Below are 56529 nucleotides of genomic sequence, written 5' to 3' on the forward strand. Positions count from 1 at the left end.
GATGGCGACCAGCGGCAGGCCGGTGATGCCATGCGCCTCCAGCACGCCGCGCGCCGCGTTGAGCTGGCCCAGCCCGCCGTCGATCAGGACGAGGTCCGGCCACTGGCCGCCGCTGCGCTCCGGATCCTCCTTGAGCGCTCGGACGAAGCGGCGGGTGAAGACCTCGCGCATCATGGCGAAATCGTCGCCGGCCGCCTGCGGGTCGCGGATGTGGAAGCGGCGGTAGGCGTTGCGCTGGAACCCCTCCGGCCCCGCCACCACCATGGCGCCGACCGGGAACGCCCCCTGGATGTGAGAGGTGTCGTAGACCTCGATCCGCGCGGGCGCCCTGGGCAGTCCGAACAGCCGCGCCAGCCCGTCGAGCAGGCCGGCCTGGGCGGAGCGTTCCGCCATGCGGCGGCCGTGGGCATCGCGCGCATTGTCCAGCGCATGGTCCACCGCGCGGCGCTTCGGGCCGCGGCGGGGACAATCGACCGTGACGCGCCGGCCGGCGCGCAGCGACAGCGCCTCGGCCAGCAGCTCCGGATCGGCGACCGGGTGGCTGAGCAGGACGAGGCCCGGCGGCGGATGATCCTCGTAGAGCTGGGCGGCGAAGGCGGCAAGGATGTCCGGCGCCTCCTCCTCCCGGTCGTGGCGGGGAAAGAAGGCGCGGGTGCCCTGGTTGCGCCCGCCGCGGAAGAAGAAGGCCTGGATGCAGGCGGTCCCGCCGTCGGCATGGATCGCCAGCACGTCGGCCTCGTCCACCACCCCTTCGAGGTTGATGGACTGGCGGCTCTGCAGCGCGGTCAGGGCGCGGATGCGGTCGCGCCAGCGGGCGGCCTCCTCATACTCCAGCCGGTCGGAGCAGTCGGCCATGCGGGCGGCGAAGCGGGCCTGCACCTCGGCGCTGCGGCCGGCCAGCACGTCGCGCACCCCCTGGACCTGGGCGGCGTAGTCCTCCTCCGTCGTACGGCCGACGCAGGGGGCGGAGCAGCGCTTGATCTGGTACTGCAGGCAGGGCCGCGTCCGGCTGGCGAACACCCCGTCGTCGCAGGTCCGCAGCAGGAAGGCGCGCTGCAGCGCCGCGATCGTCACCCCGACCAGATGGGGCGAGGCGTAGGGGCCGAACAGATCCTCCTGCCGGCGGCCGTGGCGCGCCGCCGTGCCGCGGTGATGGATCAGCCGGGGAAACCCGTGGCCGCGCCCGATGGCGATGTAGGAGAAGGAGCGGTCGTCCTTGACCAGCACGTTGAAGGGCGGCAGCAGCGTGCGGATCAGGTTCGCTTCGAGGAGGAGGGCTTCCGCCTCGGTGTGGGTGGTGACGAACTCCATGGCCCGGGTCAATGCCACCATGCGGCGGGTGCGGTTGGGCAGCCCCTCGGTGCGGGTGTAGCTGGCGACCCGGCGTTTCAGGTTCTTCGCCTTGCCGACATAGAGCACGCGGCCGTCGGCCCCCAGCATGCGGTAGACGCCGGGGGTGGACGGCAGCACCGCAAGCTGGGCGCGGATCACCTCTGCCCCATCCATGGGAGCCCCTCGCTGACTTTGAAACGGCGGAGGGGCGCTACCAGAGCGGAAGAACGGAACGGGACCAAGTGACAAGGTTGCGACCTGGGCAGGGCCTGCGCCGGCTGCCGGTATGCCGGCGTGCCGGGGGTGGGGAGGCCGGGATGGCCGCGGCGGGCACGGCCATCCGGGAGGGGCGGGCCGGCCTTACGACCCGAAGACGGTGTTGAGCTGCGCGCCGACCCGCACGAAGGTCGTGCGCTTCGGCACCTCCTTCAGCTTGGTGGCGCCGATGTAGGTCATCATGCTGCGCACGCCGCCGGCGATCTCCTGCATGGTGCCCTCGATCGGCCCGCGGTAGGGAACCTCGACCGTCTTGCCTTCCGATGCCCGGTAATGGGCGACGCCGCCGGCATATTTGCGCATCGCGGTGTCGGAGGACATGCCGTAGAAGGTCATGGCGACCGGCACGCTCTTGCCGTCGCGGTCCTCGTAGCGGATGTCGCCCTCGCACTCGTCATGGCCGGCCAGCATGCCGCCCAGCATGACGAAGTCCGCCCCGGCGCCGTAGGCCTTGGAGAGGTCGCCCGGCACGGTGCAGCCGCCGTCGCCGCAGACCTGGCCCTTCAGCCCGTGGGCGGCGTCGGCGCATTCGATGATGGCGGAGAGCTGGGGATAGCCCACCCCGGTCATCTTGCGGGTGGTGCAGACCGAGCCCGGGCCGATGCCGACCTTCACGATGTCGGCGCCGGCCAGCAGCAGGGCCTCGGTCATGTCGCCGGTGACGACGTTGCCGGCCATGATGACGATGTCCGGATTCTCCTCGCGGACGCGGGCGACGAAATCGACGAAGCGCTCGGTATAGCCGTTGGCCACGTCCAGGCAGACCTTGTCGACCGGCGCCTTGGCCTTCACGGCGGCGAACTTGTCATGGTCGGCCTCGGTCATGCCCAGCGAGTAGAAGACGTTGCCGACCTCCTCCTCCTGGAAGAAGGAGATCAGCGCGTCGGCCGGGTAATGCTTGTGCAGAGCCGTCATCGCGCCGAAGCGGGCCAGCGCGCGGGCGACCGGCATGGTGCCGACCACGTCCATGTTCGCGGCGATCAGGGGAAAGCCGGTCCATTCCCGCCCGCTGTGCAGGAACTTGAAGGTCCGGTTCAGGTCGACGTCGTTGCGGCTCTGCAGGGTGCTGCGCTTGGGACGGATCAGCACGTCCTTGAAGTCGAGCTTGAGATCGCTTTCGATGATCACCGGTCACATACCCCTGGAATTCGCGGCGGAGTGCCGCTTCATCGTCACATAGGGAAGGACCCGTCCCTTCGGCAAGCGGTGATTCGGCGAAAGCGATCCCGGCTCCCTCATGCCCGCCCGTCCCGTCAGCCGGCGGGCTGGGGGTGCAGCACCATGTCGCGGATCGCCGTCTTCAGCAGCTTGCCGGTCGCGGTGTGGGGCAGGGACTCGACGAAGCGGATGTCGTCGGGGATGCACCATTTGGCGACCTTGCCCTCGTAGAAGGCGGCGAGCTCCTGGGCGGTCAGCGGCTGGCCGGGCTTCAGCACCACCACCAGCACCGGCCGCTCGCCCCATTTCTCGTCCGGGCGGGCGACGGCGGCGGCCTCCTGCACGGCGGGATGGGCGACGGCGATGTTCTCCAGGTCGATGGAACTGATCCACTCGCCGCCGGACTTGATGACGTCCTTGGTGCGGTCGACGATCTGGACATAGCCGTCGGCGTCCATCGTCACCACGTCCCCCGTCTCGAACCAGCCGGGGAGCGAGGCGTGGGCGGCGCTGTCCGCGAGGCCGTAATAGCCGCCGCACACCCAGGGGCCGCGCACCATCATGCGGCCGAAGGCCTTGCCGTCGCGCGGCACGTCGTTGCCGGCACCGTCCACCACGCGGAACTGCACGCCGAAGATCGGCCGCCCCTGCTTGGAGGCGAGCGCCAGCGAGTCGTCGGCCGACTGGCCGTCATGCTTCTTCTTCGGCGTATTGGCGAGGCCGAGCGGGCTGGTCTCCGTCATGCCCCAGGCGTGGAGAACCTCCACCCCCAGCTCGCGGAAGCGCTGGATCATCACCGGCGGACAGGCGGAGCCGCCGATGGCGACCTTGCGCAGCGTCGTCGGCTTCTTCCTGTTCGCGTCGAGCCAGTTCAGCAGGGCGAGCCAGACGGTCGGCACGCCGGCCGTGTTGGTCACCCCCTCGCTCTCGAACAGCTCGTAGAGGCTGGCGCCGTCGAGCTTGGCGCCGGGGAAGACCAGCTTGCAGCCGTTGAGCGGTGCCGAATAGGGCACGCCCCAGGCGTTGACGTGGAACATCGGGACGACCGGCAGCACGCAGTCGCGGGACGACAGGTTGAAGACGTCCGGCAGGCTGGAGGCGAGGCCGTGCAGCACCGCCGAGCGGTGGCTGTACATCACCCCCTTGGGGTTGCCCGTGGTGCCCGAGGTGTAGCAGAGGCCGCAGGCGGTGTTCTCGTCCAGCTCCGGCCAGTCGAAGCTCTCCGGCTGGCCCTCCAGCAGCGTCTCGTAGCACAGCAGGTTCGGCAGGGACGAGGCCGGCATATGCTCGGCGTCGGTCATCACCACGATGGCCTTCACGCCGGCGATCTCGGGAGCGATGCCCTCCAGCAGCGGGACGAAGGTCAGGTCGGTGAACAGCACCGCGTCGTCGGCATGGTTGATGATGTAGGCGATCTGCTCCGGGAACAGGCGCGGGTTGATGGTGTGGCAGACCATGCCCGACCCGCCGACGCCGTAATAGAGCTCCAGGTGGCGGTAGCCGTTCCAGGCCAGCGTGCCCACCCGGTCGCCCGGCTTCAGCCCCAGCCCGGCCAGCGCATGGGCCAGCTTCTGCACGCGGACCCAGGCTTCGCCGTAGGTCGTGCGGTGGATCGGCCCTTCCACCGTGCGCGACACGATCTCGGTATCCGCATGATAGAGGGCGGCGTGCCGCAGGATCGAGGTGACCAGCAGCGGGGCATCCATCATCAGGCCGCGAAGCATGTGTTTCACTCCCAGTCGTATCGTTCGTTGTCGGTGCGGCGGGTTGGCCCGCCTTCGGTGCGGCGCTACTCGGCCGCGACGGCCTCCCGGCGGGAGGCGGTCCCGCAGTGGGGGGCGGCTTCGCCCTCGCAGGCGGCCAGACGCCGTTCGGCGTCGGTCTGCATCGCCTTCAGCTCGGCGATGACCTCGGCGATCTCGCTCCGCATGCGCTCCAGCATGGTCAGCCGCTCGCCGATCTTGGCGAGCCCGTCGCGATACTGCTGCGCGCTCGGCCGGCCGGGGCGGTAGAGCGAGAGATACTCGGCGATCTGTTCGAGGGAGAAGCCGACCCGGCGGAACTTCAGGATCAGCATCAGCCGGGCGCGGTCGCGGTAGGTGAAGACCCGGCGCCCGCCGGCCCGCTGGGGACAGAGCAGGCCCTTTTCCTCGTAGAAGCGCAGCGCCTGCGGAGTCAGGTCGAACTCCGCCGCCAGCTCCGTCACGCCATAGACCCGGTCCCTGGGATCGGCCATCAACCACCCGGTCGTGAATTGTCCGTCAGGGACGCAATTCAGGCATGCGATTACGTAAAAGTCAACTGGAGGCTCATAAAGTGAACTTTATGTCGCAGGGTGAGGGAGCCGGCGGGCCCAACCCCCGGAATGCAAATGGCCGGGACGAAGCCCGGCCATCCGAAACCCGCCTTGGATCCGACGGGCCGATACTCTGCGCGGATCAGTATTTGCGCAGCAGGCCGACGAGGCGGCCCTGCACCCGGACGCGGTCGGCGCCGAAGATGCGGGTCTCGTAGGCGGCGTTGGCCGGTTCCAGGGCCACGGTGTTGCCCTTGCGGCGCAGGCGCTTCAGCGTCACCTCGTTCTCGTCCACCAGGGCGACGACGATGGAGCCGTTGTCGGCCGTCTCGCAGCGCTGGATGATGACGGTGTCATGGTCGAGGATGCCGGCCTCCACCATCGAGTCACCGGCGACCTCCAGGGCGTAATGGTCGCCGGCCGACAGCATGGAGGCGGGGATCTCGACCATCGCCGAATTGTCGCGCAGCGCCTCGATCGGCGTGCCGGCGGCGATGCGGCCGTAGAGCGGGAGCTGCACCGTCTCGTTGGCGGGGGCCGGCGCCGCCGCCACCTCGCGGCCGGCGAAGGAGAACTCTCCCTTGATGACGTTCGGCTGGAACCGGGCGCGCGGCGGACGGGCGGCGCGCTGCTCCACCCCCTCCGGCAGGCGCAGCACCTCCAGCGCGCGGGCGCGGTGGGAAGGCGGCGGATGAAGCCGCGCTCCTCCAGCCCGGTGATCAGGCGGTGGATGCCGGACTTGGACTTCAGCCCCAGCGCATCCTTCATCTCGTCGAACGAGGGGGACACCCCGCCCTGGCCGAGCCGCTCGTGGATGAACAGCAGCAGTTCGTGCTGCTTGCGCGTGAGCATGGGGGTGCCTCCCGACCTGTGGCCCGTCGCGGCCGGCGGAACACCGCCTGAAATCCGCCTGTCCGGACCGGATGGAACAAAAGAAAAACGTTACCCCTTGTTCTAGTTTGGTTCTTCGGTTCCGTCAAGCCCTGCCGCCGTTTTTTTGCGGCCCTTCGTGTGCGTACTTCGCGCCGTCCTGACGAGCCGGAGCGCAGCGGGCTGCATTGGGCGCGTTGTGCGGACTCTCTTCGGCGCACAATTTGTCGATCCGGATATTCTCGTTCCGTATCAGCCACTTGCCATGAGCGTTCGTGCACGGCCGTTGTGCAGCCTCCGCACAAGGACGGCACCCGTTCAGGGATATGAGGGCGCACGGAGAGCCGGTGTCGCCGCCGAGACTACGGGGCGCGCTGGAACACGGCAAGAACAAGAGGAAAAGAGAGGGCGGGCGCCGGCCGGCGGACAGCGCCCTGCCTGACGAGCTTGTCCCGCGGTCACACCGACAGGCAGCCGCCGGACAGCGGGATGATCGTGACGCGCTCGCCCGCTTCGGCCGGCGGGGCGTGGGGCGGGCGGACGACGAGGCAGTCGGCCCTGGCGTAGAGCGAGGTGATGGCGCTGTCCTGGCGCGGGAAGGGAGTGGCGACCAGTTCCCCGTCCGCCGTGCGCGAGAGGGTGGCGCGCAGATAATCCTCGCGCCGGTCGTTGGCCCGCAGCGGGGCGCCGAGGCGGGCGTGATGCGGGCCGCCCGGCTCGTCCGGCGGCAGGCCCTGCAGCACGCGCAGGATCGGCCGCAGGAAGATCAGGCCGGTGACGCCGCTCGACACCGGGTTGCCCGGCAGGCCGAGCAGCGGCACGCCGTTCGCCCGGCCGAACATCAGCGCCTTGCCCGGCCGCATGGCGGTGCTCTGCACGGCCAGCGTCACGCCCTTGTCGGCCAGCACGTCGCGCACGAGGTCGTAGTCGCCCGCCGCCGCCCCGCCGGTGGTCACAAGCAGGTCGCAGCCGGCCGCCCCGGCAGCCAGCGCCGCGAGGCTTTCCGCCGTGTCGCGCGCGATGCCGAGGTTGAGGGCGATGGCTCCCTCCGCCACCGCAAGCGCGCAGAGGCCGAGCGCGTTGGTGCTGACGATCTGGCTCGGCCCCAGCGGCTCGCCGGGAAGCGCGATCTCGTCGCCGGTGGCGAGCACGGCGACACGCGGGCGGCGGTGGACGCTGAGCCAGGGGATGTTGGCGCCGGCGGCCAGCGCGACGTCGCGCGCGGTCAGGCGGCGTCCGCGCGGGATCAGTTCCTGCCTGGCGGTGAAGTCGAAGCCGGCGGAGCGGATGAAGCGGCCGGCGGCCACGGCCCGGCCGACCCGGACATGGCCGTCGTCGGCCTCGCAATCCTCCTGCATCACCACGGCGTCGGCGCCGGCCGGGACTGGCGCGCCGGTGAAGATGCGCACCGCCTCGCCCGGGCCGACCGTACCGGCGAAGGCGTGGCCGGCGGCGGACTCGCCGATGCGGCGCAGGGCGACGGGGGAGCCGGGCTGCGCCCGGGCGATGTCGTCGGCGCGCACCGCCCAGCCGTCCATGGCGGCGGCGTCGAAGGGCGGCTGGGTCAGGCGGGCGACCACCGGCTCCGCCAGGACGCGGCCGAGCGCGTCGGGCAGGGCGACGGTCTCCGCCGGCAGTGGACCGAAGGTGGCGAGGATGCGCGCACGGGCCTCCGCGACCGGGATCACGAGGCGGTTCCCCACTCGCCGCTCTTGCCGCCGGCCTTGTGGACGAGTTGCACGCCGGTGATGGTCATGCCGCGGTCCACCGCCTTGCACATGTCGTAGACGGTCAGGGCGGCGACGCTGACGGCGGTCAGCGCCTCCATCTCGACCCCGGTGCGGCCCTTCAGCTTGCAGGTCGCGGTGATGTCCACCGCATTGCGCCCGGGGTCGCAGGTCAGGTCGACCTTCACCGAGGTCAGCGCCAGCGGGTGGCACAGCGGGATCAGGTCGGGCGTGCGCTTGGCCCCCATGATGCCGGCCAGACGGGCGACCGACAGCACGTCGCCCTTCTTCACGCCGCCGTCGAGGATCAGCTTCAGCGTTTCCGGCTGCATGAGGACCGAGCCGCGGGCCGTGGCGGTGCGCTCCGTCTCCGTCTTGTCGGAGACGTCGACCATCACGGCGCGCCCTTCGGCGTCGAAATGGGTGAAGCCGCTCATGGGGTCACCAAAGCCTTTTCGAGGAAGATGGACAACGGGTCGTCCGGATAATCGGCGTAGGGGCCGCGGCCGGTGAAGCCGGCCTTGCGGTAGAGGGCGACCGCCTCCGGTTGCGCCACACCGGTCTCCAGCCGCAGGGCGGCGAGGGCGAGGCCGCGCGCCTCCTCCTCCAGCCGGTCGAGCAGGCGGCGGCCGAGGCCGGCGCCGCGGGCGCCGGGCCGCACATACATGCGCTTGACCTCGCCGTAGCCCTCCGGGTCGATGCGCAGGGCGCCGCAGCCGACCGCCCGGCCGTCGATCCGCGCCACGAAGAAGCGCACGTCGGGGCCGGCCAGCGACTCGATGTCGAGCAGGTGGCAGACCGTGACCGGGTAGATGGCGCGCAGATGCTCGTCCAGCTCGGCGACCAGGGCGCCGGCCTCGGGCTGCCGCGGATCCTCCCGCGCGATGGTCAGGGATGCCGGGGCCACGGTCATCGGGCGGCTCAGGCGAGAAGGGCGCGGGTGGCGGCGGTCACATCCTCCTGCCGCATCAGCGACTCGCCGACCAGGAAGCAGCGCGCCCCCACCGCCGCCATGCGCGACAGGTCGGCCGGGCCGTAGAGTCCGCTCTCCGCCACCAGCATGCGGTCGGCCGGGACGTGGGCGGCCAGCGCCTCGGTGGTCGCCAGATCGACGGCCAGCGTCTTGAGGTTGCGGTTGTTGACGCCGAGCAGGGGCGATTTCAGCGCCAGCGCGCGGTCCAGCTCCTCGCGGTTGTGGACCTCGACCAGCACGTCGAGCCGATGGGCGATGGCCGCCTCTTCGATCTCCTGCGCCTGGGCGTCGGACAGGGCGGCCATGATGATGAGGATGCAGTCGGCGCCGAGCGCGCGGGATTCGGCGATCTGGTAGGGGTCCACCATGAAGTCCTTGCGCAGGACCGGCAGGTCGACCGCGGCGCGGGCGGCCACCAGATAGGCGTCGCAGCCCTGGAAATAGGGCTCGTCCGTCAGCACCGACAGGCAGGTGGCGCCGCCCTCGCGATAGGCGCGGGCCAGCGCCGGCGGGTCGAAGTCGGGGCGGATCAGGCCCTTGGACGGGCTCGCCTTCTTGATCTCGGCGATCAGGCCGTAGCGGCCGGCGGCGACGGCCTCGCGCAGGGCGCGGACGAAGCCGCGCGGCGGGTCGGCGGCGCGGGCGGCGGCCTCAACCTCGCCCGGCGGCCGGGCGAACTTGCGGGACGCGACGAGGGCGCGCTTGTCGTCGCAGATGCGGGCGAGGACGTCGCTCATGCCGCGGCTCCCTGGTTGGTGATGGCGACGAGGCGCTGCAGCGTCATGCGGGCGCCGCCGCTGTCGATGGCCTGCGCCGCCTGGGCGACGCCGTCCTTCAGGGTCTGCACCCGGCCGGCGACCAGCAGCGCCGCGGCGGCGTTCAGCAGCACGATGTCGCGGTAGGGGCTGCGCACCCCGTCGAACAGGGCGTGGATCGCCTCGGCGTTGACCTGGGCGTCGCCGCCCTTCAGGTCCTCGATGCTGGCGCGGGGCAGCCCGGCCTCCTCCGGCGTCACCTCGAACACCGTCACCTCGCCGTCCCGGAGCTGGGCGACGGTGGTCGGGCCGGTGGTGGTGATCTCGTCGAGCCCGTCGGAACCGTGGACGATCCAGGCGGCTTCCGAGCCCAGCCGCTTCAGCACATGGGCGAGCGGCTCGACCCACTGGCGGGCGAAGACGCCGAGGAGCTGGCGCCGCGCGGTGGCCGGGTTGGACAGCGGGCCCATCAGGTTGAAGATGGTGCGGGTGCCGAGCTCGACGCGGGTCGGGCCGACGTTGCGCATGGCGAGATGGTGGCGCGGCGCCATCAGGAAGCCGATGTTGGCCTCCCACAGTGCCTTGCGGATCAGCGCCATGTCGCAGTCGAGATTGACGCCGAGCGCCCCCAGCACGTCGGCCGCGCCGGACTTGGAGGACATGGCGCGGTTGCCGTGCTTGGCGACCGGCAGGCCGCAGGCGGCGAGCACCAGCGCCGCGGCGGTCGAGATGTTGTAGGTGCCGACCCCGTCGCCGCCGGTGCCGCAGGTGTCGATGGTGCCGTCCGGCGCGTCGACCGGGATCGCCTTGGCCCGCATGACGCGGGCGGCGCCGGTGATCTCGTCCACCGTCTCGCCGCGCACCCGCAGCGCCATCAGGAAGCCGCCCATCTGCGACGGGGTGGCGTTGCCCGACATGATGATGTCGAAGGCGAGCCCGGCCTCCTCCTCCGACAGGGTGGCGCCGGTGGCGACCTTGGCGATCAGGGACTTCATATCGGTGATGTCGCCGGTGCCGCTCATGCCGCCGTCTCCAGCCGGTCGCCGCCCGGGGCGGTCAGGTCGAGGAAATTCCTGAGGATGCGGTGGCCGTGCTCGCTCTCGATGCTCTCGGGATGGAACTGCACGCCGTGGATCGGCAGCTTGCGGTGGGCCAGCGCCATGATGAGGCCGTCCGCCGTCTCGCCCACCGGGTCGAGGCAGTCGGGCAGGGTCGCGCGCTCGACGATCAGCGAGTGGTAGCGGGTGGCGCGGAAGGGCGAGGGCAGGCCGGCCAGCACGCCGCGCCCCTCGTGACGGATGTTGTCCACCTTGCCGTGCATCGGGACGGGGGCACGGACGACGCGCCCGCCGAAGGCCTGGCCGATCGCCTGGTGGCCGAGGCAGACCCCCATCAGGGGCAGCCGCGCCTCGGCGGCGGCGGCGATCAGGGGAAGGCAGATGCCGGCGCGGTCGGGGTCGCAGGGGCCGGGCGACAGCAGGATGCCGCCGGGGCGGAGCGCCATCGCCTCCGCCACCGTCATCTGGTCGTTGCGGACGACCCGCACCTCGGCGCCCAGCTCGCCCAGGTAATGGACGAGGTTGTAGGTAAAGCTGTCGTAATTGTCGATGAGCAGCAGCATCCAGGGGCGCCCCAAGCTTCGCCGTGCCGGCAGCACAGGTCCGGCATCCTTCGTGGGACGCTACCCTAGCCGCTGGCATGACGGATTTCCAGCCTTTGGGGCCGTTCCGGCGGCGCATCGGGGGGCTGCGGTCTCTTCCCCGGTCTCTTCCCCCGGTCTCTTCCCCCGGTCTCTCCCCCCGGTCTCTCCTTTGTCCAGTTGCGGCGCGGTGCAGCCGGTGACAGTGTGCGGCCGACCGTACGCCGTCCCATGGGTTCGAGACCTCCCGATGCCGAAGAAGTCGCCGCGCAAACCCCGCAAGGCCGCGGCCCGTTTCCCTGCCATCCGTTTCCCTGCCGTCCAGAACCCGTTCCTGCTGGCCGCCATCGCCGTCGCGCTGGTGTTCGCCCTGGGCTTCGGCCTCTCCCGCCTCGGCGGCTCCTCCGGCGGGGATGCGCCGCCGAAGCCGGTGGCGGGCGTCCCGGCGCCGCCCGCCGCCAAGCCGGCCCCCCCGCCCGCGGCGACCGCCGCGCTGCCCTCGCCCGACGAGGAGGAGGGGGCCTATCCGACAACCGAGCCGGAGCCGGGCAGCCCGGCGGAGGAGCCGGCCCATGCCCCCGCCGTCCCGCCGCCGCCGGTCAAGCCGGTGGTGGCGATGCTGCCGCCGCCGCTGCCGCCATCCCAGGCGCCGTCCGGCACGCCGGCCTGGCGGCGCAACGCCCTGCCCTCGAAGCCGGCGACGGACAAGCCGGCCATCGCCATCGTGATCGACGACATGGGGGTGGACCGCAAGCGTTCGACCCGGATGGCGTCGCTGGCGGGGCCGCTGACGCTGTCCTGGCTGCCCTATGCCCATGACCTGCAGGGCCAGGCCAAGGCCGCCCGCGCCAACGGGCACGAGCTGATGCTGCACCTGCCGATGGAGCCGAGCGTCAAGGCGGATCCGGGGCCGGGGGCGCTGCTCGTCTCGCTCGACCGCGGCGAGATCCAGCGGCGGGTGGCGGCGGCGCTCGGCAGCTTCGACGGCTATGTCGGGGTCAACAACCACATGGGCAGCCGCTTCACCGCCGACCGCAGCCTGATGGCGCCGGTGCTGGGGGAACTCCAGCGCCGCGGGCTGTTGTGGCTGGACAGCCGGACCACGCCCAACAGCGCCGGCATCGCGCTGGCGCGGGAGATGAGGATGCCCTACGCCGCCCGCGACATCTTCCTCGACAACGACATGACCGTGCCGGCCGTGCTCGCCCAGCTGCGGAAGACCGAGCAGGTGGCGCGCAGCCAGGGCTATGCCATCGCCATCGGCCATCCGCACGATGCGACAATCGAGGCCCTGGCGTCCTGGATGCCGGAGGTGCAAAAGCGTGGGTTCGTGCTGGTGCCGGTCAGCGCGGTGGTGAAGGCCCACCATGCCGGCGGCTGACCCGCGATGCGTGCTCCAGGAGGAACGAGAGATGGCCGATAGCTACAAGGTGGACGGCATGACCTGCGGCGGCTGCGCCCGGTCGGTGACCAACGCCATCACCAAGGCCGCCCCGTCGGCGGCGGTGACGGTCGACCTGGCCAACGGCACGGTGACGGTGGACGGCGGCGTGCCGGCCGACACGGTGAAGCGGGCGGTGGAGGCCGCCGGCTTCGACTTCCGCGGTGCGGCATAATCTTCGCAACCGCACAAAAACCCTTCAAGAGTTGCGGTTTTCAGCGGATACTCGACGGGATCCCGACACCGATCCCGTGCGAGGTCCCATGCCGCTGTACTCATACCGCTGCACCGCCTGCGACCACCCGTTCGAGACGCTGGTCCGCGGCGCCGAAACGCCCGCCTGCCCGTCCTGCGGCTCGACGGCGCGGGAGAAGCTCGTCTCCCGTCCCGCCACCCCCGGCAGCTCGGGCGAGATGCTGAAGACGGCGCGGCGTGCCGCGGCACGCGAGGGACACTTCAGCAACTACAGCAAGGCCGAGCGGTCGAAGATCTGACCGCCCGTCCGAAGGAGCGGTTCCAGAACTCCTGCAATTACCGATGGACCTGCGGCGGCCCGGTTCGATAGCGTGGTCGCGGGGGTGCCGTCCGGCATCCTGCGCGGTGTGGATATCGGAACGAGGCGGCAGCATGGAGTCCTTTCGTCGCGTCACCGAGGGCAGCGGCCTCGTGCTGCACGCTCCGGCCGCCCTCCGGCTCGACGCGGGAGCGCTGCAGGCGGAGTATGCCGCGCTGGACGCCGCGCTGCCGGAGGGGGAGCGGGGGCATTTCGGCGCGGGATCCGGCAGCGGCTGGACCTCCGTCCCGCTGTTCGACGGGCGCGACCCGTGCCCGGCGGCTGCCTTCATGCCGAGCGTCGGCGCCCTGCTGGCGGCGCGGACGGAGTGGCCGGTGCGGCGGGCGCATCTGCTGCGCCAGCCGCCGGGGGGCAGCCTCGCATGGCATTACGACAATCAGGCCCTGCACCGGGCCGAGACCCGCCTGCTGATCCCGATCCATCAGCCGCCGGGTGCGGTGACCCTGATCGGCCACGAGTCCGCCGCCTATCCCGAGGGGCAGTGCTGGACCGGCGACTTCTGCTTCCCCCATCAGGTGGAAAACCCCGCCGCCCGGGAGCGCATCGTGCTGGTCGTCGACGTGCTGAGCGTGCCGCCGGTCGCCGCGCTGTTCCCGCCGGTCCTGTCCGCCGAACTGGCCTTGCGGGAGCGTCTGGCCAGTGAAGCGGTCGGGCTGCTGCTGTCGTCGCGCGCCCGGTCCGCCGCCTAGCGGCCCCGACGCTCGCCCCCCGGACGCTCAGCCCCGCCGCCGCAGTGCCAGCACGCCGACGGCCCAGGCCAGCGAGACCGCCAGCGCCAGGGCGAGCGCCGCGGCGCGGCCGAGCGGCTCGGCGGTCAGGTGGGCGCAGAGGACGCACAGCGCGAAGCCGGGATTGGTGACCAGGGCGCTGCGCATCGCCGCCGCTACCGCCGTGCCGCCCAGGCGGCTGTGCAGGATCACGGCGAGGCTGGTCAGGGCGATGGGATAGATGGCGGCGATGCCGGTAGCGGTCGGCCCGATGACATGGCTGGCGGTCGTCACCGTGGCGACCAGCAGCCCGACCAGCGCGGCGCGGGCCGGGATGTCGTACCAGCGGGCCACCGGACGGCGCGGCGATGCGGCATGGTCCGGCGGCGTCCGCACCGCCAGGGCGGCCAGCCCATAGGCGGCGAGGTTGACCAGCAGGGCGCCCGTCAGGCTCCACGGCCCGGCGGCGCGCAGCAGTACGGCCAGGCCGATCCACAGGGCCGAGGCCAGCCCCACCGTGGCGGCCATGCCGAAACGCGGCGCCGCCCGCACCAGCGCCGCCAGGAACAGGATCATCGCCCCGTTGGTGACGAGGCTGGACAGCGCGCTGTCGGCGATGAAGCGGTCGTCATGCTCCAGGGCGAGCAGCACATAGGCCGGCCCGGTCGAGACGGGCAGGGTGGAGATGATGCCGCCGATCGCCGGTCCCGCCTTCTCCGAGACGATGGAGGCGACGACGACGACCAGTGCGGCCGCCGCGATCTTGATCAGCAGCGGCAGCAGCAGCACCGCGTCGAACGGCATGGGGCGGGAATCAGCGGTCCGCGGTGGCGCGGATCGTCTCCTCCGCCGCGCGGATCAGGGCCTTGGCCTTGTTGACCGTCTCCTGATACTCGGCCTCCGGGTCGCTGTCGGCGACCACGCCGCCGCCGGCCTGGACATACATCATGCCGTCCTTCAGCACGGCGGTGCGCAGCGCGATGCAGGTGTCCATGGCTCCCGAGGCGCCGAAATAGCCGACGCAGCCGGCATAGACGCCGCGGCGGGCCTTCTCCAGCTCGTCGATGATCTCCATGGCGCGGACCTTCGGCGCGCCGGACACCGTGCCGGCGGGGAAACCCGCCACCAGCGCGTCGAGCGCGTCATGCGCCGGATCCAGCTCGCCCTCCACGTTGGAGACGATGTGCATGACGTGGCTGTAGAGCTCGACGATCATCTTCTGCGTGACCTTGACCGTGCCGATCTTCGCCACGCGGCCGACGTCGTTGCGGCCGAGGTCGAGCAGCATCAGATGCTCGGCCAGCTCCTTCGGGTCGTTCAGCAGGTCGTCGGCCAGCGCCTGGTCCTCCTCCGGCGTGGCGCCGCGCTTGCGGGTGCCGGCGATGGGACGGATGGTCACCTTGCCGTCGCGCACGCGCACCAGGATCTCCGGGCTGGAGCCCACCAGCGTCAGCTCGCCGAAGTCGCAATGGAACAGGAAGGGCGACGGGTTCAGCCGGCGCAGCGTGCGGTACAGCGCCAGCGGCGACGGCTTGAAGGGGAAGCGGATGCGCTGGGACGGCACGACCTGGAAGATGTCGCCGGCGCGGATGTACTCCTTCGCCCGCTCGACGATCGCGTGATACTCCTCGCGCGTCGTGTTGGAGGTCCAGTCGAGCGGCAGCCCGGCCTCGCTGCGCGGCTCCCGCCGGTAGGGCAGCGGACGCTCCAGGTCGGCCAGCGCGTCGTCCAGCCGCTCCCGCGCGTCCGCCCAGGCGGCCCGCGCGTCGACCCCGGCCTTCGGCCAGACCGGGGTGACCAGCGTCACCGAGTCGGTGTGGCTGTCGAAGATGGCGACGATGCTGGGGCGGGTCAGGATGGCGTCGGGGATGTTCAGCTCGTCCGGGTTGTCGTCGGGCAGACGCTCCATCAGACGGACCATGTCGTAGGTCAGGTAGCCGAACAGGCCGGCCGCCATCGGCGGCAGCTCGGCCGGCAGCTCGATGCGGCTCTCGTTGATGAGGGCGCGCAGCGTGTCGAGCGGCTTGCCCGGCAGCGGCGCGTAGGCGTCGCGGTCGTGCAGGGCGTCGCGGTTGACCTCCGCCCCGGCCCGCCGGCAGCGCCAGACGAGGTCGGGCTTGAAGCCGATCACCGAATAGCGGTCGCGCCGCGAGCCCGCCCCGCGTTCCGCCGACTCCAGAAGGAAGCCGAAGGGACGGCCGTCCGCCAGCTTCATGTAGGCGGAGACCGGGGTCTCCAGGTCGCTGACCAGCGTGGTCCACACCACCTGCGGCTTGCCGGCCGCGTAGGCGGCGTCGAAGGCGGTGAATTCGGGCTGAACCTTCACGGCACTGGACCTTCTCTTGGCCTGCCTTCCGGGGCGGGGCGTCAGTTGCTGTTGGCGAAGAACTGCTCGATCCGGTCGCGGTGGATGACGACCGGGTAGCGGCTGCGCAGCGCGTTGCCGAACTGGGCCATCAGGTCGCTCTCCAGCCCCTGGGTCACCGTGCTCTCGACCTGGGCGAGGGTGGCGTCCGCGGCGGCCGGGTCGGCGGCGATGACCTCCTTCAGGCGGGCGACCACCTGGGAGTCGGCGGTGGCGCCTGTGACGACCTCGCCGGGCTTGGCCTCGAACAGCTTGCGGACCATGTCGCCGGGCAGTCCTTCGACCGAGCGGGCGTCGCGGGTGAAGGGGGCGGTCATGGCGAAGCTGGCGCCGGCCTGGGTGGCGACGTCCTGGGCCGCGGCCTCCGAGCCCTGCTTCAGCCGGGCGGCGATCTCCTCGGCCTTCTTGCCGGCGGCGGCGGCGCGCTTCTCCGCCTGCCATTCGGCGACCACCTGGTCGCGCACCTCGGCCAGCGGGCGGACGGCGGCCGGGGTGATGCTGTCGACGCGCACCGCGGTGAAGACGCCGCTGGGGCCTTCCGACAGGTTGGAGGCGGCGCCGGCCTTGAGCTGGAAGGCAGCCGGCAGCAGCGATTTCAGCGTCGTCAGGTCGGGGGCGGCGTCCTTGCCGTCCGGCGCCTTGCCGGTGCTGTCCACCGCGGCGATCTTGCGCAGGACGAGGCCCTGGGCCTGGGCGACCTCCTCCAGCGGCGCGCCGGAGGCGAGCTGGTCCTCCGCCCGGTTGGCGATGGAGAAGACCGAGTCGAGCGCCTGCTCCTTGCGCAGCTCGGCCAGGAGCTGCTCGCGCACCTCGTCGAAGCTGCGGGCGGTCGCCGGCTGGATGCCGGTCACCGACAGGACGTGCCAGCCGAGGCCGGACTTCACCGGCTCGCCGACCGTGCCCTGGGCGAGCGAGAAGGCAGCGTCGCCCAGCTCCGGCAACTCGTCGCGGGCGATGCCGTCGAGGGTCAGCGGCTCGACGCCCGCGTCCCTGGCGGCGGCGGCGAGGCCCTTGGACCTGGCCGCCTCGGCGATCTGCTTCGCCTTCGCCTCGTCGTCCACCACGACCATCTGGATGGAGCGCTTCTCCGGCGTGGTGAACTCGGCGGCGTGCTCGTCATAGGCGGCGCGCAGCCGGTCGTCGGGGATGGCGATGTCCCTGGCGATGGCGTCGGCCGACAGGGTGGCGACGGTCAGCGCGCGGTACTCCGGCGCGGTGTAGCGGACCTGATGGTCCTCGTAGGACCGGGTGACCTCGGCATCGTCGGGGGCGCCGACGTCGCCGATGCCGGCGTTCGGCAGGGTCACCACCTCGGCCACGCGCTTCTCGCCGCGGAAGCGGTAGAGCGCCTCGACCAGCGGCTTGGGCGCGGTGACGCTGGCGCCGACGGCGCCGGCCACCAGCTCCCGCGCGGTCTCGCGGCGGATCAGCGCCACGTAGCCGTCCTCGGTCAACTGGTTGTTGCGCAGCACCGTGCGGAACAGGTTGGAGTCGAACTGGCCCTGCTGGTTGCGGAAGGCCGGCTCGTCGGCGATGCGCAGCTTGACCACCTCCGACCCGACGCTGATGCCGGCGTCCTTGGCCGCGAGGTCGAGCAGCGTGCGCTGCACCAGCCCGTTCAGCGACTGGTCCAGCAGGCCGAACTGCCTGGCCTGCTCCACCGTCAGGTTGCCGCCCAGCATCGGGCGCAGCCGGTCGATCTGGCGGCGGAACTCCTGGTCGAGCGCGTCGCGCTTGATCTCGACCTTGCCGACCTCGGCCACCGTGTCGGAGATGCCCGACTGGCGGACGACGTCGCCGATGCCCCAGACGCCGAAGCTGAGGATGAGCAGCACGAACAGGATCTTGACGATCCACGAACCGGCGAAATTGCGGATGAACTGGAGCATGGGACCCGAAGTGAATGCACGTCGATCGGCCTCAGGGCCGGGGCGGCGCATCATAGGCAGCGGGAAATGGCCCGGCAACTCCCGTTTTCCCGCCGGGATTCCCGGCCGGGCGGGTGGAAATCCGCTGCCGCGCTTGCTAGAAGGGGCGCGAAGCTGGCCCGACCCCGCACCAGCGATAAGGAAGGAACTGCACCATGGCCGAGCGCCGCAAGCTGATCGCCGGGAACTGGAAGATGAACGGGCTGAAGGCCGACGGCCTCGCCCTCGCCTCGGACCTCGCGGGGCGGCTGAAGGGCGCCGGCACGGTCGCCTTCGACATGCTGGTGTGCCCGCCCTTCCCGCTGCTGTTCCCGGTGGCCGAGGCGATCAAGGACAGCCCGCTGGCGCTCGGCGCGCAGGACTGCTCCTTCAAGACCTCCGGCGCCCACACCGGCGACGTCAGCCCGGTGATGCTGACGGACGCCGGCTGCCGCTACGTCATCCTCGGCCATTCCGAGCGCCGCGCCGACCACGGCGAGGGCGACGCGCTGATCGCCGCCAAGGCGGCGGCCGCGCACAAGGAGGGGCTGGTCGCCATCATCTGCGTCGGCGAGACGGAGCAGCAGCGCGACGCCGGCCAGGCGGACGCCGTGGTCTCCGCGCAGCTCGCGGGCTCGATCCCGGCCGGCGCCACCGCCGCCAACACGGTCATCGCCTACGAGCCGGTCTGGGCGATCGGCACCGGCAAGACCGCGACCCCGACGACGTCAAGGCGATGCACGCCCACATCCGGGCCGAGCTGTCCGGCAAGGTGGAGCAGCCGGACGCCGTGCGCATCCTCTACGGCGGCTCGGTCAAGCCGTCCAACGCGGCCGAGCTGATGGCGGTGGAGAATGTCGACGGGGCGCTGGTCGGCGGGGCGTCGCTGAAGGCCGACGATTTCTGGGCCATCGGGACGAGTTGCCGCTAGCATCTTCCGTCGTAGCGCGGTAGAAACAGTGGGCGCGCGCCACGGGCCCGATCAACGGCCCGTGGCGCGCTATCGATTTTTCAGGACGGGTTTGGGGAAGCGCTTCGCATGGAATCGGTCATCCTGGTGGTTCATCTGCTGATCGCGGTGGCGCTGGTTGGCGTCATCCTGATCCAGCGGTCCGAAGGCGGCGGCCTGGGCATCGGCGGCGGCAACATGGGCGGCATGATGACCACCCGCGGCACGGCCAACCTGCTGACCCGCACGACGGGCATTCTGGCCGGCTGCTTTTTCCTGACGAGCATCATTCTGGCGATCCTGGCCGGCGGGCATTCGCGGCCGACCTCGATCATCGACACGCTGCCGCAGGGGATCCCGGCCCAGCCGACCGCCCCGGCGCAGCAGTCCGCCCCGGCTCAGCCGGCCGAACCCGCCCAGCCTGCACCGCCCGTCGCCCGCTGACCAGTCGCGGCGAACAGGTCGGGTGCGATACGAGAGGCGGCCTCCCCGAAGCCGCCTCTTTCCTTTGAGGAAGGTGTCCTCCGGATGCCGTCCTCGTCGGGAAACGGAACAGCTCTCAAGGTCTTCGGACGGACATGACTCGCTACATCTTCATCACCGGTGGCGTCGTTTCCTCGCTGGGCAAGGGCCTGGCCTCGGCGGCGCTTGGGGCGCTTCTCCAGGCACGCGGCTACAAGGTGCGGCTGCGCAAGCTGGATCCCTATCTGAACGTCGATCCCGGCACGATGAGCCCCTACCAGCACGGCGAGGTCTATGTGACCGACGACGGGGCGGAGACCGACCTGGATCTGGGCCATTACGAGCGGTTCACCGGCGTGGCCGCGCGCAAGGGCGACAACATCACCACGGGCCGCATCTACTCCAACGTGATCGCCAAGGAGCGGCGCGGCGACTATCTGGGCGCCACCGTCCAGGTGATCCCGCACGTCACCGACCAGATCAAGGAGTTCATCCGCGACGGCGTCACGGATGAGGACTTCATCCTGATCGAGATCGGCGGCACGGTCGGCGACATCGAGTCGCTGCCCTTCCTGGAGGCGATCCGCCAGTTCGGCAACGAGGTCGGGCAGGAGAACGCGCTGTTCGTCCACCTGACGCTGCTGCCCTACATCCCGACCGCCGGCGAGCTGAAGACCAAGCCGACCCAGCATTCGGTGAAGGAGCTGCTGAGCGTCGGCATCCAGGCCAACATCCTGCTGTGCCGCGCCGACCGCCCGATCCCGGAGAACGAGCGCAAGAAGATCGCGCTGTTCTGCAACATCCGGCCGGAGCGGGTCATCGCGGCGCTGGACGTCGACACCATCTACGAGGTGCCGGTCAGCTACCACGAGGAAGGCTTCGACACCCAGGTGCTGGAGTATTTCGGCCTGCCGACCGACAAGGGGCCGGACCTGTCGCGCTGGACCACCATCGTCGACCGCGTGCGCAAGCCGCAGGGCGAGGTGACCATCGCGGTGGTCGGCAAGTACACCAGCCTGCTCGACAGCTACAAGTCGCTGGCCGAGGCGCTGGCCCACGGCGGCATCGCCAACAACGTCCGCGTCAAGCTCGACTGGATCGACTCGGAGATCTTCGAGGACGACGCGGCGGCCGTGCAGCGGCTGGAGAACGTCCACGGCATCCTGGTGCCGGGCGGCTTCGGCTCGCGCGGGACGGAAGGCAAGATCCGCGCCGCCCGCTTCGCCCGCGAGCGCAAGGTGCCCTATTTCGGCATCTGCTTCGGCATGCAGATGGCGGTGATCGAGGCCGCCCGCAACATGGCGAAGATCGTCGACGCCGGCTCCACCGAGCTCGGCAAGCCGGGCAACCCGGTGGTCGGGCTGATGACCGAGTGGATGCGCGGCAACCAGCTGGAGAAGCGGGCCGAGTCGGGCGACCTCGGCGGCACCATGCGGCTGGGCGCCTATCCGGCCAAGCTGCTGCCGGACAGCAAGGTGGCGGGCATCTACGGCACCACCGACATCTCCGAGCGCCATCGCCACCGGTACGAGGTGAACGCCTATTACCGCGAGCGGCTGGAGTCCTGCGGCATGCTGTTCTCCGGCCTGTCGCCGGACGGGGAGCTGCCGGAGATCGTCGAGATTCCGGACCATCCCTGGTTCATCGGCGTCCAGTTCCACCCGGAGCTGAAGTCCAAGCCCTTCGACCCGCACCCGCTCTTCACCTCCTTCATCAAGGCGGCGATCGAGCAGAGCCGGCTGGTCTGATCCCCCGCTCATCCGGATCGCGAGAAGGCCCTTCCCCCGCCGGGGAGGGGCCTTTTCCGTGTGCGCCCAGCATGGGCGCGTTCTTGAGGGTGTAAGTCCCTCCGTAAGCTGGTCACGGCGAACGAAGAGAAGCGCAACTGCGGAAGGGCAACCGACCGTGGGAAGGAAGCGTGGATCGCAGCTGCGGGCCGATGAACAAGAACCGGATATGAGGCGGTGCCGACCAGGGCGAGCGGGCATGGAACCGCGAAGCTCTTGTGACCAAGGGTCGGTGGCGTAAATCCGGCGGTCGTGCAGCGAAGGAACGCGTTCTTACCTGGGGAGATCCCGCCTTGCGCCTGAAAGGGCGACGGCGTCGAGCCGGAGCGGGAAGTCAGCAGAGGCCATAGTAGGCGAGGCGCGAGCCGGACCGAAGGGCCGAACGAGGGAGAATGGAGTCCACCCGACGATGCGTGAGGCCATGCGTCAGATGCCGGAGCGATCCGGGAGGCGGGAGAGGAGGACGGGTGAAGCCCGTCCGGAGGCCCGTCTTGACGAAGCCGAGCGCCCGCGCCGGGACACGGACGCCATGGGGCCGGGGCTGCTGGATGCGGTCCTGGCGCGAGAGAACCTTCTGCGAGCGTTGAGGAAGGTGCGGGCCAACGGGGGTGCAGCGGGAGTGGACGGCCTGGACATCGACCAGACCGCCGCACTGCTGAAGAGCCGCTGGCCGGCGATCCGCGACAGCCTGCGGGAGGGGACGTACCGGCCGCAGCCGGTGCGTCGCGTGATGATCCCGAAACCTGGGGGTGGCGAGCGCGCACTCGGCATTCCCCCGGTGACGGACCGCCTGATCCAACAGGCGATGCTGCAAGTTCTCCAGCCGATCCTCGATCCCGGCTTCAGCGACCACAGTTACGGCTTCCGTCCCGGCCGGAGTGCGCACGACGCCGTCCTTGCGGCGCAAAGCTTCGTGCAGTCCGGCCGGCGGATCGTCGTGGATGTGGACCTGGAGAAGTTCTTCGACCGGATCGACCATGACCTTCCGATCGACCGTCTGTCCAAGAGGGTCCCGGACCCGGCCATCATCCGGCTGGTGCGGGCCTACCTGGATGCCGGCGTCATGGAGGACGATGGGGCGGTCGCACGGCGTCGGACGGGCTCCCCGCAAGGGGGACCGCTGTCGCCGCTGCTGGCCAATCTGATCCTGGACGAGGTGGACAAGGAACTGGAACGCCGGGGCCATGCCTTCTGCCGCTACGCCGACGACTGCAACGTCCATGTGCGGTCGCGTCGGGCGGGAGAGCGGGTGATGGCCCTGCTGCGGCGCCTCCATGGCCGGTTGCACCTGACGGTGAACGAAGCCAAGAGCGCCGTGGCCCCCGTCTTCGGCCGCAAATTCCTCGGCTATGCCTTCTGGGCCGGACCGAAGGGAGAGGTCAGGCGGAGGGTCGCCGACAAGGCGATCACGGCGTTCAAGGACCACATCCGCGACCTGACGCCCCGGCTGACGGGACGGTCGATGGCCGCGGTGGTGGCGAGGCTGCGCGATTTCCTGCTGGGCTGGAAAGCCTACTTCCGACTGGCGCAAACTCCAAAGGTCCGGCGAACGCTGGACGAATGGATACGCCACCGGCTGCGGGCCATTCAGCTCAAGCAGTGGAAGCGGGGGAAGACCATCTTCCGGGAACTGACGGCCAGAGGGGCCAAGCCCGCCGTCGCCCAACAAATCGCGGCCAATGGCCGACGCTGGTGGGGCAACAGCGGCAAGCTTCTCAATGCAGTCCTCACGATCAAACGGGCAGACCAACTCGGACTGCCCAGGCTCGCATGACCTCAATCCCCCGAACCGCCCGGTGCGGACCCGCATGCCGGGTGGTGTGGCAGGGGTGCGACCTTCTCGGGTCGCCCCCTATGCCGATTGCACCCGCCCGTCCGGAAGGTTGCCGTTTAAAGACATTTCTTTCCCCATACGTCATAGTTCTTGAGCGAAACCATTCGTCGTGCCACCATTCGCGGCCTCGTTCAGAAGGCGAATCCTGACGGTCCCCGGGGGAGAGACTGGATGCGTCCGCTTCGTTCCGCGCTCCGCGCCACCACCACCGCCGCCACCACCCTGCTGATCGCCGCCGCCCTTGCCGGCGCGGGCGCGACGGCCGGGGCGGCCGACTTCTCGAACACCATCTTCTTCGGCGACAGCCTGACCGACAGCGGCAGCTTCAGCCGCCTGCTGCCGGCGGGCGGCAAGTTCACCACCAATCCCGGCCCGGTCTGGGCGGAGGTGGTGGCCGGCGCCTTCGGCAAGGCCGCGGGACCGGCGGTGGCCGGCGGCACCGATTACGCCGTCGGCGGCGCGCGCGTCTCGCAGCTTCCCGGCAACCCGGCAAGCCCGCCGACCGCCACGGCGACTCCGCTGCGCAGCCAGATCGGCGCCTATCTCGCCTCGACCGGCGGGCGGGCCGATCCGAATGCGCTCTACACCGTGTGGGGCGGCGCCAACGATATCTTCGTCGCGCTGGGCAACACGGCGACCGCCCAGGCGGCCGTCACCCAGGCGGCGGCCGACCTGGTGGGCGAGGTGGCGCGGCTGCGCGCCGCCGGGGCCCGCTACATCGTCGTGCCGACGGTGCCCGACATCGGCATCACGCCGTTCGGCCGCGCCCAGGGGGCGGCGGCCTCGGCGCAGATCACCCAGGTCGTCAGCGGCTACAACCAGCTCGTCTTCAGCGGGCTGGCGGGAGCCGGCATCCCCGTCATCCCGGTCGACACCTTCTCGCTGATCCAGGCGGCGGTGGCCAATCCGGCGGCCTTCGGCTTCGGCAACGCGGTGGGCACCGCCTGCCTCACCAGCAGTTCGCTGCTCTGCACCTCCGCCTCCCTGGTGACGCCCAACGCGGCGCAGAGCTACCTGTTCGCCGACGGCGTCCACCCGACCACGGGCGGGCACCGCGCCATCGCCGACTATGTGCTGAACGCGCTGAGCGCGCCGACCAACATCGCCATGCTGGCGGAATCGCCGGTGCGCACCCGCGACCGGCTGATCGCCACCCTGCAGGCCCAGGCGACCTCCAGCATGTGGGCGCGCAAGCCGGGCGAGGCGGGGGCCTGGATCGTCGGAGGTGCCGGCCGCCTGACCTTCGACCAGGGCAACGACTATGCCGGCACCCGCGGCACGCCGCTGAACGTCAGCGTCGGCGTCGACAAGCGGTTCGGCGAGACCCTGCTGGTCGGTGCGGCGGGCACCATCTCCTACTACCGGGGCAGCTTCTCCGGCGGCGGCGACTACAAGCAGCGGGAATATGTGCTGAGCGGCTACGGTCTCTACCGCATCGGCGGGGCCTTCGTCAGCGGCGTCGGCTCGATCGGCATGACCGACTACGACACCCGGCGCGGCGTCACCATCAACGGCACCGACCATTCGACCGGCGGCAGCACCGAAGGCATGAGCGCCTCGCTCGCCGCCGAGGCGGGCTACGACTTCACCACCGGCGGCCTGACCCACGGCCCGGTGCTGGGGCTGCGCTACCAGCATGTGGAGGTCAACGGCTTCGCCGAGGACAGCCCGCTGTTCGGCTTCGCCTTCCGCGACCAGCGGCGGGAATCGCTGGTCGGCAGCATCGGCTATCAGGTCTCCTACGACGCCGGGGCCTTCCTGCCCTTCGCCAAGGCGGCGCTGAACCGCGAGTTCAAGGACGACGACCGCAGCGTCACCGCCGCCAGCCGGACCGTGTCGTCGCTGGCCTATGCGATGCCGGTGGCCAAGCCCGACCGCACCTATGTCACCGCCGCGGCCGGCGCCTCCTTCCGGCTGGCGACCGCCATCACCGGGACGCTGGGCGTCAACGCCCGGTTCGGCGAGGAGCATGTGCGCGACTATGGCGCTTTCCTCGGCCTCGGCATGAGTTTCTGAGCCGCGGCCTTTCTCTCGGCCGGGTCCGCCCCTAGATTGGGGGCGGATCCGGACCAAGGAGGAAACAAACCCATGACCGAGGTTACCATCAGCGCTGCCGACGGCGGTCAGTTCTCCGCCTATGTCGCCCGCCCGGCCAGGACCCCGGCCGCCGGCCTGGTCGTCATCCAGGAGATCTTCGGCGTCAACACGGTGATGCGGGAGCTGTGCGACGACTATGCGGCGCAGGGCTTCCTGGCGGTCTGCCCGGACCTGTTCTGGCGGCAGAAGCCCGGCGTCCAGCTGACCGACAAGACGCAGGAGGAATGGAACCAGGCCTTCGCCTACATGAACGGCATGGACCAGGACAAGGCGGTGGAGGACCTGCAGGCCACCGTGACCTGGCTGCGCGGCCAGGGCGACTGCACCGGCAAGGTCGGCAGCGTCGGTTACTGCCTGGGCGGCCGGCTGGCCTTCATGATGGCGACGCGCAGCGACGCCGATGCCAACGTCGGCTATTACGGGGTCGGGCTGGGCGGCATGCTGGGCGAGGTGCCCCGTATCACCCGGCCGCTGCTGCTGCACATCGCCGAGCTCGACAAGTTCTCGACGCCGGAGGAGCGCGACCAGGTGGTCGCCGGGGTCGCCGGCAACGGCCGGATCACCGCCAAGGTCCATCCCGGCGTCAACCACGCCTTCGCCCGGCCGGGCGGCGAGCATTGGGACGCCGCGACGGCGGCCGACGCCAACACGCGGACGATCGACTTCTTCCGCACCCATCTGGGCTGAGGCCCATCCGGGCCGGGGGCCATCGGGCCGCGGTCCGGGCTGCCCCGAGTCTGTCGCGGGTTGACCCGGCCCCCGGCTTGGTGGGAGGAATGACCGGCGCGGGAGGGCGGCCCCCTCCCGCCTTCGTTCCTTTGGAGCCCCGACGACCATGACCAGCCCCCGTACCGTCCAGATCGGCCCCCTGTCGATCGCCAACGACCGCCCCTTCACGCTGATCGCCGGCCCCTGCCAGATGGAGAGCCGCGACCACGCGCTGGAGACGGCGGCGGCGCTCGCCGAAATGACCGGCGCGCTGGGGATCGGGCTGATCTACAAGACCTCCTTCGACAAGGCCAACCGCACCTCCATCACCACCGCCCGCGGGCTGGGCATGGACAAGGCGCTGCCGATCTTCGCCGAGGTGCGCGAGCGGTTCGGCTGCCCGGTCATCACCGACGTGCATGAGCCCGACCAGTGCGCCCCGGTGGCAGAGGCGGTGGACGTGCTGCAGATCCCCGCCTTCCTCTGCCGCCAGACCGACCTGCTGATCGCCGCGGCGAAGACCGGTCGGGCGGTGAACGTGAAGAAGGGCCAGTTCCTGGCGCCCTGGGACATGAAGAACGTCGCGGCCAAGCTGGTCGCCTCGGGCAACGACCGCGTGCTGCTGTGCGAGCGCGGCGTCAGCTTCGGCTACAACACGCTGGTGTCGGACATGCGGGCCCTGCCGATCATGGCGGAGACCGGCTTCCCGGTGGTGTTCGACGCCACCCACTCGGTCCAGCAGCCGGGCGGGCAGGGCACAACCTCGGGCGGTCAGCGCGAGTTCGTGCCCGTCCTGGCACGCGCCGCCATCGCGGTGGGCGTGGCCGCGGTGTTCATGGAAACCCACGAGAACCCGGACTGCGCCCCCAGCGACGGACCGAACATGGTCCCGCTGAAGGACATGCCGGCCCTGCTGGCCAAGCTGCAGGCCTTCGACCGGCTGGCGAAGGGATACTGAGCGGCCGGGTGGTCGGGCGACGGGTTCTGCCCGTCGCAGGCGCCCGCCGACGCCGGTCGAAAAAAAGCCCCTCGTCCGTCGCGGAAGAGGGGCTTTCCTTTTGGTCCGGTGGCTCGCCGTGCCGCAGCCGGCGGGCCGGCCTCAGCGGGCGCCGGCCTTGCTGGCGGCCGGGGTCTGCCGGAAGGCGTCGTGCAGGTAGGGCGACAGCGACTGGCGCATGCCGCGCAGCCACTCGTGGATGATGATCAGCGAGCGGGAGGCGACCGGCGGGGTCATGCCCAGCTTCACCAGATCCTCGCGGGTCATCGAGGCGACCTGGTCGATCCGGTGGCCGGTCAGCCGCGCCCAGGCCGGGGCGGTGCAGGGCGGCATCGAGATGACCTGCAGTCCCTCGCGCTCCACCATCTCCGCCTTGCGGCGGGCGTACTGGCTGTCCTCGAGCTGCGAGAAGGGGCCGGAGAAGCCGTTCTCGACCAGAACGCGCTTGGCCTTCGGGGCGATGGCGGCGACGCGCTCCAGCGTGGACATGCCGGTGGACAGCGAGGCGAGGTCGACGGTGACCGGGACCATGAAGGTCAGCCGCTCGCCGTCGCCGACGTAATAGTCGAAGCCCGACACCTCGGCCCAGTTGAAGAACCACTGCGAGATGTTGCCGCCGAAGTCGTAGAGGCGGCCGCCGCGCTGCAGCTCCGGACCGATCTGGTCCCAGAACTCGTAGAAGCCGTCGCCCGACCCCATCATGTTCATGAAGTCCTGCGTGATGCGCCGGTGCTCGACCACATCCGGGCCGAACAGGCGGGCGAGACGCTCGTTGACCTCGTACTCGACGACCTTAAGCTGCAGCCCTTCGAGCATGGCGGTCGCCATCAGGTGATGGGACAGCAGCGTCTTGCCGACGCCGCCGCGGTCATTGAGGACGAAGATCGTACCCAGCATGCGATCGCCTTTCCAATATACGTTCGTCGATTGCTCGTTGTGTGTCGGCTTGACGCCGGGCAGCGGGGACGGCGGTTGGGAGACCGCCGGCTGAGGCACCGCCGGGGGCGGCACCTCCGGCTGCGGCACCTCCGGCTGCGCTGCCGCCGGGGGCGGCGGGGCCGGTTCCTCCGCGGTAGCAGGTTTCGCGGCCCCCGTCACCCCCGCTGCCGCCGGTTCGGCCCCGGCAGGAGCGCGAGCGGTCTGCTTCTCCCCGGGGTCGGGCTTTTCGGCCACAGGATCCGCGACGGGCTCGGGCCGTTCCTCAGCCACGGAAGCCGGCGCCTCGGGCTGCCCGGCGTCCGGTTTCCCGGGGGCCGGCTCTTCGCGGTCCGGTTCCGCGGCATCCGGTTCCGCGTCCTCGGGTGCCTCCGCGGCCGGATCGGGCGCAGCGGCAGCCTCCTCGGCCCCGGCGGGGCGGCCGGCGGCGAGCGCCGCCTGATGGACGGCGGCCAGCGTCTCGGGCGGGGTGGTGCCGGCCGGTTCGGCAGGGACCTCGCCGCCCTTCGCCTCGTTCCCGACCAGGAAGAAGGCCGAGCGCAGGGTGACCGGGGAGATCGGCTGATCGTCCCGGGCGGTGACGCCCAACTGGGCCAGCACGTCGGAGATCTCGGCCCAGGACAGGCCGCGTTCGCGCATCAGGCCGATGTCGCCGTAGCATTCCCGCACCGCCTGCATGGCGCTGCGGTTGCCGGTCGGCCGATCGGCAAGGAGCCGCTCCAGTTCCGTGCGATCAATCGACACCGTGACAATCCGGCAGATGAGACGTTGTGAGGATACAGTCGGCGAGAGGCGCGCTATGACGAGCAGCCAAAGGAATCCTTTCCCCCGGCGGCGAAAAAATAGTACAAGCGGCTTAGGGGCGCAAACGGTTTCCAGCGGTCTTAAACTGCACTAAACCTGTGACGGAAAGACCTGCGACAGCAAGCGCTTCACAATGGCGCGGCCGGTTGTGATGGCAGAACTCAGGGTGTGGACTCGGGGTTTGGCAAGGATGCCCGATGACTATCGGATTCAGGATCTCCGCGCGAGGATAGCGGGCACGCCCGACATCGGCTTTCACGAGCTGAGGCAGGCCTGCGAGATCTCGGCGCTGCGCGAGGCCCTCGAACGTGTCGGCCACGACGTCGCCGGCCTGCGCGAGGGAGTCGAGCAGGGGGTGGAGCAGGTGCGCGCCCGCTTCGCCGCCCTGTCGACGGAGGAGTTGTCGGACGCCGCCGCCATGGCCTCGCTGCTGCAGTTCGCCGTGACCACGCTGCTGGACATCCGCGAGCAGGCCCGGTCCATTACGGTGCAGACCGAGCCGGTGGCCGACGACGACCGTCCCTTCTGGCTTGCCGCCGCCGATGCGCCGCGCATGCGCGCCGCCGCCGGTCCGACCTCCGCCCTCCGCCCGGCGCCGGCGCAGGCGGAGGAGCCACCAGCGCCTCGCCCGCCGCGCCCGGTCCCGGCGGCTGCCCCAGCTCCCTCCGCCCCCTCGGCGATGGCGCTGCCGCCCGAGCCGCCGCGGCAGACGCCGGTCCGGGAGATGCCTGCCCGCGAGCTGTCCGGTCGGGAGACCGCCCCGCGTTTCCCTGAGCCGGCCGCTCCCGCCCGCCCGTCCCAGCCCGCGCCCGTCCAGCCCCCCGCCGCATCCTGGCTGACGCCTCCCGCAAGCGACCGGTCCACCGGCGACAGATCCACCGGCGACCGGCCGATGCCTGCTCCGGCGGCGCCATCGCCGCTGTCGCCTGCCGGACCTCCCGTCGGCGGGCCTCACGCCGGATCTCCGGCTGCCGCGCCCACCGTCGCGCCCGCCCGAAGCGGGCGCAGCGCGCTGGCCGGTCCGGCCGTGTCCAGCGGGATCGACTGGCTGAGCCCGGCCAGCCGGTAAGCGGCCGGCTGGCTGCATGGCGGGGCGCCGCAAGTACGGGTGCTCCGGTCGTCCCGCCCCCTCGAACAAGCGTCGAAGCAACGGTCCAGCGCCATCCTCCCGGCACGGCCGGGGACGTCCCGGCGATCCGCCCGTCGTCGCGGGGCAGCCGCATCGCATGCGGGCTCTCGCAAGGATCCACCCCGGATCCCCCTTCCCGCCTCCCGGATGTTGCACGAATGTCTCATCCCGCGATGCCGATTTTGTGCCTGACCGATAATTTCTTGTGATTTCGAGGTATCAGTAATACGACTGAGGGGTTGGTAAACGGTCCTTTACCAATGTCCGCAACAATCCGTCCCCGGTCGATCATGCTCCAGGCCGACGACACGACCCAGTCCTCCTCCGCCGCGGCGCGGCGCGGATGGATTCCGATTCCCTCGCGCAGCCGGACGCCCGGCCGGTCGCGGCCGCTGCGGCTGCTGGTCGTGGAGGATGAAGCGATCTCGGCGGAGGCGATCCGCCTCGCGGTCTGCGACCTCGGCCATGTGGTGTGCGGCACCGCCGCCACGGAGGAGGAGGCCGTCGCCATCGCCTCGCGCGACCGGCCGGACCTCGCCCTGATGGACGTCCGGCTGGCCGGCGGCGACGGGATCGAGGCGGCGCGCCGGCTGAACCTGCGCTACGGCATCCGTTCGATCTTCCTGTCCGGCTATGCCGACCACGGGATCATGGCGCGCATCACCGAGACCTATCCGCTGGGCATCGTCCACAAGCCCTTCTCGCCGAGCCAGCTCAAGACCGCGCTGGACCTCGCCGCCCGCCGGCTGCGCTGAGGCGGGCGAAGCCCGGGAAACCGGGTCCGGAAACAGCGAAGGGCGGCATCCCGGGGGGACGCCGCCCTTCATCGTTCGGACCGCCGGCCTGCGGCTGCCCGGTTACTCCTGCGTGAAGGAGTTGGTGTAGGAGTGCGACAGCGGCTGGATCAGATAGTCCAGCGGCGTGCGGGCCGACAGCAGGATGCGCGCTTCCACCGGCATGCCGGGCTTGATCTTCAGGTTGTGGACCTTGTGCGGGTCGCTGTCGTTCAGCCGGATGCGGGCGAGGTAATGGTCCTGGCGGGTGACCGGGTCGGTGATGCGGTCGGCCGAGACATAGGTGACGACGCCGTCCAGCGAGCCGACGACGCGGCTGTCGTAGGCGGTGAGCTGCACCTTCACCGGCAGGTCGACGGTCAGCGACTTGATGTCCTTGGGCTGGACCTTCACTTCGGCCAGCAGGGCGCGCTCGTCGGGGACGATGTCGACGATCGGCTCGTTGGCGGTGATGGTGCCGCCGACCACCGGATGGCCGTAGACCACGACCGAGCCGTCGTCCGGCGCCTTGATGGTGCGGTTGTCCAGCCGGTTGCGGGCGTCGCGGATCTGCTCGGTCAGCTTCTGGGCGTCGCCGCGGGCCTTTTCCAGCTCCAGGATGACCTTCTCGCGGAAGTCGCTGCGGCGGCGGACCAGATCGGCCTTGGCGTCGACCATCATCTGGCGCGACTGGGCGATCTCGCCCTCCAGCTCGTGGCTGCGGGCCTGGTAGGAGGAGTTCTCCTTCTGCACCTCGACCAGCTTGGTGCGGGTGGAGTTGCCGCGCTCCAGCAGGCCCTGGGTGATGCGCTGGTCCTCCTCGGTGAGCTGGATCTGGCGGGCGATGAACTGGCGCTGCTTCTCCAGGCTGCGGATCTCCTCGGCGAGCGAGTCGACGCGCTCCTGCATCAGCTTCTCCTCGGCGTCGAGCTGGGCGCGGCGCACGGCGAAGAGCTTTTCCTGGTTGCGCATGGAGTTCTGCACGGCGCGGCTGCCGTCGCGGCGGTCCAGCAGCTCCTGCGGCCATTCGATCTGCGGGTCGTCCAGCAGCTCGGCGGTCAGGCGGGCTTCCAGCGCCAGCGTCTCCAGCCAGGAGGAGGTCAGCACCTCCAGCCGGGTGGCCGCCTCGGTGCCGTCCAGCCGCATCAGGGTCTGGCCGGCCTTCACCCGCTGGCCCTCATGCACCAGGATCTCGCTGATGACACCGCCCTCGGTGTTCTTCACGACCTTGCGGCCGGTCTCCGGGGCCAGCGCGCCGGACGCGGTCACCGCGCTGTGCAGCGGGGCGAGCGCCGCCCAGCCCGCCATCCCGCCCAGCCCGACGGCCAGGACCAGGAAGCCGCTGGTCAGCAGGCCGCTGACGCTGGTGGTCGGCAGCATGGCGCCGACCGCGCTCAGCGAGGTCATCGGCAGCGACTTGTGGTGCTTCGGCTTGGCCGGCGCAGTGGCGAGCGAGTCGATGGTGGCGTCGATGGACGTCATGGCAGGATCCTTGATGTCGGCGATGTCGGCGATGTCGGCGGACGTGGCGGGAGAGAGGACCGGCTTCAGCCGGCCGCCCCCGCCGCCGGGGCCACGACGGGCGCCGGGCCGATGCCGCGCAGGCGCGACCAGTTGGGGGAGGCCTGCTGCGCCTGCTGCTCGGGGCGCTGCAGTTCGACCGCCATGCCGTTCTTCAGCACGAAGGTCCGGTCGGCCATGTCGACGAAGGCCGGGGTGTGGGTCAGGACGATGGTGGTGGCCCCGCGCTCCTTGGCGGCGGCGACGAAGTCGCGCACGGCCTTCAGCCCCATCTCGTCCAGGCCGGAGGCCGGCTCGTCCAGGATCAGCAGCGGCGGCTTGCCGAAGGCGGCGCGGGCGAGGCCGATCAGGCGGGCCGACGCCCCGGTCATCGGGAACAGCGGGTCGGCGACCTCGGTCTCGTAGCCGCCGGGCAGGCTCTCGATCCACTCGTGGATGCCGACGCTGCGGGCGGCCTCCTCGACCTGCTCGCGGGTGGCCTCGCCGAAGCGGGCGATGTTCTCGGCGACGGTGCCGGGCAGCAGGTCGACGGTCTGCGGCAGGTAGCCGATGCCGCAATCGGGCGAATTCGGGCTCAGCGAGGCGACGGCCAGACCGCCCAGCCGGACCGTGCCGGCGGAGGGCAGCGCCACGCCGGCCAGCACGCGGGCCAGGACCGACTTGCCGGAGCGGTTGGGGCCGGCGATGCAGATGGTCTGGCCGGGATCGATCGCCAGCGAGACGCTGCGCAGGATCGGCTTCTGGTCGCGGGGGAGATGAACAGCAGGTTCTCGACGGTCAGGCGCTCGGCCTCCACCGGGATGGCGGGGCGGGCGGGCTCGCGCGACAGGCGCTTCAGCAGCGGCACCAGACGGCGGGCGGCCTGGGCGGAGCGGACGATGGCGCCCCAGGCGCCGGCGGTCTGCTCGATCGGGGCGAGGCCGCGGCCCAGCAGCATCGAGGTGGCGATCATGCCGCCGAAGGACAGGTGCTGTTCGATGACGAGCCAGGCGCCGACGCCGGTCACCGCGACCTGCAGGACCATGCGGACCCACTTGGTCACCGCGGCGATGGCGGCCGAGCGCTCCTGGGCGCGGCCCTGGATGGCGCTGGAGGTCAGCAGGTCGCGGGTGGCGTTGTCGAGCGCCGTGCCGCCCATGCGCAGGCCGCGGACGGTGCCGCAGTTGGCCAGCAGCGCGTCGAACAGGCGCTGGCCGCGCGAGGCCGGCAGCTTGCCCTCCTCCGCGAAGTCACGCACCGCGACGTGGGCGATGAAGCCCATGATCGTCATGATGACGATCGACACGACCAGCAGGAAGGCCAGCATCGGGTGGATGACGTAGATGCCGAGGATGTAGAGCGGCGTCCAGGGCAGGTCCATCAGGGCGGGCAGCGTCGGACGGCCGAAGGCGCCCTTCACCTCCATCAGGTCGGACAGCGCCGACATGTCGGCCCGTCCGCGGCCGGCGCTGTCCAGCGCATCGGCCGTCAGGCGGCGGCGCCACGCCACCTCCAGCGCATTTCCGGCGCGGGCCAGGACGCGCGAGCGGACGATCTCGAGAGCCGCGCTGAGCGACAGCGCCATCACGACGATCAGCGTCAGCATCACCAGCGTGTCATAGTTCCCCGACGGAATGGCGCGGGTGAACACCTGCAGCGAATAGAGCGGCATCGCCAGCATGAGCAGATTGATGGCGGCGCTGAAGATAAAGGTACCAACGAGTATCCTTGAGAAATACGAACCGCTGAAGGTCGTCTTACCGTCCTGATGGTCCGACGTTCCCTTGAATAGACGAGGCATCAACAGGCCCTCCAATTGTCACCGTTTGGCGCAGTGCCCACTGGATGCAGGCGAGGGCAGGTAAGCGTTATTTTGGTAAACGTGACATTAAGAACACGCGACGTCACAGGATTGCCACCGAAGCCTACCCCTTTTTCGCACAGATAGTCTTTGTCGGAGTTGGTCTGTTCTGTCGGAAGAGGGTGGAAAAGTGCAGTGATTGCCTGGGCTTCGATGGATTTCTTCGGCGGTTTGGCGGTTTAGTGACGTGAGGCGCTGCCGGTGCCCATGCGGCGCTCCGCCGCGCTGGTCCGGCCGGCCCGTCAGGCTATTGATTCGTCCGGTCCCGGACCGGAAACCAGACGGAAGGAGGCGACGATGAAAGGACGCAGGGTTCCCTCGGTGCTGTTCAGGACGCGGGTGCGCGACGAGAGCGTCGGCGGCCCGAACCCGTTCCGCTGGCAGGACGTGCGCAGCGACGAGCTGTTCGCCGGCAAGCGCGTGGTGGTGTTCTCGCTGCCCGGCGCCTTCACGCCGACCTGCTCCAACGAGCAGTGCCCGGCCTTCGAGCGCTGCTATGACGAGTTCCGCGGCCTGGGCGTCGACGAGGTCTACTGCATCAGCGTCAACGACGCCTTCGTCATGTTCCAGTGGGGCAAGAGCCTGGGGCTGCAGAAGGTGAAGCTGATCCCCGACGGCTCCGGCCATTTCACCCGGCGCATGGGAATGCTGGTCAACAAGGACCATCTCGGCTTCGGCTACCGGAGCTGGCGTTATGCCATGGTGGTGAAGGACGGCGTGGTCGAGGCCTGGTTCGAGGAGCCCGGCATCAACGACGAGGGTGCCAACGGCGACCCCTACGGCGAATCCTCGCCCGAAACCGTGCTGGCCTACCTGCGGGGGTGAGGGGGCGGGGCGGGGGCCGACACTCCCCCGCCCACGCGCCGCCGAACGGTAGAATAATGACGCGGCCTCTGTCCTAAAAATTGACGTTCCCGATTGCCTGGCTACGCTGGATCGCAGCAGTGGGGCATAAACGGGGCGGAACGACCATGAGCGGTGGCAAGCGCAGGCATTTCGGGCGGCTGCTGGGTGCCGGCCTTCTCGCCCTCGCGACGCTATGGAACGCGGCCGGCGCAGCGGCCGGGGAGCGGGCGCCCGCCCTGCCGCGGCTGACCATCGACCCGGCGCAGACGACCGTGTCGGGCATCTCGTCCGGCGCCTATATGGCCGGGCAGTTCCAGATCGCCTATTCCAGCCTCGTCCGCGGGGCCGGGCTGGTCGCCGGCGGCCCCTATTCCTGTGCGACGGCCACCGAGGCCTTCGGCATTCCGCCCTGGGTGGTGGCGCTGGAGCGCTGCATGGACGTCAAGCCGGCGGCGCCGGACCTCGGGCTGCTGGTCAGGACGGCCCGCGAGGCCGAGCGGTCGGGCGACGTCGACCCACTGTCGAACCTCGCCGGCGCGCGCATCTACCTGTTCAGTGGCGCCCGGGACAAGACGGTGAAGCGGCCGGTGGTCGACCGTGCCGCCGACCTCTACAAGGCGCTGGGCGTGCCGCCCCCGGCCATCGCCTATGTGAAGCATCCCAGGGCCGCCCACGCCTTCATCACCGACGGCTATGGTGCGGCCTGCGGCTTCAGCCCGCCGCCGGGGGAGGCGGGAGAGTTCATGAACGACTGCGGCTACGATCAGGCGGGCGCCATCCTGAAGCATCTGCTGCCCGGCCTGCGGACGCCCAACGCGCGGGAGGCGTCGCGCCCGGTGCAGAGGTTCGACCAGACCCCCTTCATCGGCGACCCCAGCCGCAGCGGCATGGCGGCGAGCGGCTATGTCTACATTCCGGAGTCCTGTGCGGCGGGCCGGCCCTGCCGGCTGCACATCGCCTTCCACGGCTGCCGGATGGCCGGGAGCCTGATCGGCGACCGCTTCGCCGTCCATGCCGGCTTCAACCGCTGGGCCGACGTCAACGATCTGGTCGTGCTCTATCCGCAGATCGACGCGGCGGCCAAGCCGCTGGACAACCCGCGCGGCTGCTGGGACTGGTTCGCCTATACCGGGCCGGACTTCGCGCAGAAGGGCGGATTCCAGATGAAGGCGGTGCGCCGGATGATCGCCGCGATCGCCGGCTGACCGGCGACCTCGGGACGGACGGGCCGGCAAAGGAAAAGCCCCTTCCCGGACGGGCCTGGAAGGGGCTTTCTCTCATCGGGACGATCCCCGGGGGATCAGGCCTTCAGGATGCCGCGGCCGGCGAAGCGGGCGGCGGTGCCGAGCTGCTCCTCGATGCGGATCAGCTGGTTGTACTTGGCGAGACGGTCGGAACGGCTGAGCGAGCCGGTCTTGATCTGGCCGCAGTTGGTGGCGACGGCGAGGTCGGCGATGGTGCTGTCCTCGGTCTCGCCCGACCGATGCGACAGGACGGCGCTGTAGCCGGCCTTGTGCGCCATGTCCACGGCTTCCAGCGTCTCCGACAGGGTGCCGATCTGGTTGACCTTCACCAGGATGGAGTTGGCCACGCCCTTCCTGATGCCGTCGGCCAGACGCTTCGGGTTGGTGACGAACAGGTCGTCGCCGACGAGCTGGACCTTGCTGCCGATGGCGTCGGTCAGGGCCTTCCAGCCCTCCCAGTCGTCCTCGGACATGCCGTCCTCGATCGAGATGATCGGATAACGGCCGACCAGGTCGGACCAGTAGGTGACCATCTGCTCCGGCGACAGGGACTTGCCCTCGCCGGCCAGCTCATACTTGCCGTTCTTGAAGAACTCGGTCGAGGCGGCGTCGAGCGCCAGCATGACGTCGTCGCCCGGCTTGTAGCCGGCGGCCTCGATCGCCTTCATCACGAAGCCCAGCGCCTCGTCGGTGGAGGCGAGGTTCGGGGCGAAGCCGCCCTCGTCGCCGACGTTGGTGTTGTGGCCGGCGTCCTTCAGCTTCTTCTTGAGCGACTGGAAGATCTCGGAGCCCATGCGCACCGCCTCGGCACCGGACTCGGCGCCCACCGGCATGATCATGAATTCCTGGATGTCGATCGGGTTGTCGGCATGGGCGCCGCCGTTGATGATGTTCATCATCGGGACGGGCAGCAGCGTGGCGAAGGCGCCGCCGACATAGCGGTAGAGCGGCAGGCCCGCCTCTTCCGCGCTGGCCTTGGCGACGGCCAGGGAGACGCCCAGGATGGCGTTGGCGCCGAGACGGCCCTTGTTGGGCGTGCCGTCCAGCTCGATCATCGCGAGGTCGATGGCGCGCTGGTCCGAGCCTTCCAGGCCGGCGAGCGCGTCGTAGATCTCGCCGTTCACCGATTCGACGGCCTTCAGCACGCCCTTTCCGCCGTAGCGCGACTTGTCGCCGTCGCGCAGCTCGACCGCCTCGTGCGCGCCGGTGGAGGCGCCCGACGGGACGGCGGCGCGGCCGAACGCCCCGCTTTCCAGATGGACGTCGACCTCGACGGTCGGGTTGCCGCGGCTGTCGAGAATCTCGCGGGCGTGAATTTCGGTGATGACGCTCATGGTCGGTAGATCCTTCGCATGTCGGTCGCGCGTAGGTCGTTCGCGCTTTTCAGGGCGCGGTGGCTTGATAGCCCCGCATGGTGGGTGGCGCAAGGCCTGCCGTGGCCGTTCGACGTCGCGGCCGAGGGGGTACCGCGCCCGGAAGAGGTGTCAGAGGAAGCCTTCTACGAGCTTCGCGACCTCTTCCGGCCGTTCGGCATGGACCCAGTGGCCGGCGCCGTCGATCATACGGATGTCGGCCGCCGGGAAACGGTGACGGATCGCCGCATAATGTTTGGATACTATATAGTCGGATGCGCCACCGCCGATGAACAGGGCGGGGCCGGAATAGGACCGGTCGCCGAGGTCGGGGAAGCCGATCAGCGCATCCATCGACCGTTCGATGGCGTCGAGGTTGATCCGCCAGTGGAACTTTCCGTGCTCCAGCACGAGGTTCTGCAGCAGGAAGGAGCGCAGCGGCGCCTCCGGCACGGCGTCGGCGAGCTGGGCCTCCACCTCCGACCGGCGGGTGCAGCCGGCGAGGTCGGCCTTCTTCATCGCCGCGACATAGGGGGCGTGGGTATGGGTGTAGGGGACGGGGGCGATGTCCACCACCACCAGCCGCTCCACGCGGTCGGGATGGTTCAGCGCCAGCGTCATCGCGGTCTTTCCGCCCATGGAATGACCGACGACCGCCGCCCGCGCGAAGCCCCGGTCGTCGAGGAAGCGCAGCACGTCCTCCGCCATCTCCGGATAGGTCATTTCGGCGGCCCAGGGGGCGCCGCCGTGGTTGCGCAGGTCGAGCGCATAGACCCGGCGCGTCTCGGCGAAGCGGCGGGCCAGCGTCTGCCAGTTGCGGGCCGAGCCGAACAGGCCGTGCAGGACCAGCAGCGGCGTGCCGCCGTTGGTCTCGCCGGCTTCCAGGTAGGTCAGGGGCAGGGGCATGGGAATCCCGATGCAGGCTGGACGAAGAGGGGCGGTGATCCTATGACGAACGCCGCCGGCCCGCCAATCCCGTCATCCGTCAGGGGCCGCCTTTACCCAGGGGTGCCTTCATCGTGCTTCGCAACATCCTGTCCGTCGGCGGCCTGACCCTGGTCAGCCGGGTGCTGGGTTTCCTGCGCGACGTACTGACCGCGGCCCTGCTGGGGGCGGGGCCGGTCGCCGACGCCTTCTTCGTCGCCTTCCGCCTGCCCAACCATTTCCGGGCGCTGTTCGCCGAAGGGGCCTTCAACTCCGCCTTCGTCCCGCTGTTCTCGGCCAAGCTGGTGCAGGACGGGCAGGAGGCCGCCCGCCGCTTCGCCGAGGAGGTGAAGGCCCTGCTGCTGGTCTTCCAGCTCGTCTTCCTGGCGGTGATCCTGGCGATCATGCCGCAATTCATGACGGTCTTCGCCCCGGGCTTCTCCGACGAGCCGGAGAAGTTCCGGCTGGCGGTGCTGTTCACCAGCATCACCTTTCCCTACCTGCTGTTCATCTCGCTGGTGTCGCTCTATGGCGGGTGCTGAACAGCCTGGGCCGCTTCGGCGCGGCCGCGGCGGCGCCGATCCTGCTGAACCTGTGCCTGATCGCGGCGCTGGTCGTCGCGACCCCGCTGATGCCGAGCGCCGGGCACGCCCTGTCCTGGGGCGTCTTCGCCGCCGGCGTGGCGCAGTACCTCTATCTATGGTGGGATCTGCGCAAGGCCGGAATGGGGCTGCGCCTCGTCCGGCCGCGCTGGACGCCGGGGGTGAAGCGCTTCCTGGCCGTGCTGGGGCCGGCGATGCTCGGCTCCGGCCTCACGCAGATCAACCTGTTCGTGGACACGCTCGTCGCCTCGATGCTGCCGACCGGCGCGGTCTCCTACCTCTACTACGCGGACCGGCTGAACCAGCTTCCGCTGGGCGTCATCGGGATCGCCGTGGGAACCGTTCTGCTTCCGGAAATGGCCAAGCGGATCAAGAGTGGTGACGAAGCCGGAGCGGTCGAGAGCCAGAACCGGGCGGTGGAGCTGTCGCTGGTGCTGACCCTGCCCGCCGCCATGGCCTTCCTGGTCGCCGGCCTGCCGATCGTTTCGGTGCTGTTCCAACACGGTGCCTTCGGGCCGGGCGACGCGCGGGCCTCCGCCGCGACGCTGCAGGCCTATGCGCTGGGCCTGCCGGCCTTCGTGGTGCTGCGCAGCCTGGTCAACGGCTTCTATGCCCGGCAGGACACGGCGACGCCGGTGCGGGTGGCGCTGGCCGCCACGGTGGTCAACGTCGCGCTGAAGCTGGCGCTGATGGGGCCGCTGGCGCAGGTCGGGCTGGCGGTCGCCACCTCGGTCGCCGCCTGGGTCAATGCCGGGCTGCTCGCCCTGCTGCTGCACCGCCGCGGCCTGTTCCGCGCCGACGCCCGGCTGGGCCGCAACCTGCCGCGCATGGCGGTGGCGGCGGCCCTGATGGGCGGGGCGCTGTGGCTGGCGCAGGAGGTCCTGTCGCCCTGGCTGACCGCCAGCGCCCTGGTCGAGCGGCTGGCGGCGCTGGTCCTGCTCGGCATCGCCGGGCTGGCGGTCTATGGCGGCGCGGCGCTGGCGCTGGGGCTGCTGCGCCGCTCCGACCTCAACCGGCTGCGCCGCCGCCGGTCCTGACGCCGCCCTTCGCTCCGGGCTCGACCCCGGTCTGCACCGGATGGGCGGGATCGGCCGTCCATTCCGACATCGACCCGTCATAGAGCCTGACCCCCGGCAGCCCCGCCAGCTCGCTCAGCGCGAACCAGGAGACCGAGGCCTGGTGGCCGGTGTTGCAGAAGGTGATCGGCCCGCCGTCCGCCGGGATGCCGGCCTGCGCGGCCAGCGCGCGGATGGCGTCGGGGTCCTGGAAGCGATGGTCGGCCGCGGAATAGAAGGCGGTCAGCTCCAGATGGGCCGCCCCCGGGATGGTGCCGGGAACGCGGGCCTGCGGGCTCTTGACGGCGCCGGTGAACTGCTCCGGCGCGCGGGTGTCGTGCAGCGGGACATCGCCCGCCTTCACCGCCTGCTCCACCTCCGCAACGGTCGCGCGCAGGTCGGTGCGCGCCGGGCGGTGAAGGCGCGCGCCGGCCGGCCGGCCGGGGTGGGGGAGACGGGGTTGGCCGGATCGGCCGTCCAGGCGGCGAAGCCGCCGTCCAGCACCGACACCGCGTCATGGCCGAGCATCCGGAAGGTCCAGTAGACGCGGGTGGCGTTGCCGACGTCGCCCGCCGACTCTCCCGACGACACCAGCACGACATGGTCGTCGTTGCCGATGCCGATGCCGCCGATCAGCCGTTCCAGCTCGGCCGGCGGCGGCAGCATGCCGGGCGCCGCCCCCACCGTGGTGCGCCAGCCGGCCGTTGCGTAGTCGGAATGGATCGAACCCGCAACGAAGCCATCCTTCGGCGGGGTGCGGACGTCGAGCACCACGATGTTCGGCTGACCGAGCCGGGCCTTGAGCCAGGCGGCGTCGACGAGCGGTTGGGTGTTCCGGTTGTTCATCGGTCTTGGTTCCCCGATCTGCCGCGGCCTTCCGCCGGCCGCCCTCCGCCGGGGAAGCGGTTCCCCGGGCGTCGAAGTGTGGGGGAAGCCAATAGTTGTCGCAAGGGGAGCCTGCCGTCCCCGTTGCCCTGTTCGCCTCTTGGGTATATGTGGTTAACACTGGAGAGTGCGGCCGGGCGGGTGCCGATGCCCGCGGCGGTCCGGCGCCGCGCATCGAGGGACCGAGGCCATGGCGAACATCGACGATCTGCTGGGAAGCGCCACGTCCAACGACGGCGATCCCGACGCCTTCGCCATCGGCGACGCGCCGGTGGAGATCAAGGTGGTGATCGGCACCGCCATGCTGCGCGTGCGCGACCTGCTGAAGCTCGGCCGCGGCGCCGTCGTGGAACTCGACCGCCAACTGAAGGATCCGACCGACGTCTATGTCGAAGGCGTTCTGGTGGCGCGCGGAGAGGTTGTGATCGTGGACGATAAGATCGGCGTCACCCTGACCGATTTCGTCAAGTCCAGCCGCGAATGGCGGCGCTGAGCGGCAACGCCTTCGATTTGCCTTGTTTCGTTCGATATTGCGACTGTTTGTCCGACTCTCGTCACGGGCCCGCGGCTTGACGGGTGCCGGTTGCCTTTGATTTCGTGGTGTGGTGGCCTGGAGAGCTTGACCCCCGATGCCCCACCCGCAGACCGCCAGCCTGCCGCGCCTGCTGTCCAACCCGCGTGCCGATCACGCGCGGCCCTACGGGCCGTCCGAACGCGCCATCCTCAGCCGGGCCGCCTTCGAGGAGGCGATGGCGGAGATCGGCGCCTGGCCGGGCTATGCGCCGACGCCGCTGCGCTCGCTGCCCGGGCTGGCGCGCGAGGCCGGGATCGACCGCCTCTGGTACAAGGACGAGAGCGCCCGTTTCGCCATGGGCAGCTTCAAGGCGCTGGGCGGCGCCTATGCCGTGCTGCGCCTGCTGGCGCGCGAGGTGACGGCCCGCGTGCCGGGCGTGCCGGTGACGGCGCTGGATCTGGTGGTGGGGCGCCATGCCAAGGTCACCCGCCCGATCACCGTGACGACGGCGACCGACGGCAACCATGGCCGCTCCGTCGCCTGGGGGGCGCAGGTCTTCGGCTGCGGCTGCGTGATCTATGTGCCCGCCGCCTGTTCCGACGGGCGCCGCCGGGCGATCGAGAGCTATGGCGCGCATGTCGTGGTGGTCGAGGGGCTCTATGACGACGCAGTGCGCCGCGCGGCCGAGGATGCGGCGGAGAACGGCTGGTTCGTCGTCTCCGACACCTCCTACACCGGCTACATGGACATCCCGCGCGACGTGATGCAGGGCTACACCGTGATGGTGGAGGAGGCGATCTCCCAGCTTCCCGCCAGCGAGCGGCCGACCCACGTCTTCATCCAGGGCGGCGTCGGCGCCCTGCCCGCCGCGGTCTGCGCCCATCTGTGGGAGAGCTGGGGGCGGCAGCGCCCGCGCCTGGTGGTGGTGGAGCCGCAGTCGGCCGACTGCCTCTACCAGAGCTGCGCCGCCGGACGGCCGGCGCGGGCCGGCGGCGACCTCGACACCGTGATGGCCGGCCTCGCCTGCGGCGAGACCTCGCTGCTCGCCTGGGCGATCCTGGAGCGGGGGGCCGACGATTTCATGACCATTCCGGACGAGGTGGCGGTGCGCACCATGCGCCGGCTGGCCGAGGGCGCCCATGGCGGCCGGCCGATCGTCGCCGGCGAGTCCGGGGTGGCCGGCCTCGCGGCGCTGCTCTGCGCCGCCGGTCATGAGGAGACGCGGCTCGGCCTCGGGCTGGCGCCCGATGCGCGGGTGCTGGTCTTCGGGACGGAGGGGGCGACGGACCCGGCGATCTACGAGGCGCTGGTCGGCCGCTCGCCCGACGCGGTGCTGTCCGGGGCGGATCCGGTCAGCGCAACAGGTCGGTGACGATGTTGGCCCCCTCGGCGGTCAGCCGGGCGGCGTTCTCGCGATAATCCACCGCGCCGGAAAAGCCGCCAGCCGCCTTCACCCGGCCGATCCACACCGGCGAGGCGCCGAGGGCGACCAGACGCTGCACCATCGCCTCGGTCGCGCGCAGGGTCATGCGCCCGTTCTCGGCCAGCCGCGGCGCGTGCACCATGAACTGCGCGGTCGGCGCGGCATAGCGCGGATAGCCGGCCAGATAGAGTCCGACGCACATGCTTTCGCAGGATTCGCCGCCGCGCACGCGGGTGGCGACCGGCCGGCCCGACTGCCGCTCCGCCAGGATGGAGTCGATCATGCGGTAGCCGGCCGAGGTGAAGCCGCCGGGGCTCGACAGTTCCAGGACCAGCGGGCGGCGGGCGGGCAGGGCATGCACCGCATCGGCGAAGCGCCGCTCCACCACCGGGGTGATGATGCCGTCGACCCGCAGCACGGTGACGCCGTCCCTCTCGCTCTGCGCCAGCGTCGCGTCGGGGAAGCCGGGGGCGGCGGGGGCGGGGTTGCCGACCGCGAGGCTGCCGGCGATCCGGCCGTCCGGCCTGCCGTCAATGGCGCCGCCGTCGAGAGCCTTGCCGTCGAAGGAGGCGGCGGCACCGCCCAGCGCCAGAAGCGTGCTCAGCACCAGCATGCCCAGACCCGACCGAACCGCCATCACCAGACCTCCTCAGACCATGGCGGAAGGCTGGGCCGAAATGTTTTCGCCAAGGTTAACGGGGCCTTTGCGCAAAAGTGGTGCCGAAACGATCCGACCGCGCGCCATCTTATTGCCCGGCTTGCGGTATTCCTCCAATATGCACGCCCCACGGACGATGTGTACAGACAATCGAGAGGGACGAGACCGACCATGGCCGAGGCCGCCGCGACGGCGCCCGCCCTGCTGCTCGAGGGCGTGACCTGCACCTTTCCATCCCCCGACGGGCGGGGCCGCACCTACACGGCGGTCCAGGGGGCCAGCTTCACGGTGGCGGACGGCGAGTTCGTCTCCATCGTCGGGCCGACCGGCAGCGGCAAGTCCACGCTGCTGAACGTCGCCGCCGGGCTGCTCGCCCCCAGCGAGGGGCGGGCGCTTGCCTTCGGCGAGCCGATCGGCGGCATCAATCGCCACGCCGGCTACATGTTCCAGGCCGATGCCCTGATGCCGTGGAAGTCGGCGCTGGAGAATGTGGCGGCCGGGCTGGAGTTCCGCGGCGTGCCGCGGCGCGAGGCGGAGGAGCGGGCGCGGCCCTGGCTGGCCCGCGTCGGGCTGGAGCGCTTCGGCGACCGCTACCCGCACCAGCTTTCCGGCGGCATGCGCAAGCGCGTCGCGCTGGCCCAGACGCTGATCGTCGACCCCAGGATCGTGCTGATGGACGAGCCCTTCTCGGCGCTCGACATCCAGACCCGGCAGATGATGGAGAACGAGCTGCTCGACCTGTGGTCGGCCGATCGCAAGTCGGTGGTCTTCATCACCCACGACCTGGAGGAGGCGATCGCCATGTCCGACCGGGTGCTGGTGCTGTCGGCCGGGCCGGGCGCGCGCCTGATCGGCGAGTACCGCATCGCGCTGGAGCGGCCGCGCGACGTGGCCGAGATCCGCATGACCCCGCATTTCCTCGACCTCCACAAGGAGATCTGGGGGCTGCTGCGCGAGGAAGTGCTGAAGGGCTATGCCCAGACCAGGCTGAGGTGAGGACGCGATGGCCGCCCCCCGTTCGAAACGACTGCCCGGCCGCCCGGTGATCCTGCTGCTGCAGGCCGGCGTGCTGGTCGGGTTCTTCCTGCTGTGGCATGTGCTGACGGAGACCAGGATCCTCAGCCCCTTCTTCTTCGGCACGCCGCTGGCGGTGCTGGAGCGCACGGTCAAGGACTTCGCCAGCGGCGTCATCTGGTACCATCTCGGCATCACGCTTCTGGAGACGGCGCTGGCCTTCGCCATCGGCACGGTGGCCGGCATCGCCTTCGGCTTCTGGTTCGCCCGGGCGCCGCTGGTCTCCGTGGTGTTCGACCCCTACATCAAGGCGGTCAACGCGCTGCCCCGCGTGGTGCTGGCGCCGATCTTCGCGCTGTGGCTCGGGCTCGGCATCTGGTCGAAGGTGGCGCTGGGCGTCACGCTGGTCTTCTTCATCGTCTTCTTCAACGTCTACCAGGGCGTGAAGGAGGTCAGCCCGGTCGTGCTGGCCAACGCGCGGATGCTGGGCGCCGGTTCGCGCCAGCTCTTCCGCCACGTCTATCTGCCGTCGGCGCTGTCCTGGGTCTTCTCCTCGCTGCACACCGCCGTGGGCTTCGCCATGGTGGGGGCGGTGGTGGGCGAGTATCTCGGATCCTCGGCCGGTCTCGGCTACCGCATCCATCAGGCCGAGGGCGTGTTCGACACGGTCGGTGTCTTCTCCGGGATGCTGGTGCTGACGATCTTCGTCGTGGTGATCGACGCCGTGGTCACGCTGATCGAGAAGCGCCTGCTGCACTGGCGCCCGCAGGAGGCGCACACGACCAACGCTCAGGGGTAAGGGCAACGCTCAGGGGTAAGGGCAACGCCCCGGGGTAGGAAAACACTCGCCAATCGGGAGGACGACATGGGGTTCAGGAAGCTGATCGCGCTGGCGGCCATGGCGCTGGCGCTCGGTGCCGCGGTGCCGGGGGCCGGCGCCCAGACGGTCGAGAAGAAGGACCTGAAGCTGGCGGTCGGCGGCAAGCCGCTGCTCTACTATCTGCCGCTGACGCTGGCGGAGCGGCTGGGCTATTTCAAGGAGGCGGGGCTCAACGTCGAGATCAGCGATTTCGGCGGCGGAGCCAAGAGCCTGCAGGCACTGATCGGCGGCTCCGCCGACATCGTGACCGGCGCCTATGACCACACCATCCAGATGCAGGCCAAGGGTCAGCCGATCGTCGCGGTGACGCAGCTCGGCCGCTATCCCGGCATCGTGCTGGCCGCCGTCAAGCGGGCCGGCGAGATCAAGTCGATCAAGGAGCTCAAGGGCAAGAAGATCGGCGTGACCGCCCCCGGCTCCTCCACCAACTTCATGGTCAACTACCTGCTGGCCAGGGAAGGGATGAAGCCGGAGGACGTGTCCTTCATCGGCGTCGGCGGCGGTCCCAGCGCCATCGCGGCCATCAAGCGCGGCGAGATCGACGCCATCGCCAACCTGGATCCGGTGATCAGCCAGGCGGAGGCCGACGGCGACATCGCCGTCATCGCCGACACCCGGACGGAGAAGGGGACGCTGGACGTCTATGGCGGCCCCTATCCCGCCGCCGTCCTCTACGCCACCCCCGCCTTCATCGAGGCCAATCCCAAGACCACCCAGGCGCTGGTCGACGTCTTCGTGAAGACCATGCTGTGGCTGAACAAGGCCTCGACCGAGGATGTGCTGAAGGTGCTGCCGGAGGAGTATTTCCTCGGCAACAAGACGCTCTACGCCCAGGCCTTCGAGCATTCCAAGCCGACCTACTCTCCGGACGGCCGCTTCACCCAGGAGGGTGCCGAGGCCGCGCTGAAGGTGCTGAAGGCCTTCGATCCGGCGGTGGCCGCGGCCTCCATCGACCTGTCCAGGACCTACACCAACCGCTATGTCGAGGACTCGCTGAAGCGCCTCGCCAAGTGAGGCCATGCCGGCCGGGCGGCGAATAGCCCCATAAAAAATGTGGATGCGGCATTCTGTCATCCCGCATCCCCGCCCGGCACCCCGCTAGACTGGACAAGATTGGTCCTGATTGAAGCGGAGCGCAGCGATGGCCGAGGTGATCTTCTACGGGCTGGCCGACTGTCCGGCCAACGCCAGGCAGAAACAGCAGCTTCTCGCCGCCGGGCACAGCCTGGTCGAGCGTGATCTGGCGACGGCGGATCTCGACGGGGCGGGCCTGCGGGCCTTCTTCGGCGACCGGCCGGTCGAGTCCTGGTTCAACCGCCGCGCCGCCGCGGTGAGATCCGGCGCCATCCAGCCCGACGCGCTGGAGGAAGGGACGGCGCTGGCTGCCCTGCTGGCCGACCGCGACCTGATCCGCCGTCCGCTGATCCAGGTGGGCGACCGGCGCGAGGCCGGCTTCGACCCCACCCTGCTGCATGGCTGGATCGGCCTGACGGCGGGCGAGAGTTGCGACTCCAAGCATGCCCGCGGCCAGTGCGACCACGGCCACCACCACGTCCACAAGACGCTCTGAAGCCTAGTCGTGCAACGGCGCGTTAAGGCTTTCCCCCGTATGAAGGAACCGGTGCCGTACCGCAGTGCGGCACTGGGCCGGTTTCAGGGGGACAGGACGTGGACGCTGCCGGGACCGACAGGCTGTACGCACCCGCCGCGCCCGACCTGCTGGCGGTGCTGACCGGCGCCGCGCTGACCCTCTGGCTGGCGCTGTCGGGGAGGCCAGCCTGCCCGCTCTGCTCGGCCCGCTGGCCCTGCTGGCCTTCGGCGGCTGGAGCCTGGGACGGACAGGCCGGCTCCGGCGCGCGGCGGAGCGGGCGGAGAGCGATGCGCGGCAGGCGCAGGAGGCGGTGGAGGCCAGCATCCGCCGGGCGCGCGACTTCGCCGACGCCTCCTCCAACTGGTTCTGGGAGACCGATTCCTCCCACCACTACAGCTTCGTGACCGACCGGCTGCGCGACATCCTGGGCGGCGACCCGCCGGCCCTGCTGGGGGAGAGCCTGTTCGACCTGGAGCGCTTCGCCGACGACCGCGGGGCCTGGCGGGACTGCCGGGCCGCCATCGAGGCGGGCGAGCCCTTCCGCGAGCTGGAGGTGGCGGTCGAGGCGGCGGACGGCCGCATCCTGATTCTGCGTCTCAGCGGCAAGCCGGTGCATGACGCGGCGGGCCGCTTCATCGGCTATCGCGGCTGCGGCGTCGACATGACGGCCGAGACGATGGCGCTGATCGAGGCGCGCTTCATGCACACCATCATGCATGACGCGCTGGAGAGCATCTCCGAAGGCTTCGTGCTGTTCGACGCGGAAGGGCGGCTGCTGATCTGCAACGACCGCTACCGGCAGGCCTATCCCAACCTCGCCGACCTGCTGGTTCCCGGCGCCGGTTTCGCCGACATCCTGCGCGCGGCGGCGGAGCGCGGCGGCTACCAGGGCGATCTCGGCCGCTGGGTCGAGGACCGGCTGAAGCGCCACCTCCGCCACTCCGCCCCGGTGGACGGACGCCTGTCGGACGGGCGCTGGTACCGCATCAGCGAGCATGAGACGGGCACCGGCGGCGTCGTGAAGATCCTGATGGACATCACCGAGCTGAAGAACCGGGAGGAGGAGCTGGCCGGCCAGACCCGCCGGCTGGAGCAGACGGTCTCGGCGCTGAGCGAGAGCGAGCGGCGCTACCGCCAGCTCGTCGAACTCGCCCCCTACGGCATCCTGATCTGGGACCGCACGGCGGTCCGCTTCGCCAACGGCGCCGCCGCCACCCTCCTCGGCTTCGGAACCGGGGCCGCGCAGGGCAATGGCCCGATGGCGCTGGAGGGGCTGGCGCTCACCACCTTCCTGGACGGCGATCCGGAGATCGAGCAGACGGTGGCGGCCCTGGCCGACGGCGCCGGGCGGCGGGTCGAGGCGTCGGTCCTGCGCCCGTCCGGCGAGCGGCGGCAGGTGGAGATCGGCGCCAGCCCGGTGGTCTATCACGGCGAACCGGCGATCCTGCTGGTACTGAACGACGTGACCGACCGCCGCCGGGTGGAGGCGGAGCTGCAGCGCGCCCAGAAGATGGAGGCGGTCGGCCGCATGGCCGGCGGCATCGCGCACGAGTTCAACAACATGCTGACCGCCATCGGCGGCTTCGCCCGGCTGGTGGAGCGCAACCCCGGCGACCCCGCCCGCGTGCTGGGCTGCGTGGCGGAGATCGCCAAGGCCTCCGACCGGGCGGCGGCGCTGACGGCGCAGCTCCTCGACTTTTCGCACCGGCGGGTGGGGGAGGAGAAGCAGCTCGTGCCGCTCGCTCCGTTGGTGCGCGACCTGCGCGTCTTCCTGAAGCCGCTGGTCAGCGCCGGCATCGACCTGATCATCGACATCCGCGACGAGGACGCCCATGCCGTCGTCAATCCGGTGACGCTGAACCAGGCGGTGCTGAACCTCGCGCTGAACGCCCGCGACGCCATGCCCGGCGGCGGCCGGCTGACCGTCTCGCTGGAGCTGCTGGTGCCCGACGAGGCGTTCTTCACCCGCCATGCCGGGCTGCCCGACGGGCGCTATGCCGTCATCCGCGTGACAGACGAGGGCTGCGGCGTGCCGGAGGCGATCCGCGACCGCATCTGGGAGCCCTTCTTCACCACCAAGGAACCGGGGAAGGGCACCGGGCTCGGTCTCTGGATGGTCTACGGCACCGCCGGGCAGGCCGGCGGGGCGGTGGAGATGGACAGCCGGCCGGGCGAGGGCAGCAGCTTCGCCATCCTGCTGCCCGCCGTCGAGCCGCCGGCGCAGGGCCGGGCGCTGGAGCCGCTGACCGTGGTGGACGGGGAATGCGCCGCCATCCTGCTGGCGGACGACGAAAGCTCCGTCCGGACCTATCTGCGGCTGGTGCTGGAGGAGGCCGGCTGCACGGTGACCGAGGCGGCCGACGGGGCCGAGGCGCTGGAGCTCTACGACGCGATGGGTGGATTGTTCGACGCGGTGGTGTCGGACCTGTCGATGCCCCGGATGAACGGGACCGAGCTGGGCCGTGCGCTGGAGGAGCGCAATCCGGAGATCCGCATCCTCTACCTGACCGGCTACGCCTCGCGCGAAGCGGCGGCCGGGCTGACGGCGCCGCCGGGCCGCAAGCTGGTGATGAAGCCGGTGGCGCCGGACCGCCTGCTGCAGGCGTTGCGCGACCTGCTGGCCGACTGAGCGCCGACGAGGGGGATGGCATGACGACCGACAGCACCCTGCCCGACGCGCTGGAGGGCGAGGCCACGCCCGAAGCGGTGCCCTGCCGGGAGCCGGCCGATTTCTACGCGCCGCAGGCCCGCGATACCATCGCCCGGCTGTTCCGCCGCTTCCTGGACGAGAATGTGCTGACCGCCAGCGAGCTGCTGCACGGGCCGCGGCATCAGAACGCTCTGTCCAACACGCCGACCTTCGTCGCCGCGCTGCAGCAGACCGAGCGGGCGAGCGGCCGGCGCGGCGTGCTGACCCCGCTGGTCAACGAACTTGCCCGGCTGGCGCGCGAGCGGATCAAGGACAGCCCGCCGCCCGAACTGGCGCCCGACCGCTATGCCGCCACCGCCGCCGGGCTGCTGGCCGACCCGGCGCTCGGCCGGTTCCGGCTGGAGGCGGCGCTGACCCAGCATCTGCAGGCCTGCCGCAACTTCTCGGAAAAGGCGGCGCGGCTGCTCGACCTCGCGGAGGCGACGGAGGACGCCGACGCGCTGGCGCCCATCGAGCGGCTGCTGGGCGAGATCCTGGCGAGCGACGCCGGCTGCGCCTCCTGCGGGCAGGATGCCGCCTTCCCGCGGCTGGTCGAGATGATCGTCACGCTGGTGGCCGCCGACCGCCCCCTGCCGGAGGACGCCCCGCCGGTCTTTCGCCGGCTGGAGACCCTGCTGCGCCGGACCCCGCTGCCCGGCCTGTGCGACAAGCTGATGGCGGCCTTCCGGCGCGAACTCGCCAAGCCCGCCTGCTTCACCATCGCCAGCGCCGGCGACCTGTTCGGCATCGAGTCGGTGCAGCGCGAGATCCTGGCGCTGAGCGAGCTGGCGGGGCGGGTGCGGACGGAGAGCGGCTATATCGGCGGCGCCCGGACCGAGGAGGCGCTGCAGCGCCGCTGCGCCCTGCTGGTGAACGAGGACACGGTGCCGGAGATCACCAAGGGCCGCAGCTTCATCCAGAAGCTGCGCATCCTGTTCGTCCTGCAGAAGATGCCGCTGGCCCCCACCGCGGCGCGGGCGGTGACCGACTATCTGAAGTCCTTCTTCGACAGCCGCGACTTCGCCGGCCGGCTGCTCGACTGCTGGAAGGAGCGCAACGACAAGCTGAAGGGCATCGCCGAAGTGCAGGCGATGGTGCTGGCCAGCACCCTGCCGGAGGAGGAGCGCGAGGCGGCGGCCCATCAGCTCGACGAGGTCCAGAACAGCTTCCTGCGCACCCAGCGCATCCTGCTGCCGCTGCTGGGCAAGACCGACCCGTTTCCCGAGGCGGTGCTGGAGGTGCTGAAGCTGGCCGCCGACGGCGCCTTCTGCACGGGCAAGAGCCGCCAGCAGGCCGCCCGCGCCCTCTACCGCCAGGTGCACCGCCCGCGCTTCATCCGCGCCTTCCTGCTGAGCGTCAGCGGGGCGCGCGAACGCGCCGCCCGCACGACGTGGCTGCGCCAGTCGCTGGGCATGCTGGGCCTGCCCTTCATCGAGCTGGCCGCGCTGAGCGTGCTGGTGGTGGATGACGAGGACGGGCCGCGCAGCTTCGTCGCGACGACCCTGCGCGACCTCGGCATCACCCGCATCGAGGAGGCCCGCGACGGCCAGGAGGCACTGGACCTGCTGTCGGCGCCGGAGGCGCGCTACGACCTGATCATCTGCGACTGGATGATGCCGCGCCTCAGCGGCCTGGAGCTGCTGAAGCGCGTGCGCGAGCGGGACGCGGAGCTGCCGTTCCTGATGGTGACGGCGCTCGCCACGTTGAAGGCGGTCGAACACGCCCTTGCCCACCATGTGAGCGCCTACATCGCGAAGCCCTTCACCCCGACCAGCTTGAGGACAAGGTGCTGGTGGTGCTGGCGCAGCGGACGGGGGAGGGGTGAGGGGATATGTCCTGTGATGGCGGACAGGGTGGGATTCGAACCCACGGTAGGCTCGCACCTACGGCGGTTTTCAAGACCGCTGCCTTAAACCGCTCGGCCACCTGTCCGTTGGGTCTGGCGATATAGAAAGCCGCGGCGCCGGTCAAGAGGCGTTGCGCAGGGCAACGCTCCCTCCGGCCGCCCCGTCCCGGTGTCGCGCGTCACAGGCGGATCGGGCGGCCGAGCTGGCGCAGGCGCTTCACCGGCTTCGGCGGACTCGGGCTGTCGGAGAAGTCGGGGAGGCTGGGGGCGCGGTCGATGGTGCGGCGGACCAGAAGCATCGCCTGATCCAGATCGTCCAGAACCGCCGGCGGCACCCGGTCGGCATAGGGCGGACGAGTCAGGCGGTCGCGGGTCTGCTGCAGCAGGCGCACCTCCGGCTCGAACAGCTCGCGGGCGCCGATCGGAAGGACCTGGTCCTCGCGCATCGTCTCGAAATAACGGCGGGTCGAGGTCACCAGCAGGCCGGTCAACAGCAGGTCCATCCGCTCGAACTCGGCCCGCAGCTCGGTCCGGCGGGCGTCGTCGCTGCCCTGCAGGCGGTCCTCGGTCAGCGCCGTCAGGGCGCGGACCTCCTCCACCTTCTTGCGGAAGTCGAGGAAGGAGGCGAAGCGGTCGTCGCCCATGTCGCGCTGGGCCCGCTCGGCCAGGGCCACGGCCTCGGTGGCCTGCCGCTCGATCGCGGTCAGCAGGCCCCGCACCTCGTCGAGGCTGAATTTGCGTGTCCAAACCATGCCGACCCTGGCCGTCACCCGGATGTCCGTCCGGGTGACTCTAGCGGCAAAGGTTTTAACAAAATGCTGTGCTCACGTTTGCCGCCCTCCGCGCAGCGCGGCGCAAGCCGGCGGGCGGGCGTGAGGCGTCAGCGGTCGCGAAGCTCCAGCACCACCGGCGTGTGGTCCGACGCCTTCTCCGCTCCGCGCGGGCGGCGGTCGATGGTGCAGTCGATCAGCCGGTCGGCCGCCTGGGGCGACAGCAGGAAATGGTCGATGCGCAGGCCCAGGTCCCGCGGCCAGCTTCCGGCCTGATAGTCCCAGAAGGTGTACGCGTGGTCGTCGTCGTGCAGCGCCCTGTACGCCTCGGTCAGACCGAGGTTCAGCAGGGCGCGGAACCTGGCCCGCGTCTGCGGCAGGAACAGGGCGTCGCGGGCGAAGGCGGCCGGGCTGAAGACGTCGCGCGCCTCCGGAATGACGTTGTAGTCGCCGCCCAGCACGAAGGGCACCTCGCGCTCCAGCATGCCGCGGGCGTGCGCGTACAGCCGGTCCATCCAGCGCAGCTTGTACGCGTACTTGTCCCCCGGCGCCGGGTTGCCGTTCGGCAGGTACAGGCTGGCGATGCGCAGGCCCTGCACGGTGGCCTCGACATAGCGGGCCTGCTCGTCCTCCTCCTCGCCGGGCAGGCGGGTCATCACCTCCTCGGCCGGCGTCTTGGACAGCAGGGCGACGCCGTTGTAGGCCTTCTGCCCGACGACGGCGACGTGGTAGCCGAGCTCCTCGAACGCCTCCCGCGGGAAGGCGGCGGTCTCGCATTTGATTTCCTGCAGCAGGACCACGTCGGGGGAGGCGGCGCGCAGCCAGTCGGTGATCAGCGCAAGCCGCGCCTTCGCCGAATTGACGTTCCAGGTGGCGATCTTCAAGGCGTCGGATCCGGCCGTCAGACGGCGAAGGAGTTGCCGCAGCCGCAGGATGCGGTGGCGTTGGGGTTCTTGATCTGGAAGGAGGCGCCGATCAGGTCCTCCACATAGTCCAGCGTCGCCCCGGCCAGCAGGTCGAGCGAGCAGTCGTCGGTGACGATCTTCGTCCCGTCCTTCTCGAAGACGTGGTCGTCCTCGTTCACCGTGTCGTCGAAGCCGAAGCCGTATTGGAAGCCGGAGCAGCCGCCGCCGGAAACGGTCAGCCGCAGCATCAGGGCCGGATTGCCCTCCTGCCGGATCAAAAAGGCGACGCGGCGGGCGGCGCTGTCGCTGATCCCGAGGACGCGGGCGTCGGTCGGGACCGGGGTGGCGGTGTCGGGCATGGGCCGGACCTCCTGGGGGAATGCGGTGCGGAAAGGCTCGGTCATGAATGTAAGGGGAGGCGGCGGCTTCGTCAAAGTTCGGGCAGGGCTGCGGCCGGCGCGGGGAGCGTGCGGGAGACTCGGGCCGTGCCGGTCCGCGCCCTGTCCGCCTTCGCCGTTGCGCCGGCCGGCCCCCATGGGTAGTGTCCGCGCCATGACGGCGGAATTCCCCCACGGCCGGCCGGCCCCCTATGCCTGCGACCCGGATCACACCCGCGGCCGGCTGGTGGCGGAGCCCGAAAGCCCGACTCGCTCGTGCTTCCAGCGCGACCGCGACCGCATCGTGCATTCCGGCGCCTTCCGCAAGCTGAAGTACAAGACGCAGGTCTTCGTCTACCACGAGGGCGATTATTACCGCACCCGGCTGACCCACAGCCTGGAGGTGGCGCAGATCGCCCGCTCGATCTCGCGCACGCTGGGGCTGAACGAGGATCTGGCGGAGGCGGTGGCGCTGGCCCACGACCTGGGCCACACCCCCTTCGGCCATGCCGGCGAGGATGCGCTGAACGCCTGCATGGCGCCCTACGGCGGCTTCGCCCACAACGACCAGACGCTGCGCATCCTGACGATGCTGGAGCGGCGCTACGCCGACTTCGACGGGCTGAACCTGACCTGGGAAGCGCTGGAAGGGGTGGTCAAGCACAACGGCCCGCTGCTGCCGCTGCCGCCCGGCGAGCGGCTGCCGACGACGCTGGAGTCCTTCCAGCGGGTGTGGGACCTGGAGCTGCATACCAATCCGGGCATCGAGGCGCAGGTGGCGGCGTTGGCCGACGACATCGCCTACAACAACCACGACATCGACGACGGCCTGCGTGCCGGCCTGTTCACGGTGGACGAGGTGGCGGAGCTGCCGCTGGTCGGCCCGGTGGTCCGGCAGGTCTGCGACCGCTATCCCGGGCTGGAGCGCTCCCGCCTGATCCACGAGACGATCCGGCGCATGATCAACGACATGGTCACCGACCTGCTGGCGGAGACGCGGCGGCGGCTCGACCGCCACCGGCCGGGCAGCGCCGCCGAGCTGCGCGCCCTGCCCGAGGCGATGGTCAGCTTCTCCCCCGACATGCTGGAGGCGCAGAAGCCGCTGCGCGCCTTCCTGCGCAAGCGGATGTACCGCCATTACCGGGTCAACCGGGAGATGAGCAAGTGCAAGCGCGTCGTGACGGCCCTGTTCGAGCTGTTCATGGCGGAGCCCAACACCCTGCCCACCCAGTGGCAGCAGGAGATCGCGGCCGGGGGCGGCGATACGGACCTTGTGGTGCGGGCGCGCCATGTGGCCGATTATATCGCCGGCATGACCGACCGCTACGCGCTGGCCGAGTACGGCCGCCTTTTCGACATGGACGCCAAGACCTAAGACGATGAATATTTTCAAGGCCTTCGAGACCGACATCCGCAAGCTGCTCGACGAGCTGGCCGCCGAGGGCGCGATCCCCTCGGGGCTGGACACCAGCCGCCTGACGGTGGAGCCGCCGCGCGAGGCCGCCCATGGCGACCTGTCGACCAACGCGGCGATGATCCTGGCCAAGCCCGCCGGCAAGCCGCCCCGCGCCCTGGCCGAGCTGCTGGTCGCCAAGCTGAAGGCGCGTCCGGACGTCACCAGTGTCGAGATCGCGGGTCCCGGCTTCGTGAACCTGCGCCTGTCGCCCGGCGTCTGGCGCGACCGCATCCGCGACGTGCTGACCGCCGGCACCGCCTACGGCGACAGCGACATGGGCCGCGGCGAGCCGGTGAACGTCGAGTATGTCTCGGCCAACCCGACCGGCCCGCTGCATGCCGCCCACGGCCGCGGCGCGGTGTTCGGCGACGCGCTCGCCTCGCTGCTGCACAAGGCCGGCCACGCCGTCACCCGCGAGTACTACATCAACGACGCCGGCGCGCAGGTCGACGTGCTGGCCCGCTCCACCTTCCTGCGCTACCGCGAGGCGCTGGGCGAGGACATCGGCGAGATCCCGGCCGGCCTCTATCCCGGCGAGTATCTGAAGGAGGTCGGGCAGGCGCTGGCCGAGCGCGACGGCGCCAGGTGGGTCGGAACCGACGAGTCCGAGTGGCTGCCGGCCTGCCGCGGCTTCGCCATCGACATGATCATGGGCTGGATCCGCGAGGATCTGGGCGTGCTGGGCGTGAAGATGGACGTCTACAGCTCCGAACGCGCGCTGGTCGCGGCGGGGGCGGTGGACACCGCGCTGAAGACGCTGGAGGACCGCGGCCTGATCTATGTCGGCGTGCTGGAGCCGCCGAAGGGCAAGAAGCCCGACGACTGGGAGCCGCGGCCGCAGACCCTGTTCAAGTCCACCGGATTCGGCGACGACGTGGACCGGCCGCTGAAGAAGTCGGACGGCAGCTTCACCTATTTCTCCAACGACATCGCCTACCACTACGACAAGTACCGGCGCGGCTGCGGCGCGCTGATCGACGTGTGGGGCGCCGACCACGGCGGCTACGTCAAGCGCATGCAGGCGGCCACCACGGCGATCACCGAGGGCAAGGCGGCGCTGGACGTGAAGCTGTGCCAGCTCGTCCACCTGATGCAGAACGGCCAGCCGGTGAAGATGTCCAAGCGGGCCGGCACCTTCGTCACGCTGCGCGACGTGATCGAGGCGGTGGGCAAGGACGTCGTCCGCTTCATCATGCTGACCCGGCGCAACGACCAGACGCTGGAGTTCGACTACGCCAAGGTGACCGAGCAGTCGAAGGACAACCCGGTCTTCTACGTGCAGTACGCGCACGCCCGCATCCGTTCGGTGCTACGCCATGCCGCCGCCGCCATGCCGGGCGCCGACCTGTCGCCGGCGGCGCTGGCGGCCCGCGCCGACCTCGCCCGCCTCGACGCCGAGGAGGAGATGGCGCTGGCCCGCCGCATGGCCTCCTGGCCGCGGCTGGTCGAGGCGGCGGCCGAGGCGCATGAGCCGCACCGCGTCGCCTTCTACCTCTACGACCTCGCCAGCGACTTCCACGCCCTGTGGAACAAGGGCAAGGAGGACACCACGCTCCGCTTCCTGGTCGAGGGCGACGAGGAGGTGACGGTGGCCCGTCTGGCGCTGATCAGCGCGGTCGCCACCGTGATCGCCTCCGGCCT

At 70.6% G+C, this 56529-nt stretch carries 48 protein-coding genes, 1 tRNA gene and 4 pseudogenes (2 of these 53 running past the window's edge); 26 read left to right on the top strand and 27 right to left on the bottom strand.

Annotation, left to right across the window (positions count from 1 at the left end):
• The 11 genes and pseudogenes from uvrC to DEW08_RS01835 all read right to left on the bottom strand — a co-directional run.
• Window positions 1–1506, bottom strand: partial view of an excinuclease ABC subunit UvrC gene (uvrC, locus tag DEW08_RS01785; protein WP_109323986.1) — the 5' portion only. Its footprint begins 342 nt before the window's first position; only the first 1506 of its 1848 coding nucleotides appear in the window; the start codon lies at window positions 1504–1506; its stop codon lies beyond the left edge, outside the window.
• 186 nt (window positions 1507–1692) lie between these two features.
• On the bottom strand, window positions 1693–2736 hold the full coding sequence (locus DEW08_RS01790; protein WP_109323987.1) for a GMP reductase: 1044 nt from the start codon (window positions 2734–2736) through the stop codon (window positions 1693–1695).
• Between the two features lie 125 nt (window positions 2737–2861).
• On the bottom strand, window positions 2862–4490 hold the full coding sequence (locus DEW08_RS01795; RefSeq protein ID WP_109323988.1) for a 3-(methylthio)propionyl-CoA ligase: 1629 nt from the start codon (window positions 4488–4490) through the stop codon (window positions 2862–2864).
• A gap of 65 nt (window positions 4491–4555) precedes the next feature.
• On the bottom strand, window positions 4556–5002 hold the full coding sequence (locus DEW08_RS01800) for a MerR family transcriptional regulator (RefSeq protein WP_109323989.1): 447 nt from the start codon (window positions 5000–5002) through the stop codon (window positions 4556–4558).
• A gap of 202 nt (window positions 5003–5204) precedes the next feature.
• Window positions 5205–5914 (bottom strand): annotated as a pseudogene (gene lexA / locus DEW08_RS01805) (transcriptional repressor LexA).
• A 476-nt stretch (window positions 5915–6390) separates the two neighbouring features.
• On the bottom strand, window positions 6391–7620 hold the full coding sequence (locus tag DEW08_RS01810; protein ID WP_109325236.1) for a molybdopterin molybdotransferase MoeA: 1230 nt from the start codon (window positions 7618–7620) through the stop codon (window positions 6391–6393).
• Complete coding sequence (moaC, locus tag DEW08_RS01815; RefSeq protein ID WP_109323990.1) at window positions 7617–8096, bottom strand: cyclic pyranopterin monophosphate synthase MoaC; 480 nt, start codon at window positions 8094–8096, stop codon at window positions 7617–7619. The genes DEW08_RS01810 and moaC overlap by 4 nt, the downstream gene beginning before the upstream one ends.
• Window positions 8093–8572: a GNAT family N-acetyltransferase gene (locus tag DEW08_RS01820; RefSeq protein ID WP_109323991.1), complete on the bottom strand. Its 480-nt coding sequence runs from the start codon at window positions 8570–8572 to the stop codon at window positions 8093–8095. The genes moaC and DEW08_RS01820 overlap by 4 nt, the downstream gene beginning before the upstream one ends.
• Window positions 8573–8580: 8 nt before the next feature.
• Entirely contained in the window at window positions 8581–9369 is a 789-nt protein-coding gene (gene trpC, locus DEW08_RS01825; RefSeq protein WP_109323992.1) for an indole-3-glycerol phosphate synthase TrpC, read from the bottom strand.
• Window positions 9366–10409 carry an anthranilate phosphoribosyltransferase gene (trpD, locus tag DEW08_RS01830; protein ID WP_109323993.1) on the bottom strand — a complete coding sequence of 348 codons (1044 nt, stop codon included), beginning with the start codon at window positions 10407–10409 and terminating at the stop codon, window positions 9366–9368. Before trpD ends, trpC begins: the two co-directional genes overlap by 4 nt.
• Window positions 10406–11008 carry an anthranilate synthase component II gene (locus DEW08_RS01835; RefSeq protein ID WP_109325237.1) on the bottom strand — a complete coding sequence of 201 codons (603 nt, stop codon included), beginning with the start codon at window positions 11006–11008 and terminating at the stop codon, window positions 10406–10408. The genes trpD and DEW08_RS01835 overlap by 4 nt, the downstream gene beginning before the upstream one ends.
• A gap of 268 nt (window positions 11009–11276) precedes the next feature.
• Between DEW08_RS01835 and DEW08_RS01840 the strand changes: the two genes are divergently transcribed.
• The 4 genes from DEW08_RS01840 to DEW08_RS01855 all read left to right on the top strand — a co-directional run bounded on the left by DEW08_RS01840 (window position 11277) and on the right by DEW08_RS01855 (window position 13730).
• Entirely contained in the window at window positions 11277–12407 is a 1131-nt protein-coding gene (locus DEW08_RS01840; RefSeq protein ID WP_109324007.1) for a divergent polysaccharide deacetylase family protein, read from the top strand.
• 31 nt (window positions 12408–12438) lie between these two features.
• Window positions 12439–12642, top strand: coding sequence for a heavy-metal-associated domain-containing protein (locus DEW08_RS01845; RefSeq protein WP_109324008.1), 204 nt, complete (start codon window positions 12439–12441; stop codon window positions 12640–12642).
• A gap of 88 nt (window positions 12643–12730) precedes the next feature.
• On the top strand, window positions 12731–12961 hold the full coding sequence (locus tag DEW08_RS01850) for an FmdB family zinc ribbon protein (protein WP_109324009.1): 231 nt from the start codon (window positions 12731–12733) through the stop codon (window positions 12959–12961).
• A 133-nt stretch (window positions 12962–13094) separates the two neighbouring features.
• The gene (locus DEW08_RS01855; protein WP_109324010.1) at window positions 13095–13730 is read left to right on the top strand and encodes an aspartyl/asparaginyl beta-hydroxylase domain-containing protein; all 636 of its coding nucleotides are present in this window, start codon (window positions 13095–13097) and stop codon (window positions 13728–13730) included.
• A gap of 27 nt (window positions 13731–13757) precedes the next feature.
• On the opposite strand, the gene DEW08_RS01860 is transcribed toward DEW08_RS01855, so the two are convergent.
• From DEW08_RS01860 to DEW08_RS01870, 3 genes are read right to left on the bottom strand one after another with little or no spacing between them, the layout of a single operon-like run.
• Window positions 13758–14552 carry a hypothetical protein gene (locus DEW08_RS01860; RefSeq protein WP_109324020.1) on the bottom strand — a complete coding sequence of 265 codons (795 nt, stop codon included), beginning with the start codon at window positions 14550–14552 and terminating at the stop codon, window positions 13758–13760.
• A gap of 10 nt (window positions 14553–14562) precedes the next feature.
• Window positions 14563–16074 carry an anthranilate synthase component I gene (gene trpE, locus DEW08_RS01865; RefSeq protein ID WP_109324022.1) on the bottom strand — a complete coding sequence of 504 codons (1512 nt, stop codon included), beginning with the start codon at window positions 16072–16074 and terminating at the stop codon, window positions 14563–14565.
• Between the two features lie 41 nt (window positions 16075–16115).
• Complete coding sequence (locus DEW08_RS01870) at window positions 16116–18002, bottom strand: peptidylprolyl isomerase (RefSeq protein ID WP_109324024.1); 1887 nt, start codon at window positions 18000–18002, stop codon at window positions 16116–16118.
• A gap of 194 nt (window positions 18003–18196) precedes the next feature.
• Here DEW08_RS01870 and tpiA point away from each other — a divergent pair.
• From tpiA to kdsA, 7 genes and pseudogenes are all read left to right on the top strand, one after another.
• A pseudogene (gene tpiA, locus DEW08_RS01875) lies at window positions 18197–18951 on the top strand (triose-phosphate isomerase).
• 108 nt (window positions 18952–19059) lie between these two features.
• Window positions 19060–19413, top strand: a complete 354-nt coding sequence (gene secG, locus DEW08_RS01880; protein WP_109324025.1) for a preprotein translocase subunit SecG — start codon at window positions 19060–19062, stop codon at window positions 19411–19413.
• A 134-nt stretch (window positions 19414–19547) separates the two neighbouring features.
• Complete coding sequence (locus DEW08_RS01885) at window positions 19548–21179, top strand: CTP synthase (RefSeq protein WP_109324026.1); 1632 nt, start codon at window positions 19548–19550, stop codon at window positions 21177–21179.
• Window positions 21180–21837: 658 nt separating this feature from the next.
• Window positions 21838–22992 (top strand): group II intron reverse transcriptase/maturase, encoded by a 1155-nt coding sequence (gene ltrA, locus DEW08_RS01895; protein ID WP_245986072.1) that lies wholly within the window; start codon window positions 21838–21840, stop codon window positions 22990–22992.
• Between the two features lie 231 nt (window positions 22993–23223).
• A complete protein-coding gene (locus DEW08_RS01900; protein WP_109324031.1) occupies window positions 23224–25068 on the top strand; it encodes an autotransporter domain-containing protein in 1845 nt (614 codons plus the stop codon).
• A 72-nt stretch (window positions 25069–25140) separates the two neighbouring features.
• Window positions 25141–25836: a dienelactone hydrolase family protein gene (locus DEW08_RS01905; RefSeq protein ID WP_109324032.1), complete on the top strand. Its 696-nt coding sequence runs from the start codon at window positions 25141–25143 to the stop codon at window positions 25834–25836.
• A gap of 148 nt (window positions 25837–25984) precedes the next feature.
• Entirely contained in the window at window positions 25985–26815 is an 831-nt protein-coding gene (gene kdsA / locus DEW08_RS01910; RefSeq protein WP_109324033.1) for a 3-deoxy-8-phosphooctulonate synthase, read from the top strand.
• A gap of 141 nt (window positions 26816–26956) precedes the next feature.
• Here the strand turns inward: kdsA and DEW08_RS31500 are convergent, their stop codons facing one another.
• Window positions 26957–28534: a hypothetical protein gene (locus DEW08_RS31500; RefSeq protein ID WP_109324034.1), complete on the bottom strand. Its 1578-nt coding sequence runs from the start codon at window positions 28532–28534 to the stop codon at window positions 26957–26959.
• Window positions 28535–28784: 250 nt separating this feature from the next.
• Between DEW08_RS31500 and DEW08_RS01920 the strand changes: the two genes are divergently transcribed.
• Both DEW08_RS01920 and DEW08_RS01925 read left to right on the top strand, forming a co-directional pair.
• The gene (locus tag DEW08_RS01920) at window positions 28785–29663 is read left to right on the top strand and encodes a hypothetical protein (protein WP_146214613.1); all 879 of its coding nucleotides are present in this window, start codon (window positions 28785–28787) and stop codon (window positions 29661–29663) included.
• Window positions 29664–29983: 320 nt separating this feature from the next.
• Window positions 29984–30478, top strand: a complete 495-nt coding sequence (locus tag DEW08_RS01925; RefSeq protein ID WP_109324038.1) for a response regulator — start codon at window positions 29984–29986, stop codon at window positions 30476–30478.
• A 102-nt stretch (window positions 30479–30580) separates the two neighbouring features.
• On the opposite strand, the gene DEW08_RS01930 is transcribed toward DEW08_RS01925, so the two are convergent.
• The 3 genes from DEW08_RS01930 to DEW08_RS01935 form a co-directional block, all read right to left on the bottom strand.
• The gene (locus DEW08_RS01930; protein ID WP_109324039.1) at window positions 30581–31978 is read right to left on the bottom strand and encodes an HlyD family type I secretion periplasmic adaptor subunit; all 1398 of its coding nucleotides are present in this window, start codon (window positions 31976–31978) and stop codon (window positions 30581–30583) included.
• Between the two features lie 65 nt (window positions 31979–32043).
• A complete protein-coding gene (locus DEW08_RS31875) occupies window positions 32044–32709 on the bottom strand; it encodes an ATP-binding cassette domain-containing protein (protein ID WP_245986126.1) in 666 nt (221 codons plus the stop codon).
• Window positions 32592–33677: an ABC transporter transmembrane domain-containing protein gene (locus DEW08_RS01935; protein ID WP_245986163.1), complete on the bottom strand. Its 1086-nt coding sequence runs from the start codon at window positions 33675–33677 to the stop codon at window positions 32592–32594. Before DEW08_RS01935 ends, DEW08_RS31875 begins: the two co-directional genes overlap by 118 nt.
• Window positions 33678–34154: 477 nt before the next feature.
• On the opposite strand from DEW08_RS01935, the gene DEW08_RS01940 reads away from it, so the two are divergent.
• Window positions 34155–34682 carry a peroxiredoxin gene (locus tag DEW08_RS01940; RefSeq protein ID WP_109324040.1) on the top strand — a complete coding sequence of 176 codons (528 nt, stop codon included), beginning with the start codon at window positions 34155–34157 and terminating at the stop codon, window positions 34680–34682.
• Window positions 34683–34828: 146 nt separating this feature from the next.
• On the top strand, window positions 34829–35908 hold the full coding sequence (locus tag DEW08_RS01945) for an extracellular catalytic domain type 2 short-chain-length polyhydroxyalkanoate depolymerase (RefSeq protein ID WP_109324041.1): 1080 nt from the start codon (window positions 34829–34831) through the stop codon (window positions 35906–35908).
• 95 nt (window positions 35909–36003) lie between these two features.
• Here DEW08_RS01945 and eno read toward each other — a convergent pair whose 3' ends face one another.
• Both eno and DEW08_RS01955 read right to left on the bottom strand, forming a co-directional pair.
• Window positions 36004–37281, bottom strand: a complete 1278-nt coding sequence (eno, locus tag DEW08_RS01950) for a phosphopyruvate hydratase (RefSeq protein ID WP_109324042.1) — start codon at window positions 37279–37281, stop codon at window positions 36004–36006.
• A 150-nt stretch (window positions 37282–37431) separates the two neighbouring features.
• Entirely contained in the window at window positions 37432–38205 is a 774-nt protein-coding gene (locus DEW08_RS01955; RefSeq protein ID WP_109324043.1) for an alpha/beta fold hydrolase, read from the bottom strand.
• Between the two features lie 161 nt (window positions 38206–38366).
• On the opposite strand from DEW08_RS01955, the pseudogene murJ reads away from it, so the two are divergent.
• Window positions 38367–39862, top strand: a pseudogene (murJ, locus tag DEW08_RS01960) (murein biosynthesis integral membrane protein MurJ).
• Here murJ and DEW08_RS31880 read toward each other — a convergent pair.
• Entirely contained in the window at window positions 39834–40244 is a 411-nt protein-coding gene (locus tag DEW08_RS31880; RefSeq protein WP_245986074.1) for a sulfurtransferase, read from the bottom strand. The pseudogene murJ and the gene DEW08_RS31880 overlap by 29 nt on opposite strands.
• Window positions 40241–40726 (bottom strand): rhodanese-like domain-containing protein, encoded by a 486-nt coding sequence (locus tag DEW08_RS31885; RefSeq protein WP_245986075.1) that lies wholly within the window; start codon window positions 40724–40726, stop codon window positions 40241–40243. The genes DEW08_RS31880 and DEW08_RS31885 overlap by 4 nt, the downstream gene beginning before the upstream one ends.
• A 229-nt stretch (window positions 40727–40955) precedes the next feature.
• Between DEW08_RS31885 and fliN the strand changes: the two genes are divergently transcribed.
• Together fliN and DEW08_RS01975 are read left to right on the top strand one after the other, a co-directional pair.
• On the top strand, window positions 40956–41258 hold the full coding sequence (fliN, locus tag DEW08_RS01970) for a flagellar motor switch protein FliN (RefSeq protein ID WP_109324044.1): 303 nt from the start codon (window positions 40956–40958) through the stop codon (window positions 41256–41258).
• A 136-nt stretch (window positions 41259–41394) separates the two neighbouring features.
• Window positions 41395–42651, top strand: coding sequence for a diaminopropionate ammonia-lyase (locus tag DEW08_RS01975; RefSeq protein WP_109324046.1), 1257 nt, complete (start codon window positions 41395–41397; stop codon window positions 42649–42651).
• Here DEW08_RS01975 and DEW08_RS01980 read toward each other — a convergent pair.
• Window positions 42632–43339, bottom strand: a complete 708-nt coding sequence (locus tag DEW08_RS01980) for an ATP-dependent Clp protease proteolytic subunit (protein ID WP_109324047.1) — start codon at window positions 43337–43339, stop codon at window positions 42632–42634. The genes DEW08_RS01975 and DEW08_RS01980 overlap by 20 nt on opposite strands.
• Before the next feature lie 192 nt (window positions 43340–43531).
• Between DEW08_RS01980 and DEW08_RS01985 the strand changes: the two genes are divergently transcribed.
• The 6 genes and pseudogenes from DEW08_RS01985 to DEW08_RS31890 all read left to right on the top strand — a co-directional run.
• On the top strand, window positions 43532–44356 hold the full coding sequence (locus DEW08_RS01985; RefSeq protein WP_109324048.1) for an ABC transporter ATP-binding protein: 825 nt from the start codon (window positions 43532–43534) through the stop codon (window positions 44354–44356).
• Window positions 44357–44363: 7 nt separating this feature from the next.
• Window positions 44364–45173, top strand: coding sequence for an ABC transporter permease (locus tag DEW08_RS01990; protein ID WP_109324050.1), 810 nt, complete (start codon window positions 44364–44366; stop codon window positions 45171–45173).
• A gap of 66 nt (window positions 45174–45239) precedes the next feature.
• Entirely contained in the window at window positions 45240–46268 is a 1029-nt protein-coding gene (locus DEW08_RS01995; protein WP_109324056.1) for an ABC transporter substrate-binding protein, read from the top strand.
• Window positions 46269–46395: 127 nt separating this feature from the next.
• Window positions 46396–46824: an ArsC/Spx/MgsR family protein gene (locus DEW08_RS02000; protein WP_109324057.1), complete on the top strand. Its 429-nt coding sequence runs from the start codon at window positions 46396–46398 to the stop codon at window positions 46822–46824.
• Between the two features lie 331 nt (window positions 46825–47155).
• Window positions 47156–49474, top strand: coding sequence for a PAS domain-containing hybrid sensor histidine kinase/response regulator (locus DEW08_RS02005; RefSeq protein ID WP_168220235.1), 2319 nt, complete (start codon window positions 47156–47158; stop codon window positions 49472–49474).
• A 1472-nt stretch (window positions 49475–50946) separates the two neighbouring features.
• Window positions 50947–51261: pseudogene (locus tag DEW08_RS31890) on the top strand (response regulator); the annotation flags it as partial.
• Window positions 51262–51376: 115 nt separating this feature from the next.
• On the opposite strand, the gene DEW08_RS02015 reads toward DEW08_RS31890, so the two are convergent.
• The 4 genes from DEW08_RS02015 to erpA form a co-directional block, all read right to left on the bottom strand.
• Window positions 51377–51466: transfer RNA gene (locus DEW08_RS02015), tRNA-Ser, on the bottom strand.
• A gap of 93 nt (window positions 51467–51559) precedes the next feature.
• Window positions 51560–52132, bottom strand: coding sequence for a hypothetical protein (locus tag DEW08_RS02020; protein ID WP_109325238.1), 573 nt, complete (start codon window positions 52130–52132; stop codon window positions 51560–51562).
• Between the two features lie 128 nt (window positions 52133–52260).
• Window positions 52261–53034 (bottom strand): exodeoxyribonuclease III, encoded by a 774-nt coding sequence (locus DEW08_RS02025; protein WP_109324059.1) that lies wholly within the window; start codon window positions 53032–53034, stop codon window positions 52261–52263.
• Window positions 53035–53051: 17 nt separating this feature from the next.
• The gene (gene erpA / locus DEW08_RS02030) at window positions 53052–53414 is read right to left on the bottom strand and encodes an iron-sulfur cluster insertion protein ErpA (RefSeq protein WP_109325239.1); all 363 of its coding nucleotides are present in this window, start codon (window positions 53412–53414) and stop codon (window positions 53052–53054) included.
• Between the two features lie 193 nt (window positions 53415–53607).
• Between erpA and DEW08_RS02035 the strand changes: the two genes are divergently transcribed.
• Window positions 53608–54807, top strand: coding sequence for a deoxyguanosinetriphosphate triphosphohydrolase (locus DEW08_RS02035; RefSeq protein WP_109324062.1), 1200 nt, complete (start codon window positions 53608–53610; stop codon window positions 54805–54807).
• A gap of 4 nt (window positions 54808–54811) precedes the next feature.
• Window positions 54812–56529 carry the 5' portion of an arginine--tRNA ligase gene (gene argS / locus DEW08_RS02040; protein ID WP_109324063.1) on the top strand. 43 nt of this gene lie beyond the right edge of the window, so only the first 1718 of its 1761 coding nucleotides appear in the window; the start codon lies at window positions 54812–54814; its stop codon lies off the right edge, out of view.

This window comes from Azospirillum thermophilum, from assembly GCF_003130795.1.
Lineage (GTDB): Bacteria > Pseudomonadota > Alphaproteobacteria > Azospirillales > Azospirillaceae > Azospirillum > Azospirillum thermophilum.

Excerpts from the sequence above, each read along its gene's own strand:
- DEW08_RS02000 (WP_109324057.1), top strand. The coding sequence starts at position 46,396 with ATGGCCGAGGTGATCTTCTACGGGCTGGCCGACTGTCCGGCCAACGCC.
- secG (WP_109324025.1), top strand. The coding sequence starts at position 19,060 with ATGGAATCGGTCATCCTGGTGGTTCATCTGCTGATCGCGGTGGCGCTG.
- DEW08_RS01885 (WP_109324026.1), top strand. The coding sequence starts at position 19,548 with ATGACTCGCTACATCTTCATCACCGGTGGCGTCGTTTCCTCGCTGGGC.
- DEW08_RS01835 (WP_109325237.1), bottom strand. The coding sequence starts at position 11,008 with ATGCTGCTGCTCATCGACAATTACGACAGCTTTACCTACAACCTCGTC.
- DEW08_RS01840 (WP_109324007.1), top strand. The coding sequence starts at position 11,277 with ATGCCGAAGAAGTCGCCGCGCAAACCCCGCAAGGCCGCGGCCCGTTTC.
- DEW08_RS01845 (WP_109324008.1), top strand. The coding sequence starts at position 12,439 with ATGGCCGATAGCTACAAGGTGGACGGCATGACCTGCGGCGGCTGCGCC.
- eno (WP_109324042.1), bottom strand. The coding sequence starts at position 37,281 with ATGAGCGTCATCACCGAAATTCACGCCCGCGAGATTCTCGACAGCCGC.
- erpA (WP_109325239.1), bottom strand. The coding sequence starts at position 53,414 with ATGCCCGACACCGCCACCCCGGTCCCGACCGACGCCCGCGTCCTCGGG.
- DEW08_RS01920 (WP_146214613.1), top strand. The coding sequence starts at position 28,785 with ATGCCCGATGACTATCGGATTCAGGATCTCCGCGCGAGGATAGCGGGC.
- DEW08_RS01795 (WP_109323988.1), bottom strand. The coding sequence starts at position 4,490 with ATGCTTCGCGGCCTGATGATGGATGCCCCGCTGCTGGTCACCTCGATC.
- DEW08_RS01975 (WP_109324046.1), top strand. The coding sequence starts at position 41,395 with ATGCCCCACCCGCAGACCGCCAGCCTGCCGCGCCTGCTGTCCAACCCG.
- DEW08_RS01940 (WP_109324040.1), top strand. The coding sequence starts at position 34,155 with ATGAAAGGACGCAGGGTTCCCTCGGTGCTGTTCAGGACGCGGGTGCGC.
- DEW08_RS01945 (WP_109324041.1), top strand. The coding sequence starts at position 34,829 with ATGAGCGGTGGCAAGCGCAGGCATTTCGGGCGGCTGCTGGGTGCCGGC.
- DEW08_RS01870 (WP_109324024.1), bottom strand. The coding sequence starts at position 18,002 with ATGCTCCAGTTCATCCGCAATTTCGCCGGTTCGTGGATCGTCAAGATC.
- DEW08_RS02035 (WP_109324062.1), top strand. The coding sequence starts at position 53,608 with ATGACGGCGGAATTCCCCCACGGCCGGCCGGCCCCCTATGCCTGCGAC.
- DEW08_RS01980 (WP_109324047.1), bottom strand. The coding sequence starts at position 43,339 with ATGGCGGTTCGGTCGGGTCTGGGCATGCTGGTGCTGAGCACGCTTCTG.
- trpC (WP_109323992.1), bottom strand. The coding sequence starts at position 9,369 with ATGAGCGACGTCCTCGCCCGCATCTGCGACGACAAGCGCGCCCTCGTC.
- DEW08_RS01935 (WP_245986163.1), bottom strand. The coding sequence starts at position 33,677 with ATGCTGGCGATGCCGCTCTATTCGCTGCAGGTGTTCACCCGCGCCATT.
- DEW08_RS02020 (WP_109325238.1), bottom strand. The coding sequence starts at position 52,132 with ATGGTTTGGACACGCAAATTCAGCCTCGACGAGGTGCGGGGCCTGCTG.
- moaC (WP_109323990.1), bottom strand. The coding sequence starts at position 8,096 with ATGAGCGGCTTCACCCATTTCGACGCCGAAGGGCGCGCCGTGATGGTC.
- DEW08_RS31885 (WP_245986075.1), bottom strand. The coding sequence starts at position 40,726 with ATGAACAACCGGAACACCCAACCGCTCGTCGACGCCGCCTGGCTCAAG.
- DEW08_RS01925 (WP_109324038.1), top strand. The coding sequence starts at position 29,984 with ATGTCCGCAACAATCCGTCCCCGGTCGATCATGCTCCAGGCCGACGAC.
- DEW08_RS01985 (WP_109324048.1), top strand. The coding sequence starts at position 43,532 with ATGGCCGAGGCCGCCGCGACGGCGCCCGCCCTGCTGCTCGAGGGCGTG.
- DEW08_RS01850 (WP_109324009.1), top strand. The coding sequence starts at position 12,731 with ATGCCGCTGTACTCATACCGCTGCACCGCCTGCGACCACCCGTTCGAG.
- kdsA (WP_109324033.1), top strand. The coding sequence starts at position 25,985 with ATGACCAGCCCCCGTACCGTCCAGATCGGCCCCCTGTCGATCGCCAAC.
- trpD (WP_109323993.1), bottom strand. The coding sequence starts at position 10,409 with ATGAGCGGCACCGGCGACATCACCGATATGAAGTCCCTGATCGCCAAG.
- DEW08_RS01820 (WP_109323991.1), bottom strand. The coding sequence starts at position 8,572 with ATGACCGTGGCCCCGGCATCCCTGACCATCGCGCGGGAGGATCCGCGG.
- DEW08_RS01930 (WP_109324039.1), bottom strand. The coding sequence starts at position 31,978 with ATGACGTCCATCGACGCCACCATCGACTCGCTCGCCACTGCGCCGGCC.
- DEW08_RS01955 (WP_109324043.1), bottom strand. The coding sequence starts at position 38,205 with ATGCCCCTGCCCCTGACCTACCTGGAAGCCGGCGAGACCAACGGCGGC.
- fliN (WP_109324044.1), top strand. The coding sequence starts at position 40,956 with ATGGCGAACATCGACGATCTGCTGGGAAGCGCCACGTCCAACGACGGC.
- DEW08_RS01900 (WP_109324031.1), top strand. The coding sequence starts at position 23,224 with ATGCGTCCGCTTCGTTCCGCGCTCCGCGCCACCACCACCGCCGCCACC.
- DEW08_RS01990 (WP_109324050.1), top strand. The coding sequence starts at position 44,364 with ATGGCCGCCCCCCGTTCGAAACGACTGCCCGGCCGCCCGGTGATCCTG.
- DEW08_RS01905 (WP_109324032.1), top strand. The coding sequence starts at position 25,141 with ATGACCGAGGTTACCATCAGCGCTGCCGACGGCGGTCAGTTCTCCGCC.
- DEW08_RS01995 (WP_109324056.1), top strand. The coding sequence starts at position 45,240 with ATGGGGTTCAGGAAGCTGATCGCGCTGGCGGCCATGGCGCTGGCGCTC.
- DEW08_RS01860 (WP_109324020.1), bottom strand. The coding sequence starts at position 14,552 with ATGCCGTTCGACGCGGTGCTGCTGCTGCCGCTGCTGATCAAGATCGCG.
- DEW08_RS01800 (WP_109323989.1), bottom strand. The coding sequence starts at position 5,002 with ATGGCCGATCCCAGGGACCGGGTCTATGGCGTGACGGAGCTGGCGGCG.
- DEW08_RS01855 (WP_109324010.1), top strand. The coding sequence starts at position 13,095 with ATGGAGTCCTTTCGTCGCGTCACCGAGGGCAGCGGCCTCGTGCTGCAC.